Below are 54788 nucleotides of genomic sequence, written 5' to 3'. Positions count from 1 at the left end.
TGAAATCATCCTGTGGCCCCTTGACCTGTCCAACCTCATCCAGAATGGCGACGATGGGCGAACCGCCATGCGCGGTTGCGCCCTCCGCCGACATCGCGGCGTATTCCACATTCATCGGCAGGCCGATAAGGGTTTTGCTCGATGGAACCGGGCGAACGATCCTAGCCAGCTTCGGCGACAGAAAGACCATCTTCGAAGCATAGTTGTAGACTTCCGCAGCCTGCTTGCGCGAACGAGCGCCCGAACTGATGCGACTGTTCAATCGCGCTTCCGGCCCAACCAGATGAACAAGCAGGATCGTCGCGATTGTGGCTGTCTTCGAGTTCTTCCGCGCGATTGAGAGATAGGCTTTCCGGGTGTGGACCGGATTGTCATACACCGAATAGAAAAAGGCTTCCTGGAAGTCCGCCAGCCGGATCGGCTGGCCCACCATGTCGCCCTCTGGAACGCGGCAGTAGGACTCCACGAACTTCATATTCCGCTCAGCGCGGCTCAGGCTCGCGACCGGCAGCGAACGCCAGTCGCGGATAGCGGGGACCGGCCCGCACTTGATCGCATTTCGGACATGCGCGCGCAGGACCACTTTGGCTCCGCGCCTCGCCCTGCGCGTCATTGGACGGTTGGCCTCGCAATCAGGTCATCGTCCAGCGGGTTATCCTTCGTGACGCCCGCTGTCTGTTCGCGCCGGTTCTTGACGTCCCGCGCCTCGCCCTGCGCCCCACGGCCATGCTGTTGCAGCGTCCGCAGGTAGGCCATTTCCAGCCGCTGCATGTCGGACATGCGCTGCACAGCCTTGGCGTCAGGAACGGGATCGCCTTCCACCGCCTCGCGGATTTTCACGATCTGCCATTGCGTCCAGGCGAGGTTCGCCGCCGTCGCCAGCAGCGCGGGCGTGGCTTCCCATTCTTCCCGCGCGCGCCCGCGCACAATCGCCCGCCAGAACGGCATTGCCGCGTCGGGCAAGGGGCTATGGCCGGGGGGAAGCAATTCCGCCTTGGCCGCCCCGACCATCACGGACACGGCGGCGGTAGCGCTGTCTACACGCTGCTTACGCGCCATTGGAGAAATTCCTGTATTTGCGATGCTTCTGTGGTCCAAGCGCGGTCCTACGCCGGAAGGGGGTAAACTCTCGACCACCCCCCGTCACTCGGGCCATCCATCCGGGCCAATAGTACGGCGCGGACGTGGCGTCTTTGCCCCCTTGGCTCTCGCCGCCTCTTCCGCTGTCTTGATGTCGTGGCAATCGCACCCGTTGGGGTAACGTGATCGCGGATAGCCGAGCGCCTGATAGTTGCTCCGGTCGCCCGTGCCGCCTTCGCTCAGCGGCACGATATGGTCAGCGATGCCCGATGCAGTCACCCGACCCTTCGCCAGACACATGCGGCACAGCGGTTCCTCCGCAAGCACCTGCTTCCGCATCAGTTCATGCTCACGACCATAGCCGCGCTCATGCCTGCTCTTGCGCGTGGTCGCCCATCCTTTGCGCCGTGGCTTAGCCTCTCTTATTCACGACGCTCGGTTTCGGGCCCGCTCTGGGCATTTGCTGCGGCTGGCTGTATTGCGCGGACGACCGGCATCGCTGGCGTTTGTTTCACCGCATTCGGATTGATGGGCTTTTCGGGTTGAAGGGCTGGGCTCGGAGTTCTGCGGCGCTGCCGCATGGGCTACGTCGGCGCAGGCTTCAGCCGGAGAACGAGGGCGCGGAACAGGTCGGCATCCGGACAGGCGGAAGCGAAGGCAATGCGGATGCGGCTAGCACTTTCTACGACGCGCGCAGCGACCTTGAGCAGCCGCAGGCGCAAGGTGGTAAACTCCGCGCTTGCCAGAGCAGCGGTCCTGGGCATCGCCTGCTGGATGCGCCATAGCAGCCAGTATGCGGCAGTGTGCAGTATCAGGCGCATCTGATTGGCATTGGCCGAGCGGCACGAGGTTCGGTCGCTGGCGAGCTGGGACTTGTGGCGCTTGATCAGGTTCTCGGCCTGACCACGCGCGCAGTAGAGCGTGTCGTAGATGTGCTCGGCCGATCCTGTTGCCAACGAGGTGACGACATAGCGGATGTCCATGCCCAGCGTGCTGGCCTCGATCCGTGCAACGACGCGACGCTGGCACTTCCAGGTCTTTGCCCCATAGCGGGTCTCGGCATAGTTGCGCAGGACGGGACACTGACGCTGGGCGCGCTTGACCGCGCAGGCATCGGCGACCGCAACAATGGCGGGATCGGCGCGCAGCGCTGAATTGGTGGGCAGGCCGAACACGTAATCGACGCGGGCCGCATCGCAGTAGGCCATGACCTCGGGTCGACCATAGTGCCCGTCGCCGCGGATAGTGATGTGGGTATCGGGCCAATTACGGCGCAGGTGACGCACCAGGCGTCGGATGTGCCCCGCCGCCTCCTTTCCAGAAGGCGTCTTGCCTGTGCGCAGCAGCATGGCCACCGGCCTGCCGGTCGCGGTGTCGTAGATATGGATCGGTAGGAAGCAGCGCTCCCCATGATGCCCGTTCCAGAACGAGAGCTGTTGATAGCCATGCACGACGTCGCACGTGTCGTCGATATCCAGCGTGACCGCTGTCGGAGGGGCGGGATAGCTGGCGCAGTAGATGTCGATCATCGCGGCCATCATGCTGGCCAGTTCGCGCGTAGTCGGTGCATTTTCCCACCGGCTCATCGTCGGTTGGCTGGCCAGCCCCGCGCCCGATTCCGGCAGCTTGCCGAGCGCCAGGCGGAAGCCTGGATCGTCGCGCAGAGCATCGAGATCATCGGCATCCTCATAGCCGCACGCAATCGCGAACACACGGGCACGCAGAATGTCATCCAGGCGATGGATCACCCGCGCTGGATCGCGCGGATCGGCAATACAAGCCGCCAGGCGCTGGCAAATCCCCATCGCGCGCTCGGCCTGTGCAAGCAGTAGAACACCGCCATCCGAGGTAAGCCGGCCACCGTCGAACGCAGCTGTGATTTTCTTGCGGCCGACTGCTGGGAATCCAAATGAGCTTGCGATATCATCGTTCATGGCGGGTGTGGCCCGTGGCATTTTCTGCCCTGCGGCAGGTTCGGCTTAGACACCCAGTTCCTAATTCAGATCAGAGGCTTACGCCACTCCCGCCAACCCTTCAGGACACTTTTGGTGAATAAGGCGGGTTAGCTTTGAGAGAAGGCGGACGGCTGAGCATCTGCCTCAACGAGCCTCAAGCGCCAATGCATGAGCCTGTGCCATATCCGCCTCCCGTTGCCGGTCGTAAACCGCGCTTGGCAACATTTTGTTAATCTTTGCAGGTGATGGGTCAGGCTCAGCGGAAGACGAAACAGGAGAGAAAACATCACGCTAGCGAGGAAAAATTGGGATCAGCGTTTCGCCCCTCGCGATGAGGTGGATGTGGAAGCCGCCGTGTTCCATGATGGTTTCGGCGTCCCTGCCAGGATCAAGAACATTTCCAGCTTCGGCGCCTTACTGGCTGGGAAACATGTCCCTCCGGTAGGCTCGCATATTTCGTTAATGACCAAGGATTTCGAAGTATCTGCTACGGTGGTCTGGATCGGGGCAGACCGATACGGTGTGCTGTTCGATCATGCCGACCCGGACAGCCTTCCCACGAAGGCTCATTGAACCTTCAGCACCTGGGCAACGGTCCGCCCCCAGTGCTGCGGCTAACGTCTTGGTTGGTGCGCCCACCGATCCTGTGTCGCCGCCCTGTCCACGCTCCAGCCTCTCTTCAGGCGATCAGCGAAAGCAGATCTGCTGATGCCGTTCTCAAGCGCCACCACCAGCGCGACACGCCCGTCAGATGTCCGAAGGTTTCCGATCTTGCTCAACATGCCGCCATCCTACGCACAGCATGCAGGGCGGCCAACTCGCGTCACGGGTGGGGCGTTCCCATATTGAAACAACAGTTGCTGCCGCTGGAGCCATTTCCGGGAAGGGCACCGACCCCAGCGGCTTCCACCTGTGAAGGGGGGAACTGAATGCTGTGACGCGGGCCGGACGCCCAGCAGAAGAAACTAGGGAGGGTGCCCTCCACAGTTTTCAACACGGCGAAACTGGTAAGGGTGCCCTTAACAGTTTTCCTTCCTCGCAAAAGGAGGCGGCCGCGTCACCTATCGACGTCTACGGGGATCCCCGTAGACCAGCTCATTGTCTCGATCGTTACCGGCCCCAATGATCTACGTGGCAGCTGGATCCATCCGCCGTGGCAATGGCCTGGCTGCTGGCCTTGGGCAAGCCCGATAGCTGGAACCATGTGCACATGGGGGCAACCAGCCAGAGCGGGAACAGAAACCAATGAAAAAGGCCCTCGCGTTGCCGCTGGGCCTTCGAAAGTCGCACGAAGCGACGGTGATTGATATGCACTAATCACTGCCCCCGCGCAAGAGGGTTCATAACATTGTGCCATGAATCCAGCCGAATATCTTCATGACGATGAAAGCCATGAGCGAGGCCGCTCAGGTTCGATAGGCACAAGTCATTCCGAGGCTAGGGAAGCGGCGGCCGCACATTCCGCCGTGTAAGATGCCAGCGTCTTCAGTCCAGCATTTAGGTGAGGCAATAGAAGCGTCTTAAGAACCTTGATTTCACTCTTGGATCGGGGCTGGGCGGAATAGATAGCAGCATGAGCCTCATTACTTTCCACTGGTTCGTGCTCGACGCGGAATGCGGAACTTCCGTCCATGGGAAAAATATCGGCGCGGACCAGACCGCATGAGAACGGCGAGATCCATGCCTCTTTCCGCTGCTCGGTATCCCTTGCCATCTGGACAGATGCGCGCGCTTCTAACGTGTCCGGACCAACCAAGTGCTCGCGATCGACGCTAAAGCCGCGCTGCGCTAGATCATCAGAGCGGATCGCTGCAGGCAACAGCTGTCCATCTTGAATGTGCATGGGGCTGAAATCGGTACGCAGGAGGGTCTCTCCGTCGCCGACTGGCGATACACTATCTGACATCCACTTGATCCGTCAGGCAGCTGCGGCGCTCATGAGTGACGCGAGCCCGGCAGGAAGCGACTCGCCGACCTGCTGGTCATCGCCAAGGAAAACCTTCCCATCCCCGGACTTGCCATAGAAGGAGTAAGTACCGTCTCCCACAAAGCCGAGATCGAGATAGAGGGTATCGTTCTGCCAGAGGAAGTTAATCTCACCATCCTCCGACAATGAAATTGTGGGCTTTTCCGCGCGGCGCCAGTCGATGGATCGAAGGAACCTCTCCGCATCATTGACGGCGGACGGGGTCGCCCCGATGCTGTCGGCCCGGTGCCAGCCATCCTCCATCATGCCGATTTCCCGCACTTTGGAAATAAGTTCGTCACCAACGCCGAGTTCAAGCGCTCCAGCTTTGCTGCTCGCGGATTCAGGGAATTGGGCGTGGGTAGCAATCGAACAAATGTCGAATGACGCGGGCTTCGCCGCCTCGGCCTCAGTAGTCGTGTTTGCTACCAGGAGAACTAGCGACGCCGCCACCGCGCCGGGGAACGCACGCTGCGGCATGACTACCAGCGCGACCTCAGGGATGGAGGTCGCGGGGCGCGGCGCCGCGAACGTGTGGCTCAAGGTCGTTGCCATTGGCACTGCTGTTACCCTCTCCCGTCAGCAACCAAGTTTAAGCGCTTGCAAACCGCACCCGTCAATAGCTGATACATAGTACGCTTATTATCTTTGTGTAGAGCCAACATTAGTTGGTCGAGCCAAGCGTGATGTTGCTCGCTCACGCTGAAGTCGCCCAACTGAAGCGGACGGACAATCAGGTTATGGTCGATCGTTACAAACATGCTGGACCCAGCTGGAGTGATTTCCTCCGCACTCGCCAAGTTCAGCTGGTTCAAACTCTCGGCATCGAAGCCCAAGTCAGCATCCATACCTTGAACCGGCGCGAACCATCCGTTGTGGCAATGCCAGCGCGGACCTGCCTCGAAGCATCGAGGGCTCAGATAGCGATTCGGTTCTTTGAACAAAACTTTGAGGTCATATTCCCCGAATTCCGAAACATATCGAAACCGATCAATATAGCGCATGCCGACGGCGCCGATGGCATGGCCAGACGGAACTGTCTCTAACGCCTTCAACAGTAGGCCCCGCGCTCTTTCCCACACATCATCGTAGCGGGTGTAATCCATGCAATGCACGGAGACACCTTCGGCACCGAAGCGCATCAGCCAAGTCGGCGGGCTATCGCCGTCTTTTCGACTAAATTCCAACCCGCCGATGTCAGAGCTAAACGAGCTAGATCCGTCCTCATTTTGCGTGAACTGCATCACGCGGATGTCCGACTTGAGCGGGAGAAAGAATTCGATTTCAGAGCATTGCGCGCTGATCTGCGCGAAAGCGGACTTCGGAATTTCAGGAGCAAACTGGATGAAAAAGACTGCCTCCTGGACGGCATGTGAGCCGCGCAGTGGTTCATATCGCAGCATGCTGACTCAAACTCCCGTCGAACAAGCCCGCGATATATCCTTGTAGAAGCATCACGCAAGTTCATTTTGGACCAGGCGGGCCAGCATCAAGAATTAGGCCAACGCCCAATGCGATGAAAGCCATTCATTCCCCCGCCGTCAGATACGGTCGCACATTACCCACCAGCCGATTGACCGCAAGGAAGAACTCCGCCCGGATCGCCTCCCGATGCTTGCCCGACTTCGGCATGATCTCATTCACGATCCGGGGCTTCTGCCTTCCCTTCCCCGTGATGATCTTCGACACCTCCCGGCTACCGTAGCGCTTGATCGCCAGATCGCTGAACGTGACATCGTGCAGCGCCACTTCCCTCAACGTATGCCCAACCGCGCCTATGCCGCGCTCCAGCCCAGCCAGCCGCATCCGGGCGGATGCCTGGCGCTCGCTCCACACCTCCTGCGCCGCCATGCCGCCGCCACCGAAAGGCCGAATGTCCAGAGCCGACTTGACCTCGCTCGCCTCCGACTGGTCGAAGGTGGCGCGATAGAACCGCAGCGCCTTCAACTGCTCGTCGCCCAGCCCCTTGATCTTCTCGAACTTGGCCACCCGACGGAAGGCCTTGCCGATGGTGATCGAACGCCCGCTATCCGTCGTATCCACGATGGGCTGTTTGACATAGCAGGCATGTTGGCGCTGCTCTGGCGTCGGTTCCTCCTTCACGGGACGAACGTCGATGACATCACGGTCGCGCTTCTTCATCTCGATATTCAGCTTCACCGCAACAAGCTCCCCAAATCCGTAATCACGTCGTCAATCCGCTCGCAGGCGTCCCGGCGCATCTCCGCCTGCAAGGTGGGCATCGCCCCGTTCATGCCCTTGATGAGCAGCTTCACCGCCGTCAGGGACGCGGTGATGTCGGCGGGGGTCGGGCGGGCGCGGCGGGTCACAGCTTGAACCTTTTCTTGGGTGACACCCTGCGCGCGCCGTTGGCTATCGAGGCGCGCCGCTGTGCGATAAATCGGGCGGAAAGAGCTTCCTCGCGCACGACGTCCAGCGCTTCCGCCAGCGTCGACGGCTGCGGCAGATCGCAATGAAACCCGGAATTGAACCGCTCGTCATGTGGGATCAGGGCAAGGTCATCGCTGTCCCGCGTCGGCCCGCAGGATGCATCGCAGGACTTCTCGCATTCGCCCAGCGAATACCACCAGCCGGGGAGTGCTTGCTTGAAGCGGGCGATCATGGCTTCCAGTCCGCGTTCGGCAGGAAGAATTTCAGTCATGCCGCGCTGCCTTCCGCAACCGACAGGCGCGGCTGGTGCTGCCCGCACCAGTGACGGTCCCAAGTCACAGGCCAAAGGGCGGTCATGGCCCCATCTGACGAACAGGTTTTGCCGTCGACAGCCATGGGATCGTAAACCGCTGTCGGAGGATTGAAGCGGCACTGCCCCGTGTCCTCATCCACCTCATCGAAGTTCGCATCCGTGAAGGTGCCATCCTCATCGGATAGCCGCATCCAGAACCGGCAGCTTTCGCAATACTTCGTCATCCCAAATTCTCCCGTTCGGCCTGTTCTCGCTGGCTCTGTTCCCACCGCAAGCGCCTCCGCTCCGCCGCATCAGCCATGTCGAAGACGTTCTGAAGTTCTTGGCTTCGGGTTTTCTGACCTGTCCCGGCCTTCAGCGTCTCTTGATGCTTTCGGTTCAGCGACCCTTGGACCGAGAAGAACCAGTTCCTTCGCTTGTCGTCCGCCTGCGCCTGATACCATGCGTCCAGCGAGGCGAGTTCGGCGTCGAAGTCGGGGATGGCGTGGTAGCGCGCCTTCCATTCCTGATAGTGCTCGCGGTTGAGCCGAATGACCTGCCCAGCGAAAGCATAATGGTCATCTGCGCGAGGCGCTTTTGCGCCCTCTCTTTCTTCTTTATTTCTTTCCCTTGTTTCTTTTGCTGTCCGATTTCTGTCCGATTTCTGTCCATCTGACTGTTCGGATTTCTGTCCGGCCTCCGTCTCTACGTCTTGATATTTGTCGTAATTACAAATGGTTATGATGGACTTTCCCTGTCCGGTTTCCCGTCCGATCATCTGTTCGGTTTCCAGACGGGTCAAAAACCGCTCGACGGCGGATGGCGACCACTGAAATTCCTTCGCCAATTGCTCCCTTGAAGCGCAGAACTGGCCCCGCTGAAGGTCAATGACCTTGCCCTTGACGTTGAACGGCATCGGCCTCCAACAGGCGGCTGCTACCATCCATTGAAAGGCATCGCGCCGACTGAATACCTCGCCCCGAAACAAGGGATGATCCATCCAGCCCCGATGCATGAGATACCATCCAGACATCATCGTTCTCCGTTTGAACGAGGGGAGCGCACAGCCTGATGGCTGCGATCATAGTGCGCGAAGGCCGAGCCTATGGAAGAATGGCGATGCTTCGCGCAGATCAGTTCGAGAACGTGCCGGTTCCTTTCCAGCTTTGCCTCCCAATCCAGATGCTCCGCCGTCCCTGGCTCAGGCTCGCCGTTGACGAGGTAATATTCCTGACTGAGCAGAAAGAGGACTATATCCGCGTCCTGCTCGATCTGGCCGCTGGCGCGCAGGTCATCGAGATTGGGACGCTTGTCCTGCCGCTGCTCAACGCGACGGCTAAGCTGTGACAGCGCAATGATCGTCACACCCTCGTCGCCCGCCATGATCTTCAGTTCGCGGCTGACCTCCGATACCGCTTCATATTCCGATTTCGGCTTCCCATCGGGTTGCAGTAGTTGGAGATAGTCCACGATGACCAATTCCAGAGATTGGCCCGCCGCGCGCAGTTCGCGCTTTCGTCGCCGGATCGCCCGGCGAAGCTGGCCCAGCGTATGGCAATTCTTGTCGACCACCTTGAACGGCATCGACCCCAGTTCACGCTTGGCGCGAACAATCGCCATCTGCTGGTCCCGGTTCAGCCGGTAGTTCGTGAAGGCGGCAAACGGGATGCGATGATCGTCATAGCAGGCGTCCGCGACGAAGCGGAGGCTGAGCGTTTCCCAAGCCATTTCGAGGCTGGCGAATAGAACGCCGTGTCCCTGCATGGCTGCACCGCGCATATAGCTCAACGCAAGAGCCGTCTTCCCCATGCCGGGGCGCGCGCCTACGATCACAAGCCAACCCGGTTGCAATCGACCTAGCAGCGTGTCGAGAGTGCCGATCACCCCAGACCTGATACCATGCTGCTCCCGATTGAACCCTGCGATCACCTCATCGAAACAATCTTCTGCGCCGATGAAGAATGTGGGGTCGGTATTGTCGACCGCGCCGGTCAGCAGGGCGTCGGCTTCAGACACAATGGCGGGAAGGTCCGCCCCCATGACCGAAGCCTTTTCTATGACAGCCCGCAACGCCGTTGTTACGCGCCGCTGTATCGCGAGATGCCGTATCTGAGCGGCATAGCCCAATGGCGCGCCGGTAGTGTCGATCATCGCAGCCTGCTGGAGGCTGTTCAGCAGATTGAGGCCGCCCATTTCCCGGAAGGCATCGTCATCCTGCATCATTGGAGCCAGCAGCGTGGCATTGATGCGCCGGCCGGCCCCGATCTCGCGCAGTATCAGGGAATAGGCGCGGCCATAGACTGACTCCGCGAAATCGCGGTCATCTATCTTGTCGGCAATCAGATCGGCGGTGCTATTGTCCCAAAGCAACAAACCAATAGTGCAGCCTTCAGCGACGACATTGCTAAGGATCAGGTCCGCAGGCGTTCTTTCGCGGATGGGGAAACTCACTTCCGTATCCCCCGAAGCTGATCGTTGAAATCCTTGAAGGCTTCCAGCGGGAATGCGGTTGTCGCGCTCCGGCCCCCGACCTCGACCCATTCGATGGATTTCTTGACGGCAGAGTGTCCAGCATCTCCATTATCACCGGCAATGCAGACCGCCTTTACCCAAGGCGGATAAACGACCTGCGAGAGATTAGCCGTGCCACAAGCCGCCCATACCGTTCGCCCTGTTTCCTGCCGCAGGGTCAATGCATCTTCCGGCCCCTCGCACACCATTATACTATCGGATCTAGGTCCAATCCTGAACGCGGCGCCCGTCAGGATGCCGAACGTCAGCTTGGCTTTAGCCTTTGATCCGTCCTGGCGGGTGCGTTCATACTTGCGACGTCCGCCATCAGCGAGGAATATGCACTGGACGCCGACCAGCTTGCCGTCGACATCGACCAGCGCGCAGGCCATGGCGGGATAATCCCGGCCAACCTCGCCGGTATCGGTATTCCGATACCGAGGCGTCATGACGAACCGGACGGAAGGCGGCAGGTCCATCGTGATCCCGCGCGACCGGGCGTAGACCTCTGCTGGTGTTCCTGCTGCCGGGACGGACGCCGCCCAGATCGAGCGCGCCAACGCGATCCGCTCCGCCGCCTCCCTCGCGTCAGCTTCCTTTCGGCGGACGCGCTCTTCATCGGAAATGACAGGCAGACTGTCGCCCAACAGATATTCGGTGGCTTCGGTGAAGCGCATCCCCTCTTTCTCGATCAGGAATGTGATGGCGTCCCCGCTCCGCCCGCAGCCGAAGCAATGATATGTGCCCTTCGCATCGTTCACCTGAAAGCTGGGCGAGCGCTCGCTATGGAACGGGCACAGGCCGACAAGCTCGCGCCCATGCTTTTTCAGATTGGTGTGCCGCCCGGCGACATCGGACATATTATGGCGACCGCGCGCTTCTACCGCAGCGTGAATAGCGGCTTCATAGCGATGTGAGAGACGGCGCTTCACGCTGTCACCACGTAGCGAGATTGTGATACCCCTAGCGCGCTGTCGCCTCGCCAATGCGGTCGGACAATGGTCAGCTTTCCATTCTGTATGCGAATATGCGAACGACAGAAATGCAGGCACTTTCGGCCGCTAATTCGTGCCGCGCCTTCTCCGGTCGCTTCCTGTGGATTGAGATCCAGCCTGATCTCTGTCCAGGGGCGCAACTGAATGCGACTGTTCGAGGATTGTCGAAGCTCGCGCGCAAGCGCCTTATGCGGATGTCTGGAGCGCCGATCGACCAGCTTAGGCGTATTGATGATGGCCAGAAAGACAGAGATGGCAAGCCATGTGAGGACAACCTCCTCATCATCTACGTATTCATGCTCACCAATTAAATTATTGCGCGTCTCCCGCTGGGCATAGTTTGCAACGAAGAAAGCCGTGTCATCGAAGAACCGAAAGACGTCCAAACTTCCGTCCTGCTGCTGATCGATGAAGTACGCTGATCGGCTGTGGGTTCCACGCACTTCTAGCCACGTTTGCGGCGCAGGGGGGAAGAGGGTAGTTTGCAAGACATCGACGGGCGTCTTTTTCATCACGATTTCAGCGAACTCCATCACCGCCGACAGATCAAAGCAGTGAGGCTCCCGCAGGCGCGAGAGCATCGCATCAGCGTCATCGATAGAATGCTGTTGCGCTGCCGCCGCGCGGATCGCTTTCATAGCCAATGGGGTCATCGGCGTCACTCCGCCTCTGCGGGGACGGCCTCGCGCTCGGCCTGCTCAATGACTTTTGTTATCTTGGCGATTGTCCGCAACCGAGGTTCAAAAATCTCCGATCGCCAGCGTGAAGGTGTCGATTCAGCAACACCAGCCCGCTTGCAAACTTCCGACATGGAGAGGCCCGCCCGCTTGGCGCGGGCTACCAATTCGTCAACAATTTCGTGAATAGCCATACGGCAGCAATATAAGCGTTAATGCACATTTACAATAGCCTTACCGCATATTCTTAATCGGCCGGTCGTACGGCGCGGTTTGCTTGTATTGAGCGTAAACGCTAAGGGTGTGACCATGGCACATATCATCAACAAAGACGCTGAGATGCTGGCCAAGCTCAGCGAGCATACTGGCCTATCAGTCTCCAAGATCGCGGAGCGGGCCAGATTGGCGACCACCACGTTGACGCGCGTGGCAAACCACCGGACGGGGCATCGATTGAGTACGCCAACCATGGAAGCGCTCCGTGAATGTTTCCCGACATTTTTCGACGAGAGCGAAAGGGTGGTATCTGAGAGGAATGCTTATCTCCCGGTTGAAATACTGCCTTCGTTCGCAGGAATGGGCGGTGGCGGAACGGGAGAAGGCGACAAGGCAGTTGCCATGGTCTCCCGGCGATTGATCGAAGAGAAGCTGCGAGCCACTCCCAAGGATCTACTCATAATCGATGTCAGGGGCGACTCGATGGCACCTGACTTCCTGCATGGTGACCAGATCTTGGTAGATCGACGGGACCGCGATCCTGTTCAGCCAGGCCCGTTCGCACTGTGGGACGGAGATGGATACGTTGTGAAGCTCGTTGAGAGAATACCCCAAAGGCGCGGCTGGTATCGCGTATTCTCCATCAATGAGCGATATACGCCATATGAGGTAAACGGCGACGAAATAAGGATTCTAGGGCGCCCGGTTTGGTATGCGCGAGAGCTATAAGCATTAACGCCGAAATATTGTTAGGCGTTAATGCATATTTTACATTGACGATATGAGCGTTACCGCATATCTCTGCCTCGTCACCTGATCGCCCACGGGCCGAAGACGGTGATGCAGGCAGGGCGTTCGCACATGTGAGCCACCCTGTCGTTTAGACGACGGAGAAATCAACATGGCCGACGCCACCACGGCGCGGAGCGATAGCGCTTCGCGAGATGAAGAATTGCGCCAATCTGACATCGCTGCCCTGTGCGAACTGATCGGTTCTGCTGATCGATATTGCATAGCGGCCGAGCGCGAGCAATCGCGCGGCTTTACTGGCTTCAGGTCAGTTTACCAGAAGTCCTATGCTGCCCTTTGCGAAGGACATTTGGAATTGCTTCGCGCTGTCCCGTCCGGGACTGATCGCGACATTGTAATCTTGGCCGGACACGCTGCTCTGATGGCGGACCAGATCCAAGGCATGGTTGTCGACAATAACACCTACGCCGCGCGCCTACTTGAGGGCATCCATGCAGCGCTGATCAGTATCAGTGGTTCGATTGGTAATCGGTTCCCCCAAGAGGTGGACGAGGTCGCCGCCGTCTGGCCTGAATTGGGCCAGTCCATCAGGAACGACATTTCGGTAGCGCGTCAGATGATCGCGGAAACGGAGGGCCGCTGACATGGCCCGCGCAGACAGCAACTTCATACCGCTCCCCGATCTGCCCACCGGCACCAGCCCCGAACTGGCTGCGCTGCTGGATCGGATCAAGGTCGCTTACCTCTCTGACGAGGATGAGATTACGGACGATTGGTTTCCCGCGAAGCGCGAGGTGGCTGCTTTCGCGAGCCGCAACGGGGCGGACATCGCCGTTAAGCTGATGGTGGCTCTGCATGAGATCGGCCCCGGACGAGACGGCGACCGCATCGGTTATCGGCCGGGCGACTTCTGCACCGACCTGTCCATGGATTTGATCGCGTCGGCCATGAATGACGTGCTCACGGTGCAATTCACTTTCATCCGGATACTGGTCGACCACATGCGGCAAAATTATGTGTCGCTGTTTCTGGGCGAAGACAGCGAATTGCGGGTCGCCTTCCCAGAGCCGGGCATATGCGGTCGCCCAGAACGCAGTGACATTCTCGACAATATCGATGGCGCGATGCGCGCGCTCTGCAAGCTCATGTGCGCTGTCCCCGGAGCCACCAAGATCGTTCGGGGCGTCGTGGCGGAGGCGCGCCCATGACCTGGATCATCATCAAGCAGCCGCACTTGCTGGACAGCGCATGGGAATTGGCATCCGAAGCATATTCAGACGCCAATTCCGCCCTCAATGCATTGCCGTCCGACGCAAGCGACGACCAGAGCAACGCAGCCACTGACAAGCTGGTGGCCACGATCCACACACTCGTCGCACTTCCGGCCCGCAACATTTCGGATTGCATCATCAAGCTCGCCGCTTCGGGCGTCGAGGATGGCGACAGCTATCCCGGCATCGATGTGCGCGAAATCATCAACGAGATGACCTGCGTTCTCGATGAGGCTTGCCAGCGCGGTGGCCAACTCCTGCGCCAGATTCCCGGCCTTCTTGAGGGAGTGTCGTTCAATGCTCAATAAACGCAGCGCCTGCCGGACCTGTGACCACTTCCTTGCTGGCGGCGTGAATGGCTCAAGCAACGCGCCGGGCGCGATGGAGCGAAATGACGGCGTTGGCCTCTGCCGTCGCTATCCGCCGACATGGGTCCACGACAGCGATCTGGAAGACGAAGGCTTGTTCGTCTTTCCAACGATCCATCAGGACCATCGCTGTGGCGAATGGTCGGATCGCAAGCCGGGGATCGGACTATGAGCATCCCCCGCAACTGCGGAACCTGCGCCTTCTGGCGCGCCGGAGCCTTCCCGACCACGGAAAGTCCCGCTCCTGATGAAAGCGCCGCCAACCTGGGCGTCTGCGAGAATATCGTCCCGCAGGTCTTCATCGTCATGGGCGATCCGGTGACGCTTCAACCAGCGACGCACGCCACCCGGTGCTGCGCCGAGTGGATTTCAGTGTGGCCCGGCGATGACGACGGCCCCGACGACGACGACGGCGAACCTGCGCCCGATCCGAAGGGTCGCGTCCGCCAGCTTTTCCCGATCCGCCCCAATCCCATCGCAGCATGAAGGAGCATAGCCCCATGCCTGACACGCCGTTCTCACCCAATAACATCCGCCAGACCCAAGCGGAATTGCAGGGCCTCTACAGCGCCATGGTTGAAAACGCGGCCCACATCGCTCGCGCTCGACGGGCCATTTTCGAAGCACTCAAGGCCGAAGGCTTCACGGAAGCCCAAGCGCTCGATCTCTGCTGGAGGGTATAACATGCCGACCGAAACCGCCCAGCGCGAATACACCGCCACCGAGACGCAGGCTTATGAGCGCTATATCAGCGCAGTTGTCGAACATAACATCGTCTGCGCCCGGCCGGGTGCGACGACGAAGGAGAAGATGGACGCCGCGTTCGCCATGGATGCCCGGTTCCGTGAGTTCGCGCAGGTCGCTGGCCTTGCCATCGGCGGGCATAGCAAGCTGTCCGACATCGAACAGATCAAGACGCTGAAAGCCGATCTGGGCACCCTGACAGAGAGCGTCCGCAGCGCCTCCGCTATGCTACACGGCATTATCGCCATGGACGTGTTCAGCGTCCGCCCGGCCGATGCAGTCGAAGCCGACCATAACGCCTGCTGCACACTGCTGGATGACGCGCAGATAATCCTCCGCGTCGCCCTCAACAAGGCCGATGGCATATGACCGGCCTGACCCTGACAGCGCGCCTCGCGTTCCCCTTCCTCGTCGTTCGCAAGGGCAAGTCGCTCCTACCTCGCTTCCGTCACGCGACGATGGACGAGGCGACGGACGAGGCCCAGCGGCGCGCCACCGAGCGCCCCGGCGAAACCTATCTGGTCCTGCAAGAGGTGTTGCGGGTCCATTCGAAGTCCGCGCAAGCCCCCCGCGTGGATGAGCCGGGCGGCAACGTCCCCCGCCGTCCGGCTCACAATGGGGAGGAACGCTGATGCCGACCCGGAACAAGACATTTCGCGTCACCGATGAACAGGCGCAGATGGTGCTTGACCTTCTGCCGGTCGTGTCGAGCTTCCGGCAACTCGCGCTGGCGACGGGCCTCAACAAAACCAAGGTCGGATACATTGCCGCGCCCTATCTGGCGATCATGCGGGCGACCGGCGCTATCGGTCTTTGCGAATGCGGGCGCGAGCGGTTCCACCCCCGTGTCTGCTCGCGCACCCTGTCGCGCGGCGGTCGGGTTATCACGCCCAAACTTCTGGCGCACCGGGCCGAAATGGTCGCGGCCATCATGTCCGGCGAACAATATCTCTCCATCGCCCGGCGCTATGGTGTCGATAAGGCCACGGTTCGCGCCTACCTGCGCTATCTGACGCCCGCCCAGCGCGAGCGGCGCAAGGCGCTGGAGCGCGCCCGGATCAGGGAGAGCCGGGCCGTGCCGGTCGTCAGGCCGCATCGTGACGCCCTGTATCGCCGCGTCTATGCCGCTCTGCCCGGCTGGCTGGACGATACCCTTCGCGATGATGTCGCCAGCGAAATGCTCGTGGCGATCTACGAGGGCGCGGAGGAACGCGAGATCATCGCCCAGGCGGAACGCTTCGCCCGCGCGGCCCGCAATGCCTTCGCCTCGAAATTCGGCGCGATCAGCCTCGACCAGCCCCTTTTCGACGGCAGCCGCGAAACCATTGGCTCGTCGATTGTCGATCCCGGCGCGCTCGCCGCCTTCGACTATATCTTTGAGGAACGCATATGAGCGGCGCTCACCATCCGGCCGTCACCCGGCCCGCTCAAATCTGGGTCTATCAGAAGGCCGCGCAAAAGCCCGCATGGGTCGAAAGCGCCATGGTCGGCGATCCAGCCCCGAACGGCACCTTCATGCTTCAGTCGGAGCTTGGGCAGGTGCGGGTGCATCCCGGCAATGTCATCTTCGAATATAAGGGCCACCTCTACGCCTGCCCACACAGCGAGATACAGCGGACCATTCAGGAACTGGACGATAGGTTCGCGCCTCCGCCTCCGAAGGACACGGCGTTGCCCAGCTTGGCCGCAGACGTTGCCCCGCGCGACGACGACACCGACGATATTACGCGGCGGATCAGGGCGCAGCAGGGGGTAGATTCGCAATTTGCATTTTCTGCAAAGAACTCGACCCTAAAGCCGCAGAAAACTGCGGTTTCTGGGGTGGATTCGGGCGCCAAGGAACTCACTGTCGGCAAGCAACCTTCGGCACCAGCCAGCAGCACCCAAAAACCGCAGAAATCTGCCGCTTCCCGACCGTCGGCAAGCAAGTTCGGCAACGCCCCCCGGAAGTGGCCAGCGACCAAGGGCAACCCGCCTTCAATCGAGATGCGGCCCCCATCCGAACTGAGCCTTGACGACAGCTATCAGCGCGCCACGGACAGCAGCACCAGCCAGACGCTGATCCGTAAGATCGCCCATAATTGGGACTGGCGCATGTGCCTGCCGCTGGTCGTGTCGAAGCGCGATGACGGGACATTGTGGGTTATCGACGGCCAGCACCGGCTTGCGGCGGCAACGCTGCGCGGGGACATTCAATATCTGCCCTGCTGCGTCGCGGTCTATGGTTCCGTTGCCGATGAAGCGGCGATGTTCGTCGCCATGAACCGGACCCGCAAGGCGATGAACCGGCTGGACGACTTCCACGCTGCCACCGCCAGCGGCGATTCCGAGGCATTGGAGATCGCCAAGCTCATCACGGACGCGGGCTTCACTGTCTCGCGCCGCACCGGATCGCAAAGCTGGGTGCCAGGCGAAGTTGCCTTCACCAGCGCGATTGCCAAGGTGTTGCGGAAGCATGGGGCGAAGGTCTGCGCCGACGCGCTCAAGACGATGCAGGAGGCGTTCCCCGACGAGGTTCTGAACGCTGGGGCCAGCATGTTCACCGCGCTCACGAAGCTGGCGATCACCCCGCCCGAAGGCTTTGACCCGGATCGCCTGTTCCGGGCGCTCCTGCGGCGTAATCAGAAGGAATGGGCCAGCTTCCTGAACGAGACCAAGGGCGGCGGCGAGGAACGCGCGTTTGCGCTGCGTCAGGTGCTGCTCATGGCCTATGAGGAAGAAGGGGAGACGGCGGAATGAAAGTCGTCACCCCCGAAGAAGCCGAAAAGGCGTCATTCGTCGTCTGCGTCCGCAAGGGCGAGCCCTATCCGTTCGCCGACAATCTGGAAGGCACCTGCGCTTGGTGCGGCGCGGAAGTGATCTTTCGGCCTCACGCGCCGAAGAAGCCCCCTCGCATTTGCTCCCCCTGTTTTCTGCACTGGCTGGAGGCCAATCCGCAATGAGCGATAATGTAATTCCTTTTGAAGCAGCCCAGCGGGATCGCGCTGAAATGGCAGCGCGCCGGTTCAAGACGCTCTACGTCGAAGCGCGCACGCTGGATCAACTGCCCCCAGAATTGGGGGCGCCAGAAGAATGGCTGACATCGGCAATCGTCTATCTGAAAACGGAGATGTCGAAGCCGGAATATAATGGGCGGACCATCACCGTTTCCGGCCCCGCCGTCGAACTGCTCATCTGGCACATCGAGGCGCTGGAGAATGGCGGCGAGCCGTGGGGAGGGAACGCGGCGTGACGGAGGACGATCTGGACGATTTCGCGATGGAACTTGCCAAAATTGCGCGAGCGCGCCTCGGGATGGAGGACGCGGCGGGCGTCCTATACCAAGCCAGCGCCATCATCGCGCTTAACTACCTGCCTTTGGAAAACGTGAACGCGTTCTTCTCCGCCATGGTGAATAGCATCCATGTCAAGCTCAGCGACCAAATCGCAGCCGGAATGGCTGGCGGGGAGGTCGTGAAGCAATGAGCGATCTTCTCAACCTCGCCCAGCGGCTTGAGGAAGCCTGCGACATGACGGGTTCGATCAATGGCAGGCATGTCGTCAAATGGATCAGGGAACGGGCGTCTCAGGATGCGACCGGGACCATCAGCTACTATGCCGACTGCATCGAGAACGAGGCCAAGCTGTTCGATGATCTGGCGGCAGTGGCGAAGCACATCGCGGCCATCCTGCGCGCAGAGTCGGTCCTGTTTCGCCATGAATTGCGCGAGATGAAAGCCGAGCGCGATCTGCTGCAAGAAATTCTCGATGGGCGACCGGCGATCAACGCCGGGCTACCGGACAGCTATATTCGATGGTCGCAGTCGATCTATTCGGGCGAGATGTTCCGGGCAATTGCGGCGCGAGGGAAGTTACAATGACGATCCTCTCCCGCCTCGACGCATGGCTGGGCAAGACGCTGTTCCACCCGCCGATCATCGCCCTGTGCCAGCTTACCCGGCAGACGCAATATGCGATCAGCGGCGCCCTGTGGTTCTTCGCTTGCTGCCATGCGACCTATTACGCCCAGCATGACGGCTGGGGCTGGGCCATTGTCCTGTGGCTGGTGACGATCACGGCCTTCATCGGCGCCACGCTCTTTCCCGATCACGAAAGACAGTCGTCGGGACTGTTTCGGCTATTCTTCTGGTCGCTTCTGTTGCTGGAAATCCCGGCGATGCTGCTGGTGGGCCACGTCCGGGCGACCGCCATCCGCGATGTCATCATCCTGTTCGCGGAATATGCCGCGACCATCAAGACGATCCCGCCGCGCAGGAAGCGCGAGCGGAACGCCAGCGCGAAGGAGGCGCGGGTATGAACGACACCCTAAACGTGCCCGTTTTCATCGTGAAGGACGGCGCTCCCATCGCGGACAGCCGAAACGTCGCAAAGGCGTTCGGCAAGCGGCATGACCATCTTCTGGATAAGGTTGATGGCCTGTTGCGCGACGCTCCGGAACTCAACGGCCCGAATTTTCGGGTGGTTCCGTACGAAGATGCCAAGGGTGAAATACGCCGCGCCTTTGAAATGGATAGGGACGGTTTCGTCCTGCTTGCCATGGGCTTCACCGGGAAAAGGGTGCTCAAGTGGAAGCTGGCATATATCGATGCTTTCAATCGCATGGAGGCGGCGCTTCACAATAGTGCGCCCATCGCGTTGCCCGCAGACGTTCGTCAGGTCATCGGCGGCATCGTCAAGGGCATCGTCCATAAGGAACTGACCGAGATCGTCCCGGCGCTGGTGAGCGAGCAAATCATGTCCGATCGCCGCAAGCTGATCGAGGGCGTCAGCGCCTTGGAGATTGCCGAAATGGCCGGATATACCAAGGGGAAACGCCCGCGTGGGCTGATCCAGTTCATCACCGCCCGCATTCGCCGTTACCATGAGGATCGCGGATATTTGCCTCACCGGACGCCGCATGGCTCATGCAAGGTGCTGGTCTATGTCGAGGCAGTCGCCAGGCGCTGGCTGAGCGAAGGCGGGCGGGCATCGATCGACGCCTATGTTGCGGAGCGCAAGGGGCAGGGGCGTCTGCGGCTCGTGGAGGTGCGGGTATGAACGAAGCTACCGAACGCCGCCGCGACAACCTGCTTCGGCTCGTAGATGTGATGCGCCTGACCAATCTGACAGCGGGGGATATTACCGCGCGCCAAATTGCAGGCGACTTCCCGCAGGGCGTCAAGATCGGCCCTCGCTCAACACGCTGGAGCGAGCAAGAGATAATCGCCTGGCTTGCCACAAAGCCGTCGCTGTGCCGGGCCTATGTCCCATCACTTCGCGCACCTAAGGGGTATTACGTTAACGAGGCAGCGCTTGTCCGCCATGCGCCCGCCTATACCGGAAGGCACATGAGCGTAGACCGTCTGCGCGAGTTCGCCGTGCCCATAGCTGATATGATGCACGGTGGCACAGGTCTCTACTTCCTTTGGCGAGGCGACTCCGTCGTGTATGTCGGCCAAACGCGAGCGGGCTTTCTACGGATCGCCACTCACATGTCGAACACGGGAATGGCGTTCGATGCGGTGGGATTTTTGCGCTGCCCCAGCAGCGAACTGGATGCGGCGGAGCGCGCCTATATCGATAGGCTGCTGCCTGAATATAATCGCGATCCGATAACCATGAAGGCGAAGCGGGCGCTATCCTCGAAGGCTAAGCGATGACGCCCCACCCGTTCACGGCGATCACCGACGCGCTTGAGCGGGCGGCCCGAAATGGGACACGCGCCCATCTTAACTACGATCTTGTTCGCGCGCTGGTCGCATCGGAGGCATATTCGCTGCTTCTGGCTGATCGGCAGAAGGAGATAATTTCAGCATGGCAGGATCACGACGCGCAGCCAGCGCGCCAGGACGAACCCAGCTTGGGCCGTTCTGGCTCTGGTATAGGGCCGACCGCGACGACTGGCGCATCTGCTGGTATGATGACGGCGGAGGAACAGGAGGCCGTAGGACACGCCGCCTCTCAACGGGCATTGGCGGCGGTCGACCGGATCGCCCGCCGCAGGAGGCGCAGGACGCCCTAGTCGCACACTATGAGGCATGGCGGCAACCGACGCAGGAGCCGACCAACGTCGCTATGGTCGAGGCTATCATGGCCGATTGGCTTGTGGAACATGCCGAAAAGCATCTTGCCGACCCGACGCGCTACGCCAATTCCATCGCGCACTGGCTGCGGTTCTTCAAGGCGGAGCGGCAGGCCGGGCGCCTGACCGGCGCGCCAACGGTTTCCGACATCAAGAAGGCGCTGGTCGAACGGTTCATTTCCATGCGCCAGTCGGAGGGCGCGAGCCCGCACACTGTCAGCCGCGACGTTGCTGCACTGCGCCAGCCGCTCAATTGGGCCTGGAAGGAAGAGCGCATCGAGAGCGCGCCCTTCGTGCCGGACGTGAAGGGAAAGCCTGAAGGCAAGACGCTGGTCTATACCCCGCAGCAGGTCGCTGCGCTGCTCGACGCCGCGCGGGCGGAGCCTGACCGCGAGCATATCGCCCTGCTGGTCATGATCGCGCTCAGCACACACGGGCGCATGGAGGCGATCCTCGAACTCACCACAGATCAAATCCAAGACAATCTGATCTACTTCAACGCCCCCGGCCGGGCGCAGACGAAGAAGCGGCGGTCCATCGTGCCCATCGCGCCGACGCTCGCCTCATGGCTTTCCGATCTGCCGGAGGGCAAGGTCATCCAGTGGAAGAAGCCCAAGCGGAACGTCACGACGGGGAAGCTGGAATATGCCCTGCTGCCAGCAGGCAGCGTGAAGAAGTCGTTCGAGAAGTGCCTGCTGGCTGCGGGCATCAGCGCCATTGAAGTCGACGATCAGGGCGAGCCGGTATGGCTTCCGCCACGCCGCAAGCTGGGCGAGACAAAGCCCCGGCCGAAGCTGGTCGGGCTGGGATCACCCAACACGCTGCGCCACACATGCTCAACCGAAATGCATCGCAGGGGCGTCCCGGAAGCCCAGATAGACATGGCGGCGGGCCACAGCGGCGATGGCACGAACAAGAAGCACTACCGCCACCTAAGGCCCGATTATCTGGTGGATTTCATCGCAGGCGTCGAATCATTCTGGGCTGAAGTCGGGCGCTTCACCAGCGCTCATCTGCGATCCCGCAGTGATCCCAAAATCGTTTCCTTCGGTTCCGCGAAGGCGACACGCAAACCGAAAAAGCCCTGATTTCTGCGATATTTTGGTGGTGCCGCTTACGTGACTCGAACACGTGACCCTCGCATTACGAATGCGATGCTCTACCAACTGAGCTAAAGCGGCATCGGGGCGGGCAAATAACAGCGGTTTGGGCGAAGGACAAGCGGACATTTTCGCTTCTTCCCCTCATTCGCGCGCTTTCTCGTCTTACGCGGCGTTCTTTACCGGGCATTTACCATCTGCTGCCACTGTGGGGCCCAAAGATTTGCTTTGGTTCAAGGATCGATCGGATGGACACTCTGCGGGGACATGATATCGACGGCGATCAGGATGATTTCGATTACGCCGACGATGCCGCGATCGAAAGCCCGCATGCTGTTATCACCAATGAACGGCGGATGCAGGTCCGCGCCTATAATTATTGGGCGTCGCTGCTGGGCGACCGCGCCTTGCCGTCGATCGAGGATCTTCAGCCCGAACAGCTTGAGGATTTCGGCCCCTACAGCGTATTGCTGGACTTCAGCGCCGGTGTCGATAACCCAGGGGTTATCTATATGGGCACGGCCCTGCGTCGGGAATGTGAGATCGGCGGGCCGATCAGTCACGTCGACGATGTGCCGGCCCGCTCGTTGCTGTCGCGCCTGACGGACCATTATCTCCAGATCATCGCCAATGCCGCGCCCATCGGCTTCGAAGCCGAATTCGTGAACCAGCGCGGCGCGGAACTGCTTTACCGCGGCATATTGATGCCCTTTTCCTCCGATGACGAGACGATCGACTTCGTGTTCGGCGTCATCAACTGGAAAGAGGTCGCCAGCCGGGAGGAAACCGATGCGCTGGAGCGGGAGGTTGGCGAGGCGCTGGGCCTTTCCCTGAACGATTTTGCCCGCGACGACGCAGCCATGGCCGATCCTTCGGTGCTTGACCTGACCGCTTCGGACATGATCGACATGCCGGTTCCCGATGCCGACGCCCCGCTGGCCGACTGGCTGGCCGCCGCCCGCGATGGCGCGGAGCAGGCGCGCGGCAGCGAAGCGCGCAGCCATGGCGCCCTCTATCATGCCATTGGCCTTGCCTATGATTTCGCCCTGGCCGCACGGGAATCGCCGGAAGATTATGCGGAACTGCTCACCGATGCAGGCATAAAGGTGCAGGCGCGCAGCCCGATGACCGCCGTCGTCAAGCTCATCTTCGGCGCCACTTACGACAAGACGCGCATCACCGAATATGCGGCGGCGCTCGACCATGGCTGCGTGCTGGGGCTGGGCATGGGGACGCTGGCCGGTCATCTCGCCGCTTATGATGGCGGGCTGAAGGCACTGGTGCGCGACATCCGCGCCGCCCGCCGCGCCGAAATGCCCGCAAAGCCCGACCGCGCCGGCTTGGCGCGCCATGCGATAAAGCGCGCGCCGGCCCTCACGCCACAGGCGATCGCCACGGATGATGACGGCCTCGCCGTGGTCGTGGCACGCCGGGAAAAGGATGGTTCGCTCGCGATCGTAGCGGCGCTGCCGGGCGGATCGTCGCTGGGCCGGAAGGTGATGATCGCCGCCGCACCATGAACTTTCCCGCGCATGTGCATGGACATGACGGGGCCTGCATCCTATAAGCCACCCATGAAGGAAGCGGCCTCGGCGCCCCTTCGCTGCGTCAAACCGCACAGGCCGCAACTCGTCATAATATTACGCAAATCGGTAACTTTATTTCCAATTCTCGCTTGAGCCGCACCGCGCTCGGGCGCATATAGACCTGCGAGCCGAGGAGTCGGATCGCGATCCATGCCTCCTTCGTTCTGGAAAAAGAAGCGGGAAATCCCGCGAGGATGAGGTGAACGCATGACGGCCGCGGCTGAGCCAAAGATCAAGGAAGTCGACCTTTCCATTCGTCAAGCTCTGGAGGACGCGCTGGCGCGCGGCGCGCTGCCGGGCGAAAGCGAGGGTTTCGATGAAGCCGCCATGGCCGACGCCGCCGCCTTCCTTGGCCGCACCGCCAGCCATCGCGCCTCCGGCGAGGCCGCCATCGCCGTCGAAACGCTGGGCGAAAGCATGTCGGGCCGCTTCATGCGGATCACCCTTGTCAACGATGACATGCCCTTTCTGGTGGATTCCATCGCCAACACGCTGGCGGCGGTGGACATCACCATCCACCGCCTGCTCCATCCCATTTTGTCGGTCAACCGCGACGCGAAAGGCACGCTCAAGGCGATACTGGACGATGAGGCATCGGGCGCCCGCCGGGAATCGATGATCTATATCGAAGCGGATCGCGCCGATGCGAAGGTCCGCCGCGCGCTGGAAAAGGACTTGCACGACACGCTGGCCGACGTGCGGGCCGCGGTCACGGACTGGCCGCGGATGCGCGAAGCGATGGCGGCCGATGCCGACGCTATCCCCGATGAGGAAGGGGCGGCGCTGCTGCGCTGGTTCCTCGCCCGCCATTTCACCCAGATCGGCCATGAGATATGCGACCGCGACGGCAAGGCGCGGGACGGCGTCGGCATCTGCGCCCTGCGCGACAAGCCGCTGATCGCGCCCGCTTCCCGCGATGCCGCCTTCGCCTGGTTCGAGGAGGGCAAGCGCGTTCCCCTCATCATCAAATCCAACATCCTTTCGCGCGTGCATCGCCATGTGCTGCTCGACCTCATCATCGTGCCGGTGCGGGAGGGCAAGGATGTGGTGGCGCTGTCCATCCATGCGGGCATGTGGACCAGTTCCGCCCTTGCCGCGCCGCCGGACAAGGTGCCGCTGCTGCGCTCGGCCCTGTCGCTGCTGATGGAAAAATTCGGCTTCGATCCGGTAGGCCATGCAGGCAAGACGCTGGTCCATGCGCTGATCGCCCTGCCTCATGACATATTGATCGGCTTCGACCGCGAAACGCTGGAGCGGCTGGCGCTGACCTTCATGTCGCTGGCCGACCGCCCGCGTCCGAAGCTTGCTCTGGCCACCAGCGCGCTGGCCCGCCACCTCTATGCCTTTGTCTGGCTCCCGCGTGAGGAGTTGTCCACCTCCCGCCGCGTTTCCATTCAGAACATGCTGTCGCAAGCTGCCAAAGGACAGGTGCTCAGTTGGTCGGTCGCGCTGGAGGAAGGGGGCCTCGCCCTGCTCCGCATCACGCTCGACCTGCGCGACGGCGGCATGGTGCCCGATGACGTGGCCCTTGACGAACGCCTGCGTAAGATGGTGCGCGGCTGGCTTCCCGCCGTCGAGGAATCACTCGCCGAAACCGAAGAGCCGGGCCGCGCCGCCGCCCTCGCCCAGCGTTTTGCCCCTGGCTTCCCCATGGCCTATCGCAATGGCGCGGGCGCGGCGGAAGCGGCGCTCGACATCCGCCTGATTCACGGCCTTTCCGGCCCCGGCGACAAGTCGATCCGCATCTACCGCAATCCCGAAGACGCGGCGGAAAGACTGCGGCTCAAGCTGTACAGCCATGACGCCATCGCGCTCTCCGAAGTCGTCCCCGCCTTCGAGAATTTCGGCTTCCGCGTGATCGACGAGATGACGACCCCAATCGACGGCGGCGCGCTGGGCCATGTCCAGCGTTTCGTGCTGGAACTGCCCAGCGGCGGCGATGCCGAGGCGGTGATCGCCCGCGCCGACATCGTGACCGAAGCCATCGCGCAGGTGCTGGAAGGCGTGGCGGAAGACGATCAATTGAACGAACTGATCGTGACGGCGGACCTGTCGCAGCGCGCGGTCGTGCTGTTCCGCGCCCTGTTCGGCTATCTGCGTCAGACCGGCATGGCCTATGGCCGGGCGACGGTCGCCAATACGCTGCGCCGCGAAAAGGACGTGGCGCTTCAGCTTGTCGAACTTTTCGCCGCGCTCCACGACCCGGCGGGCAAGGACAGCGAAACCCGCGCCGCCAAAGCGCAGGCCGCCATTGACGAGGGTCTCGAAAAAGTCACCGCGATTGACGAGGATCGCGTGTTGCGTCTGCTCCGCGCCGTCATCACCGCGACCCTGCGGACCAATTTCTTCGCCCCCGCCTCCGCCGAAGCCCTCGCCTTCAAGCTCGACAGCGCGCAGGTTCCCGGCCTTCCCGCCCCGCTGCCATGGCGTGAGATCTGGGTCTATTCCCCCCGCGTGGAGGGCATCCACCTGCGCGCCGGCCCGGTCGCGCGCGGCGGGCTGCGCTGGTCGGACCGGCGCGACGATTTCCGCACCGAAGTCCTCGGCCTCATGAAGGCGCAGCGCGTCAAGAACGCCGTCATCGTGCCGACCGGGGCAAAGGGCGGCTTCTATCCCAAGCAACTCCCCAATCCGCAGGTCGACCGCGACGCATGGATGGCGGAGGGCACGGAAAGCTACCGCATCTTCATCCGCGCGCTGCTGTCCGTCACCGACAATATCGTCAAGGGCAAGGTCAAGCATCCCGCGCAGGTCGTCATCCATGACGGCAACGATCCTTATTTCGTCGTCGCGGCGGACAAGGGCACGGCGACCTTCTCCGACGTCGCCAACGCCATCGCGCTGGAACATGATTTCTGGCTGGGCGACGCTTTCGCCAGCGGCGGCAGCCATGGTTACGATCACAAGGCGATGGGCATCACCGCGCGCGGCGCATGGATCAGCGTGCGCCGCCACTTCGCCGAAATGGGCGTGGACGTGCAGAGCGATCCCGTCACGGTCGTGGGCTGCGGCGACATGTCGGGCGACGTGTTCGGCAATGGCATGTTGCTCAGCAAGGCGATCCGCCTGGTCGCCGCCTTCGACCACCGCCACATCTTCATCGATCCCGATCCCGACCCGGCGAAAAGCTGGGCGGAGCGCGAGCGCCTCTTCAAGCTCCCCCGCTCCAGCTGGGACGATTATGACAAGGCGCTGATCTCGAAGGGCGGCGGCGTTTTCCCCCGCTCGCTCAAGAGCATCCCCCTGACCCCGGAAATGCAGGCCGTCCTTGGCGTCACCGCCACGGAAATGGAGCCGACCGCGCTCATTTCCGCGATCCTCAAAAGCCCCAACGACCTGCTCTGGTTCGGCGGCATCGGCACCTATGTGAAGGCGGCCGCGCAAAGCCAGGGCGATGTCGGCGATCCCGCCAACGATCACCTGCGCGTCAATGGCGAGGATCTGCGCGTCAAGGTCGTGGGCGAAGGCGCCAACCTGGGCGTCACGCAGGCGGGGCGCATCGCCTTTTCCCTGCGCGGCGGACGCATCAACACCGACTTCATCGACAATTCGGCGGGGGTCGATTGCTCGGACAATGAAGTCAACATCAAGATCGCGCTCAACAAGGAGATGATCGAAGGCCGCCTCGCCTTCAACGCGCGCAACACCCTCCTGGAAAGCATGACCGACGCGGTGGCCGACATCGTGCTGGAGGATAACCGGCTTCAGGTGCTGGGCCTTTCCATCGCGGAAAGCGGCGGCGCGGCGGACCTTGCCAGCTATGTCCGCCTCATCGAAACCTTCGAGGAAGCGGGCAGGCTCGACCGGCAGGTGGAGGGGCTGGCGGCGAACGACCAGCTTCTGCGCCGCAGTCAGGACGGCCTGGGCCTCACCCGCCCCGAACTCGCCGTCCTTCTCTCCACCGCCAAGCTCGCGCTTCAGGATGCGATCGAACAGGGCGATCTTGCCACCGATCCCAGCATGGGCGGCGAACTGATGGCCGCCTTCCCCACCGCGATGCAGAAGAAGGAGGCGGACGCCATCGCCGCCCATGCCCTGAAAAAGGAAATCATCGCCACCAAGGTCGCGAACCGCATCGTCAATCGCCTCGGCCTCATCCACCCGTTCGAACTGGCGGAGGAAGAAGGCTGCTCGATGAGCGACCTTGCCAGCGCCTTCCTGATCGCGGAACGGCTCTATGGCATCCACAAGCTGTGGGACGACATCGACGCGGCGGACATGTCGGAAGCGGCCCGCCTCGCCCTGTTCGGCCATATCGCGGGCGGGATGCGGGCGCAGATCGCGGACATCCTGCGTTCCGTCCCCACCGGCACGCTGCCGGACGAGGGGCAGAAGCTGCTCGCCAAGGGCGTCGGCAAACTGGCGAGCAAGGTCGACGACCTCCTTACCAGCGAAGCCATCCGCCGCACCGCCGCCGTCACCGATCATCTTCTCTCGCTCGGCGCGCCGGAGGATCTGGCCCATCGCACCGCCGGCCTGTTCAAGCTGGACGGCGCGGTCGGCATCGCCATGCTGGCCGAAAAGCTGGGCGTGGACGAAGTCGCCCTCACCCGCGCCTTCACTCATCTGGGCGAAGCGGTCGGCATCGACTGGGTCCAGTCCGCCGCCGCCCGGATGGAGCCGACCGACCCATGGGAGCGCCTGCTCATTTCCGGCGTCGCCCGCGACATGCAGCAGGTGCGGCTCGACCTGCTGGCCCATGCGAAGGGCAAGGACATCGCCGCCCATGTCGAAAACTGGCTGAAGGAAAAAAGCTCCCGCATCCGCCAGTTCCGCACCCTCGTCCAGCGCGCCAAGGCCGCGGCCGTCCCCAACGTCGCCATGCTCGCCGAAATCGCGGGACAGGCGCGGGGCCTGCTGGGACGCTAAAAATCCTCCCCTGCAAGGCAAGGAATAGCAAACCATCACATCCTCCCCTTAAAGGGGAGTGGGCAGACCGAAGGTCTTATGGAGGGGTATCGGCGCCCTCAAGGGAGCGTTACCCTTTCTATTCAGCAAAGAACATTTCCGCTTACATCTTGATACAATTTCCCTTCCCCGCAGGTTTGCAATTGCGAGTCGTTCGCGTTATTCGACCCGTCTCGCGCCACACAGGATTCGCCGCTTTCCAATGCACGCCCCCGCCAGCCTTCAACCCAAAAAGAAGAAGAAAGCGCCCAAGGCTTTCTGGCTGAAGCAACTTCATGCATGGCACTGGATCAGTTCGGCGGTCAGCCTCATCGGCTTGCTGCTGTTCGCCTTCACCGGCATCACGCTCAATCACGCCGCCGATGTGGAGGCCACCCCGCAAACCGTCGAAAAGGCCGCGACCCTGCCCCCCGCTCTGCTCAAGCAGGTCGCGCCCGACGACAAGCCCGACGCCAAGAAACCCCTGCCCGCCGACATCGCCCACTGGATCGAACAGGAAATCGGCCAGCGCGGCGCGGGCGAAGCGGAATGGTCCGCCGACGAAGTCTATCTCCCCCTGCCCCGCCCCGGCGGCGATGGCTGGGTGTCGATCGACCGGCACAGCGGCGCAGTCACCAGCGAAGCGACCAGTCGCGGCTGGGTCAGCTACCTCAACGACCTGCACAAGGGCCGCAACACCGGCACTGTCTGGAAATGGTTCATCGACATTTTCGCCGTCGCCTGCTTCCTCTTCGCGCTGACCGGCCTGCTGCTGCTCCAACTCCACGCGGCCAAGCGACCCAGCACATGGCCGCTGGTCGCCATCGGCCTTGCCATCCCGGCGATCCTCGCCATCGTCTTCATCCACTGACAGGGGAAAAGAACAACCATGCAGATCAGCCACAAACTGCTGCTGACCGGCGGAGCGGCGCTGGGCGCGACCGGCGCTCTGGCCGTGCCCGCGCAGGCCGAAACGCTGAACCTCACCGTCAATATTCCCCGCCTGTCGGTGGCGGAATATCACAAGCCCTATGTCGCCATCTGGCTGGAGAAGGAAGGCGCGACGCCGCGCACCCTGTCGGTCTGGTATGATTATGACATGAAGAATGGCGAAGGCACGAAATGGCTGCGCGACGTGCGCCAATGGTGGCGCGCCTCTGGCCGGACGATGCAATTCCCCGCCGACGGCATCACTGGCGCCACCCGCGCGCCGGGCGATCAGAAAATCACCTTCACCACCGGCAAGGGGCCGTTGGGCCAGCTTGGTCCGGGCAATTACACCTTGATCGTGGAGGCCGCGCGCGAAGTCGGCGGCCGCGAAGTCGTCCGCCTGCCCTTCACATGGCCCGCCAAACCCGGCGCGGTCGTGCGGGCCAAGGGCGCAAGCGAATTGGGGGCAGTCAGCCTCAGCATCGGTAAATGAGGGGAAGTTCCATGAAGGCCAGATTTCTGATCGCCGGCGCGCTTGCCGCGCTGACGCTTTCCACCGCCGCGCAGGCGCATCGCCAATGGATGCTGCCGTCCTCCACCGTGCTGTCCGGCGATGATAGCTGGGTGACGGTGGACGCCGCCGTGTCCAACGACCTCTTCTATTTCGAACATTTCCCGATGAGCACGGACAATGTCGCCGTGACCCGGCCGGACGGTTCGGCGGGTCAGATCGAAAACGCCGCCAAGGGCCGCTACCGCTCCACCTTCGACGTGCATCTGACACAGCCGGGCACCTGGCGCATCGCCAGCGTATCGACCGGCGTGATGGGCAGCTACATGCTGAACGGCAAGCGCGAACGCCTGCCGCGCGGTACGACCAAGGAAACGCTGGCCACAGCGATCCCCGCCGGAGCGACCGATGTGCAGACCGCCGAAGCCGCCAACCGGAACGAGATTTTCGTGACGCTGGGCGCGCCGACCACCAATCTCTTCAAGCCCACCGGCGTCGGCCTTGAAATGGTGCCCGTCACCCATCCCAACGACCTTGTTTCGGGCGAAAGCGCGACCTTCCAGTTTCTGCTCGATGGCAAGCCCGCATCCAGCCTCAAAGTCACGGTGATCCCCGGCGGTATCCGTTACCGCGATTCCCTGGGCCAGATGGACCTCACCACCGGCGCGGACGGCAAGCTGTCAGTCACATGGCCGCAACCGGGCATGTACTGGCTCAATGCCAGCATCGGCGGCGGACGCGAAGGCGGCGGCGGCGAAGGCAAGGGGCCGGGCGCAGCCGAAGGGAAAGGCCCGCCGTCCCCTCCGCAGGCCCCCGCAGGCCCGCCCGAGCGCCGCGCCTCCTACGTCACCACGCTGGAAGTGCTCGCGCCCTGAGCAGCCAAGGACTTGGGCGCATCGGGGCGGGCGTCTGACCTGTCCCGATCCAGCCCAGCCAGAACACAGGATCGGGTGTGCCCGCCATCCGCATAGCCATCCCGCCCGATCTTTCGCCCGACCAGTTCGACGGTCGCAACCGGGCGGGAAAGATCACGGACCTTGGCGGGCCGACCATGGGCACGATCTGGTCGGCCCGCATCGTCGACGCGCCCACCGATTGTGCGGCGCTGATCGAAACCGTCCTTGCCCGCATCATCGCGCAGATGAGCAATTGGGAGGCGGAATCCGACATCAGCCGCTTCAACCGGCTGCCCCTTGGGCAATGGATGTCCCTCCCCGATGAGATGATGGCGGTCCTGCGCGCAGGACTCGACATGGCGCGCCTTTCCGGCGGCGCCTTCGATCCCGCTATCGGAAATCTGGTCGACCGCTGGGGCTTTGGTCCCGGCAAGCAAGCGGCAGCCGGAACACCCCCCTCACCTCCATGGCAGGCCATAGAGATGGATGGTTTCCGCGCCCGCCGCCTCGCCCCGGTCGCGCTCGACTTCTCCGGCATAGCCAAAGGCTATGCCGTCGATGCCGTGGCTCAGGCTCTCAAAACACGATCCCTCCACCATTTCCTGATCGAGATCGGCGGCGAACTGCGCGGAGAAGGCGTCAAGCCCGACATCCAGCCATGGTGGGTGGACGCGGAATCTCCACCCGGCCTCGCCGTCCCGACGCTTCGCATCGCGCTTTGCGGCCTTTCCGTCGCCACCTCCGGCGACTATCGCCGCTTCCGGATGGAAGGCGGCCGCCGCCTTTCCCACAGCATAGACCCCGCGACCGGCGCGCCCATTACCCATGACGTGGCCGCCGTCACCGTCCTCCACCAAAGCGCCATGCTGGCCGATGCCTGGGCGACGGCCATCACCGTCCTTGGCCCCGATCGCGGCATGGCGCTCGCCACCCGGCACGGTATCGCCGCCCGCCTCATCGGGCGAACGAGCGATCAGGCGCAGGAATATATGACCCCCGCCCTTGCCGCCATGCTCGACTGACCGGGCACGCCGCCGTCAGAGCCCCTTCAGCCGGTGGGCATGCCACCGCACATGCTCTTCCATGAATGTCGATATGAAATAATAGCTGTGGTCATATCCCGGCTGCATGCGGATGGTCGCCTTCTGCCCGGCGACAAGACAGGCCTCCTCCAGCCAATGCGTCTGGAGCTGCTCCTCAAGGAACGGGTCGGCATCCCCCTGATCCACCAGCATGTCAGGCATCCGCGCGCCATCCTCGATCAGCGCGACGGCATCATGCCTGCGCCAGGCATCGCGATCATCCCCCAGATAGCCTGCCAGCGCCTTCTGTCCCCACGGCACCCGTCCCGGCGCAACGATCGGGGCAAAGGCCGACACCGCCTTGAAGCGATCGGGAAAAGTCAGCCCGATCGTCAGCGCGCCATGTCCGCCCATGCTGTGCCCCATGATGGACTGGCGCGACGGGTCGGCGGGGAAATGCGCGCCCACCAGGGCGGGCAATTCTTCGGTGACATAGGTCCACATGCGATAATGGGCCGCAAAGGGCGGCTGCGTCGCATCGACATAGAAACCCGCGCCAAGGCCGAAATCATAAGCGCCCTGCGGATCGTCCGCCACGCCTTCGCCCCTGGGGCTGGTGTCGGGCGCGACGAAGATCAGGCCGAGTTCGGCGCAGGCGCGGCGATACTCCCCCTTTTCCGTCACATTGGCATGAGTGCAGGTCAGGCCGGACAGATACCAGACGACCGGCAGCCGCGCGCCTTCCGCATGCGGCGGCACGAAGACGGAAAATGTCATGTCCGTCCCCGTCGCCAACGATGCATGACGGTAAACGCCCTGCACGCCGCCATGGGCATGGCTGGTCGAAAGCGTTTCCATGGCTGGCCGGGTCAAGCCGTCATGCGATGCATGGCGCAAAGCTTGTTGCCATAAGGATCGCGAAGATAGGCAAGATACATATTGCCGAACCCGCTTGCCCGAATGCCCGGAGGATCCTCGACCGACTTGCCGCCATTGGCGATCCCCGCCGCATGCCATGCATCGACCTTTTCGGGCGAATCGCAGGTGAAGCCGATGGTGCCGCCATTGGCGTGCGACGCCTGCTGGCCGTTGATGGGACGGATGATAAGGAACACGCCCTTATCGGACGGATAGGCGTAGCGATCCTCGCTCACCGCCATGGCCGGGCCATAGCCCAGCGGCCCCAGCACGGCATCATAGAAGGCCTTCGATATTTCCAGATCATCGGCGCCGACGGTCACATGACTGAACATTGTCCCTCTCCTCAATAAACGACGACGGACCGGATGCTTTCCCCCGCATGCATCAGGTCGAAGCCCTTGTTGATCTCTTCCAGGCTGAGCACATGGGTGATCATCGGATCGATCTCGATCTTGCCGTTCATATACCAATCCACGATTTTCGGCACGTCGGTTCGCCCCTTCGCCCCGCCAAAGGCGCTGCCTTTCCAGACGCGCCCCGTCACAAGCTGGAAGGGCCGCGTGCTGATTTCCTTGCCCGCTTCGGCGACCCCGATGATGATGCTTTCGCCCCAGCCGCGATGGCACGCTTCCAATGCGGTCCGCATGACGCCGGTATTGCCCGTGCAATCGAACGTATAGTCCGCGCCGCCATCGGTCAGTGCGACCAGATGCTGGACGATGTCTCCCTCTATCTTCGCCGGGTTGACGAAATGGGTCATGCCGAAACGGCGTCCCCATTCTTCCTTGCCGTCATTGATGTCCACGCCGACGATCATGTCCGCGCCCACCAGCTTGGCGCCCTGAATGACGTTGAGGCCGATGCCGCCCAGGCCAAAGACGATGACGTTGGAACCGGGCGTGACCTTCGCGGTCTTGACCACCGCGCCCACGCCCGTCGTCACGCCGCAGCCGATATAGCAGCTCTTGTCGAAGGGCGCGTCCTCCCGGATCTTCGCCACGGCGATTTCCGGCAGCACCGTGAAATTGGAAAAGGTGGAACAGCCCATATAGTGGAAGATCGGCTGCCCCTTGTAGGAAAAGCGCGTCGTGCCGTCCGGCATCAGCCCCTTGCCCTGCGTGGCGCGGATGGCGGTGCACAGGTTGGTCTTTCCCGACAGGCAGCTTTTGCACTGGCGGCATTCGGGGGTGTAGAGCGGAATGACATGATCGCCCGGCTTCACCGAAGTCACGCCCGCACCGACTTCGCGCACGATCCCGGCGCCTTCATGCCCCAGGATCGAAGGAAAGATGCCCTCGCTGTCCAATCCATCCAGCGTATAGGCGTCCGTATGGCAAATGCCGGTCGCCATGATTTCGACCAGAACCTCGCCCGCCTTGGGGCCTTCCAGATCGACCTCCACGATTTCGAGGGGCCTTTTCGCCTCGAATGCGACAGCGGCTCTGGTCTTCATGCGTAAACTCCTAACCCATATTCCGGGGCTATCTTTAGGACAAAAGTCAGCGGATGGAACCCCGCGCCAGTGTCTCGACAAAGAGCTCAGGCGTCGCTTGGCTTGGAACCGGCCTTGGGCGCTTTCCCGCAACGGTCGCGCAGATATTGGGCCAGAACGACCGCATGATTGCACCGCTCATCATGCGCGGCATAAAGCAGGGTCACGTCCCCCTTGGCCGCCCTATCGCACAGCAGCGCGACGGCATCGGGATTATCATCCAGTTCTCGCCGGTATCGGTCGCGAAACGCATCGAATTTCGCGGGGTCATGACCGAACCATTTCCGCAGCGCGGAGGACGGCGCGATCTCCCTGCACCACAGGGTCAGGTCCGCCGCTTCCTTCGTGACGCCGCGCGGCCAGAGGCGGTCGACCAATATCCTCTGACCGTCCGCCTGCGCCGGCGGCTCGTAAATTCTCCTGATGCCGATCTTGCCCATGGTCTAAAGCCTAAGCGAGGTTGAACAGCGTGAACATGCCGCCGATGGCGATGCCGAACACCATCAGCATGACGCCCGCGATCCGCAGCATATAGGTCAGCGGATCGCCGCCATCTTCTTCCGCCGCGACGGATTTCGCAGGCGTCCGCGGCCTGCCGATGATGCGGCGCGCCATATCCTGCCTGAACGCCATGGTGAAACCGGCAATGGCCAGAACAAGACCGAAGAGGTCGATGATCCATACATAGCCGGGCAAGTCGCTCCTCCTCGTTACAGGCGTCCAGGCCGATCTGCGCCCTCTTCCAGGATAAAACAAACGACTATTATCTTTATCCAGGGGCAATATTCTTGCGCTCATGGCTCACGCTAGCTGGCCCAGAATATCCAGCAGCACCGGCCGCAGCTTCTGCACTTCCTCGCGATGGATCGCGGTCAACGCCGCCAGCATAGCATAAGCGCCCGGCGTCAGGCGCAGATAGACCCGGCGGCGATCCGCCGCCGCCGCTTCACGCACAACCAGCCCCAGCGCCACCAGACGGTCGACAAGCCCCGTCGCGCTATGGGGCTTCAGGATCAGCCGTTCCGCCACATATCCGACCGTCGCCTGTTCCGGCGTCGCGGCCCGGATCGCCAGCAACGCCTGATGCTGCTGCGGCGTCAGCCCGGCCTGCGCGGCCTGACCTTCGCTGAACGACTGGAACCGGCGGATCGCATGGCGAAACGCCGCCAGCGCCCGATAATCCGCATCGGTCAGTTCCTTCTCCTGCGTCACCCCGATCTCCATCATTGTATTATATCGCATTACGATATAATTGGCGCGCCTCAACCTTGCTAGAGAGCGCCATTCCGCATGTCCCTTACGCCAACGCGCGCCGCCGAAACACATCAACTGGCCGATCATAGCGTGGATCGCCGCATGGCGCTGCTCGCGCTGATGGCCGTTATCGTCGGCACGGGAGGCGCGATGGGCGCGTGGATATTGGTCAAGCTGATCGCCATCGCCACCAACCTCTTCTGGTTCGGCCGCCTGTCCGCCGACAGCGCGGCGATCACCGAAGCCTCGGTCGGCTTCCTGGTGGTGCTGATCCCCATCGTCGGCAGCCTGATCGTCGGGCTGATGGCGCGCTTCGGCTCCGACAAGATCCGCGGCCACGGCATCCCCGAAGCCATCGAAACGATCCTGTTCGGCGAAAGCCGTCTTTCGGTGAAGGTCGCCCTGCTCAAGCCCCTGTCTTCGGCTATTTCCATCGGCAGCGGCGGTCCCTTCGGCGCGGAAGGGCCGATCATCATGACGGGCGGCGCCATCGGCTCCCTCTTCGCCCAATGCTTCCACCTGAGCGCGGCCGAACGCAAGACATTGCTGGTCGCGGGCGCGGCGGCGGGCATGACGGCGATCTTCGGAACCCCGCTCGCCGCCATCCTTCTGGCGGTGGAAGTGCTGCTCTTCGAATGGAAGCCGCGCAGCTTCGTGCCCGTGGTGGTCGCGGCGCTGGTCTCCTTCGCATGGCGGCCTTTCCTTATCGGGTCCGGCCCCATGTTCGCGACTGCGCTGGCGTTGCCAGGATCGTCCTGGGATCTGCTGGCGGCGGCGGGCATCGGGATCGTCGTCGGCCTGGAAGCGACATTCCTGTCGACCGCCCTCTACCGGATCGAAGATCTGTTTCACCGGCTCCCCGTCCACTGGATGTGGTGGCCCGCCATCGGTGCGGTCGTGGTGGGCTTTGGCGGCCTGATCGACGCGCATGTGCTGGGCGCGGGCTATGCCAGCATAGAGGCGCTGCTTGCCGCTTCCCTCCCGCTCAGGGTGGTCGCCGCCCTGCTGGTCGTGAAGGGCGTCGTATGGCTCGTCGCGCTGGGATCGGGCACTTCGGGCGGGGTTCTCGCGCCCCTTCTTATCCTTGGTGGCGCGGCGGGCTTCCTCATGGGACAGTTCCTGCCCGGCGATCCCGGCTTCTGGGCGATGATCGGCATGGCCGGCATCATGAGCGGCGCGATGCGCGCGCCCATGACCGGCGCGATCTTCGCGGTCGAACTGACCGGCCATTTCGAAGCGATCCCCTGCACCGTCGCGGCGGCGGGCGCTGCCTGTGCCGTCAGCGTGCTGCTGATGCGCCGGTCCATCTTGACCGAAAAGATCGCGCGGCGCGGGCGTCACATCCTTCAGGAATATACGGTGGACCCGCTCGACCTGCTGCAAGCCGGACAGTTGATGACCCGCGATCCCGCGACCCTGCCGGGGTCCATGACCATCGCGCAGGCGGTGTCCTTCTTCGCGGCCGACGCCATCCACCGCAGCTATCCCGTGGTCGATCCCGAAGGACGCCTGCTGGGCCTGGTATCGCGGACCGATGCCCTGCGCTGGCAGATGGAAGCGAATGGCGGCACCGTTTCCCTCGCCGACGCCATATCCGACGCCGCCCAGCCCGTCGCCTATCCCGATACGCCCAGCGGCGTGGTGGCGGACCTCATCATCGAATCGGGCATCGGCCGGATACCCATCGTCGATCCCGACAGCCGCCGCGTGCTCGGCATCCTCTCGCGGCAGGATCTCCTCAAGGCCCGCAGCGCCCATCGGCTGGCGGAAACCGGACGAAAGCGTTTCATCGGCCGCCCGGAAAGGCCCGCCACGCCCTGAACATCCGGCGCGTATCGCCGCGTTGCCAAGATGCCATCATTATACATGTATTTAGCGCCCCGACGCGCTAAAAGGCGCGCATGCGGCTGACACGCTATACCGATTTTTCGCTGCGGGTGCTCATCCACCTGGCCTTGCACGATGAGCGGCTTTGCTCGATCGGCGAGATTTCCCGCGCCTATGGCATTTCCCACAACCATCTGATGAAGGTGGCGAACGCGCTCGCCCATGAAGGGTTCGTGGAAACCATCAGGGGGCGCAGCGGCGGAATGCGCCTTGCCCGCCCGCCGCAGGACATCAGCGTGGGGGAAGTCGTCCGCCGGACCGAGGAAGGGTTCCAGCTCGCGGAATGTTCCGGCTGTTCGCTTGCCCCCGCCTGCGGCCTGACGGGCGTGCTCGCCAAGGGGGTTCAGGCCATGCTGGCCGTGTTCGACACCTACAGCATCGCCGACCTGCTCACCGACAAGGCGGCGATGCGGCGGCTGATGGCCCAGCAGTCCCCGCTCGGCATCGGCCTGTCCTAAAGCCTGTCAGGCGCCACCTTTCCCGCTATCGAGCAGCACGTCTGCCCGCTCGATATTGGCCCGGTGGCTTTCCAGCATGGCGCGCAAATCCGCGTGCAGCCTCTCATCGCGAATACGCGGCATCAGCGCCTCCAGCTTCCGCACTACCCACGACTGCCCGCGATTGAGGAAAGCGAGCCGCTCCCACGGCTCCGCAATCGCCATCGCCTTGCCGTAAAAGTCGCCCGTCCTGCGCGATGGCACGGCGTCCAGGCGCTTCAGATGCCGCGACAGCATGGCGCACCAGCGCGCCTCGTCACCGCGCACATCCCGCATAAGCTCCGCATAATCCGGTTCCGGCCCATGTTTCGCCGCCACCAGCGCGACCCGCGCGCCCGCCCGCTCCGCCTCCAGCAATATGTTGAGCGCCGCCACGATCTCCTCCCGCCCGGCATAGCCCATATAGGCGTCGTCCGCCTCCGCCGCATAGCATGGGGGCGAGGCAGGCTCCTGCGTCATGCCGAAATCGCCGCCGCCGCGCGCAGGCCGCTGCGTATCCTGTCCATCACGCCGGGATCGGCCTTGGTGGAATGGACGACATAAGCGGAATAGGAAAATTCCGGGCTGTCGGGCACCAGCGCCAGCCGCCCCTCCTCCAGATAGGATCGGATGAACCCCTTGCGGAAATAGCCGCTGCCGCCCGTCGCCAGAATATAGTCCAGCGCCAACGGCCCATAGCCGATCGACATCACCGCATTGGGCTGATCGGGGAAAGCCGCCTGATAGCTGGCGGCGAACTCCTCCCCCCAGTCGATCTGCACATGGTCCTCGGGACCGAGCGGGCGGCTGGCGGGCGTCGTCCTCACCAGCACCAGCTTCTCCTCGAACAACAGCTCCGCGATCACGCCGGGGCGGCTGGGGGCGGCATAGAGCACGGCCACATCCAGCGATCCATCCTGCACCTGCTCCATCAGGCGATCCGACGCCGCGATCTGCGTCGACACCGCGATTTCGGGACATTCCCGCCGCATCCACAGCAACCAGTGCCGCAACAGCGGACTCCACAGGCTGAGTTCCGCGCCGATCGTCACCACCGTTTCCCGCCCCGGCGGCAGGGCCACGGCGCGGCGCGCCCGTTCCCAGACCTGCACCAATGTGGTCGCAAAACGCAGAAACTGTTCGCCCGCCGGTGTCAGCTTGGCCCCTGCCTTGTTCCGGATGAACAGGGGGCGGTCGAGCTGCTCCTCCAGCACCCGGATGCGCGCGCTCACCGCCGTCTGCGTCAGGTTGAGATTGGCCGCCGCGCTCACGAAGCTGCCGGTTTTCACCACCTCCAGGAATGTGCGGGCGACGCTTATGTCCATCAGGCAAATTCTTTCATTTCAAATGGAAATTATATTCATTTTCCTGCTGCATGATAGCGGAAAACACCTGCCGCTTCACTCTGCACGCGCCTCCGGCGTCCATCCGCCGCCCAAAGCCAGGAACAGCGCGATCTGGTCGTCATTGATGGCCGCCCGCCCCTCCGCCGCCGCCTGTTCCGCCGCGACCAGATCCCTCTCCGCCTCCAGCGCGGGGAGTTCTCCGATCTTCCCGCCCCGGCGAAGCTGCGCCGTTCGCCCCGCCACGCGCCGGGCATCCTCCAGCGCGCGCTCCAGCCCCTCCTGCTGTTCCAGCCCTGCCGCATAGCTGGTGAGCGCCGTCTCCACTTCCCGCAGCGCCTTCAGCACCGCGCCATCGAATGCGGCGAGATCGGCGCGGCTCTGCGCCTGCGCCGCGGCGATCCGCGCCCGCGCCGCATGACGATTGAGCGTCCAGCCAATGAGCGGCCCCAACGCGAACCGGTTGGTGAGCGGCGAGAACATGTCCGCCGCCGCGCCCGTCGATCCCAGCGAAGCCCCCAGCCGGATGTCGGGATACAGCGCCGCCGTCGCCACGCCGATCCGCGCGCTCGTCGCCGCCAGATGCCGTTCCGCCACGCGAATATCGGGCCTCCGCCGCAGCAGCGCGCCGCCATCGCCCACCGGAACAGGCTGCGCCAGCGTCAATGGCTGACGGCATTGCAACAGCGCCATATCCGCCTCCCCCGGCGTCCGCCCCGTCACCGCCGCCAACCGGAAAACCGCATTGCGCCGCCCCGCCGCCAGCCGCGGCAGCCGCGCCTTCGCCGCCTCCAGCAATCCCTCGCGCCGGTCCAGTTCGAAGGCGGCGGCACGGCCATGCGCGATCAGCGTCCGGGTCAGCCGCACCCCCCGCTCCTGCACCGCGACAGCGCGGCCCAGCACGTCGATCCGGTAGCCTCCATTGCAGATATCGGCATAGGCGCGAGCCGTTTCCGCCGCGACATTCACCCGCACCAGATCGCGCGCCGCGACCGCCGCTTCGGTGTCCGCGCTCGCCGCCTCGATCCCGCGCCGGATGCCGCCGAACAGGTCAAGGTCATAGCTGACCGACACGCCCGCATTGTAGATTTGCCGCACCGGGGGCTTCACATGCTGCAACTCGGCCTCCGCCGAACGCTGCGCCCAACTCGTCTCGCCGCTCGCCTGGCCCTGCACTTCGCGCCCCGCTCCGCGCTCGTCCAGCAAAGCCAGGCTGCGCTCCAGATTGGCCTCCGCCACCCGCAAATCGGTATTGGCGGCCAAAGCCTGCGCGATCAGCCCGTCCAGCACCGGATCGTCATAGAGCTTCCACCAATGATCGGGCAGCGGCTGCGCCGTCACCGCCGCCGACTCCGACCGGAAAGCCCCCTGCGCCTGCGCCGCCTTGACCTTCGCGCTTTCAGGCACCCGGTAATCCGGTCCGACCGTCGCGCATCCGCCCAGCCACGCGATCGCCGCCAACGCCAGAAAGCGCCTCTCACCCCCTCTCACCATGGCAGGCTCCGATGCACTTCGCGGCCATCCTCGCGGGGGTGGATGACGACCGTGGCGGTCTGGCCGGGGATCATGCGGACATGGGCGGGCACCTTGTCGATGGCGATCCGCACCGGGATCCGCTGCGCCAGCCGCACCCATGTGAAGGAGGGATTGACGTTGGCCAACTGCCCATCGACCCCCGCCCTTTCCCGATCCTCCACGCCGCCAGCGATGCTCTGGACATGACCGCCAATCTCGTCCGCCACGCCCATCAGGTAGATGCTGGCCCGGTCGCCCACGCGAATGGCGGGCAATTTGGTTTCCTCGAAATAGCCTTCCACCCGCATGGATCGGTTATAGACCAGCGCCAGCGCCGCCTTCCCCGCCGTCAGATAGACGCCCGGCTGCAAGGAAAGGTTGGAGATCGTCCCATCCACCGGCGCGCGCACGAGCGTGCGTTCCAGATTGAACCGGGCGAGGTCGCGTGCCGCAACCGCCTGTCCCAATGAGGCCCGCAGCCCCTCCGCCCGCGCCCGTCCCTGTTCGATGGCTTCCGCCGCGATCACATCGGGCATGGCGCGGTTGCGGCGGTCCTCCCGCACGGCCTGCGCCAGCGCGACCCGGTCGCTCGCAATCGCCGCCTCCGCCTGTTCCAGCGCCAGCCGGTAACGGGGCCGGTCGATCACGAACAGCACCTCGCCCTTCTTCACCGCCTGATTGTCGGCCACGCGCACGTCGGTGACGAGGCCGCTCACATCGGCGGCCACCGGCACCATATCGGCGCGCACCTTGCCGTCGCGCGTCACGGGCTCGACCTGATAGCGCAGCCACAGCGCATAGATGGCGGCAAGGATGACGATCAGGACAAGGAGCGTCGCAATCGAACGCAGAAGATTATGGCGTTGAAGCATGGTCAGGAAAGCAGCCATTCATGAAGGAAACGGTCGGCGAAGGCGCTCAGCCCCCACCACAGCAGGACGAAAAGCGCGAGTTCGAGCAGGCTGGGGTGCCAGAGCAGGCGCCAAAGCAAGCTATATCCCGGCAGCCGCTGGATCGGCACGCGCAGCAAGTAGACGAGCACCGCCGCCAGCACCGCCCACAGCAGCGCGGCGGGCATATAGACGCCCAGCAGATGCACTTCCTCGATCATCCCCGCCCCTCCACCGTCGGAGCGTCCGCCGCCGGGAACAGGTTGCACCGCATCCCGATGAGCGCCCGCAGCGCCCGGCGGCGCGGCTCGTCCAGCGGCAGCGCGAGCAGGGCATGGAGCGCCTGATCTATCGACCGAAGCATTTCGGCGGGCGGCGGATCGGCCCGTCCCCTGCGCCATCTGCTTGAATAGAAGGCGGACAGGCCGGAAAGCACCGCGCCCAGCCGATGCCGCGCATCATGCGGAACGTGCGGCAAAGCCCGGCGGATCGGGATGATGTTGCGCCCGATCCGCAGGTCCGCGAGGCCATCGGCAGCGTGCAGCGCATCCCCCTCCGGCGCGACCGCCATGCGCGCCGCGACCTGCCCCAGCCGGTCGACCGCCTGCGCCGTCCACCTCTCCGGCAGGAAAGGCCGCCGGATGTCGGCAAGCTGCGCTAGCTCCGCCCAGTTGGCGCGCAATATCCGCCGCGCCGTGTGCAGCACATTGGCGGACCGGAACATCTTCGTGACGGCCAGCGTCGCGACGATCCCGCCCAGCTGCGCCAGCCCGGTATTGATGAACAGCGCGAAATCCCCCTGGAACCGCGCCAGAAATCCCATGGCGACGATGAAGCAGGAAAACATCGGCAGCGCCTGGGGCGACCGCGCCGGGTCCGCCTGAATATAGCCCATCCACAGCAAGGCGGGCGCCAGCGTGATGATGAGCATCTCGAACCCGTCGACGCGCGGCAGGATGACGAAGAGGTAGAGCGCCGCGACCGGAAATGTCTTGAGCGTCGCCCACAGATAGCGGCCGATCACAGGTGCGGGATCGTCCTGCGCCGCGAACGAACAGGTGATGAGCGCCGCGAAGGCCGCCGTCGCCGACCCGTTGGGCCATGCCAGCAATATCCAGACCGCGCAGTAAAGCCCGATGGCGCTCGCCGTCGCGAGGCCCGCCAGCGCCGCCACCCCATGATCGCGCGCCAATGCAAAGGGCTGCGCGACCCGCGCTTCCAGCCGGGGACGGCCCGGCGATCCGATCCGCCCGGCCAGCCTGCGGCTCGTGGCGAGCGCCGTCAGGAACTCCGCCATCCTGACGCAGGCGCTGGCGGTCAGCAGCCCGCTCCACCCGGCCCCCGCCTCTCCTTCCGCCGCCATCCGCTCGCACCGGCGGATCAGCGGCGCGGACTGATGCACGCCGCTTTCGGGGTCGATCAGCCAATCCGACACATCGTCCAGCAGGCTTGCAAGCTCCGGCGACAGCGCCCCCTGCGCCCGCAGCAGGTCCAGCCGGTTCGCGGCGGCGGAGGCCAGGGGCAATATGCGCGCAAGCTGCTGCTGCAACGCCGTCACCCGCCTTTTCGTCGCGGGCGCCCAGCGCTGGTCGAAGGGCAGATGCACCGCGATCATCCCCAATTCGGTGATGTCGGCGGCCAGCATCCGCCGGTGCTCATTCTCCAGCCGCGTGTGACGGCTGCCGATGGCTTCGGCCGCCCAGCGCCGGGCATGACCCAGAAAGGATTGCGCCCGCGCGCGGATGACCGGCGTCGCGCTCCACGGCTGCAACAGCGCATGGACGGCGGTGACGCACAGGATCGCGACCGTCATCTCCTGCACGCGGGCGATGGTCGTGTCGAAGATGTTCGCGGGGTCGTCCAGATAGGGAAAGCTGATGACCGCCGAGCTGAACGCCGCCATCTGGAACAGGAAAGCGCGCGGCGTGCGGTCCAGCACCGCCAGATAGATGCACAGCCCCGTCCACGACGCCAGGCACAGCACCAGCAGTTCCGGCGAGTTCTGAAGATTGGGCACCAACAGGATCGTCACCCCCGCGCCCACCGCGATGCCGCCCAGCCGATAGAGCACCTTGGGCCGGAACGCCCCCGCCATGGGCTGCGCCGTGACATAGACCGTCAGCAGCGCCCACCATGGCCGGGGCAGGCTGGCGCTGAAAGCAATGGCCAGGGTGATGGCGGCGGCGATGAAGCTGCTCAAGGAAAAGAGCAGCTTTTGCGGATCGACCGTCAGGGAAGGCAGCGGCAGGCCGATGCCGCGAATTGTCGCAGACTTCATTTGGGGCAACCCGTGACACCACCTGACGATCGGGATTGTCACGACCGCCACCGACCGTGGGCTTTTCCTCCCTTGGATTCGGCTGCGCTCAATAGTCGCGAGCCATGGCTGAACTACAGAGCAAAATATTTATGGATAAGCGCAAAAATTTTGCGTCATCCCTGCCCGCTTCCGATACGGGCAAGGATGACGCCGATCATGCCGGACCTTCCCTATGCGGCGAGCAATTCGTCCGCCGGCCCGAAAAATTCATAATGGATGCGTCCCGCTTCCACGCCAGCCAGCGACAGAGCCGAAACCGCCGCGCGCAGGAAGGGGCGCGGACCGCAAATATAATAGTCCGCATCCCCGACCGGCGTGTTCGCGATCAGCCATTCGTCGGTGATGATGCCCGCATGGTCATAATCCCGGCCTGCCACCTCGTCGGCCAGCGGCGTCTGATGGAAGTCGGCCACGCTGATCGCGCTTCCCTTCGCCGCCAGCGCGCGGACATGATCGCGCATCGCATGGGTGTCGCGGTCGTGCGTGCCATGGACATACCATGTGGGAAGCTGCGGATGGCGCGAAGCGATCGTTTCCAGCATGGCGACCATCGGCGTCAACCCGACGCCGCCCGACAGCAGCACCACCGGGCGTTCGGGCTGCTCGCCCAGGAAGAACTCGCCCGCGGGCGGCGCGACCTTCAGGATCGTCCCCTCGGCGGCATGATCGTGCAGCCACCCGGACGCCAACCCCTGCGGCTCGCGCTTCACCGAAATGCGATAGGTTTCGTCATTGGCCTCCCCCGAAATGGAATAGTTGCGCTTGACCGGCGGATGGCCGGGTATCTCGAACCAGAAGGTCAGATACTGGCCCGGTTTATGCCGCATCACACGCCCGCCATCGACGGGACGCAGCACGAAAGACCGGATGACGCTGCTTTCGCGGATCACCTTTTCGACGCGGAACGCGCGCCAGCCGTTCCAGCCGCCCTGCGCTTCCTGCTGCTCGCCATAGACGCGCTTTTCCCGCGCGATCAGGATATTGGCGAGGAACCAATATGCTTCGCCCCACGCCGCCAGAATATCGTCGGTCGCGGCATCGCCCAGCACTGCCTTGATCGCGCCCAGCAGCGCGTCGGCGACATGGGGATAATGTTCCGGCAATATCTGCAAGCCGACATGTTTCTGCGCGATGCGTTCGACCGCCGGGGCCAGCGCGCCCAGATTCTCGATATTGCTGGCATAGGCCAGGATCGCGCCGGTCAGAGCGCGCGGCTGCGATCCGGCATCGCCATGGTGCGACTGATTGAACAGATCGCGGATTTCCGGGTTCTGGAACATGCGCGCATACATTTCATGCACAATGTCCAGCCCATGCGCCTCCAGCGCCGGAATGGTGGCTTTCACCAGCGCAATGGTCTGCTCGCTCAACGTCTGCGACATCAAAATCTCCTCTGGTCTGAATCGGGAAAGGAAAGAAAGGGTCAGCCGCCGGGCGGCTGGTCGTAGAAATCAATCTGCATCTGCATCGCCCCTTCCGGCGTGACGAAATGCGCCTGTTCGGGCTGCAACATCCCCGCATGGTCCGGGTCCAGCATATGTTCGGAAAAAGGGTCCAGGCAGGTCAGCCGCAGCCGCCCCTCGATCACCCGGATCACGCCCCAGACGCCCGCCTTCGTCGCATGACGGTTCCGCAGGGCATCCGGCAGGCTGTCAGAATCGAAAACCGGCGTTGAGCGATAGGGAAGCGGCGCCTTTGCCCCCGGCCCGGCGTCCCTGCTCATGACCGGACTGCCCCGTCCAGCCGGAAGAACAGCGCCAGTTGCAGGCTTTCGGCAATCCGGCCCGCCTTCTCCTGCAAGGCGCTGGCGACCTCGGGCAACATCATCTCGTCGGTCGTCCGCGCCCAAAGCGCCAGCCAGCGGTCGAACAAAGCGGGGCTGATGCGGTCGCGATGTTTCCTGTGCGCCGGGACCGGCTGCCCCTTGTAGCGCCCGCTCCCCAGCATGACCGACGACCAGAAATCCGTCAGCTTCCCGATATGCTCCGGCCAGTCATCCACCGCATCGTTGAAGATCGGCCCCAGCGCCTCATCCTGGCGAATCCGCGCATAGAATGCGTCAACCAGTTGACCCAGCCCGCTGTCGTCCATCCCCAATCCGGCTTGCGATCCTGTCATCGCCGCGACTCCAATCATGTATAAGAAATGCATCTATATAGGCGCAACAAAACATGCAACTGAAATACACGTTATAGGGAAATCTTTCGGCGTGGCGGCCCGCCTCCATGGCTTGATGGGGATGATGGAAAAGGGGAAGCGGTTCGACGAACCCTGTCCGCCACCCTCAAACCACCCGGTCGCAATGCAATTCCGATATGCTTCTGAAGGCAGCAGCACAGATCAGGCGGCGGACTTGGGCTCCCGCCTTCGCAGGAGCACAATTTCAACCGGACATACTCCAGGGCGATCCAGTCACCCGCTTATGCGCGAACAGGCGAGGCCAGCGCTTGTCCCACTGAACTGGCCAAAAACCTCCGTTCGTGTCGAGTGAAGTCGAGACGCGCCGACGCCTTGCCATCATGTCTCGATTTCAACACGAACGGATAGCGGGACAAACGCTACCCCCGCCCCAGCCATCTCCCCAGGACCGCCCGGTCCTTCAGCACCGCCCGCGCTGCATTATGCCCCGGCGCGCCCGTCACGCCGCCGCCCGGATGCGTTCCCGCCCCGCACATATAAAGCCCTTTGATCGGCCCGCGATACGCGCCATGCCCTAGCACCGGCCGCGCCGCCCAAAGCTGGTCCAGCGTCATATTGCCATGCATGATGTCGCCGCCGGCCAACCCGAATTTCCGCTCCAGATCGAGCGGAGAATGAATCTGTCGCGCGATCACGCTTTTCGCGAAACCGGGCGCATGATCCTCCACCGTCGCGATGATCGCGTCCGCCGCCGCTTCCCGCTCATCGTCCCAGTTGCGGCCATCGGGCAGGACCGGCGCGAACTGCTGGCAGAACAGGCTCGCCACATGGCGACCTGGCGGCGCGAGGCTGTCGTCGATGGTGGACGGGATCAGCATCTCCACGATGGGCTGCTTCGACCACCCGTCCCGTTTCGCGTCCAGAAAAGCCCGGTCCATATAATCCAGCGTCGGCGCGATGATGATCCCCGACTGGTGATGCTCGCCTTCGCCCGGCAGACAGGCGAAATCCGGCAGCGCCGACAGCGCCACATTCATGCGGAACGTGCCCGATCCCGTCTTGAACGCCCGGATGCGCCTCACGAAATCGGCGGGCAGATCGCCCGCGTCCATCATCCACTCATAGAGCAGCTTCGGCCCCACATTGGCGATGACGGTGCGGCCCGTCACTTCCTCCCCGCTTTCCAACCGCACGCCGACCGCGCGCCCGCCATCCACCAGCACCCGGTCGACCGGCGCTTCCAGGCTGATCTCCACGCCCATGGCGCTCACGACCTTCGCCATCGCCTGCGTGATCGCCCCCATGCCGCCGACGCTATGCCCCCATGCGCCCTTCTTTCCGTTCACCTCGCCAAACACGTGATGCAGCAGCACATAGGCGCTTCCCGGCGTATCGGGCGACGCATAATGGCCCACCACCGCGTCGAAGCCGAAAGCCGCCTTCACCGCCTCGCTCTCGAACCATGAATCGAGAAACGTCCGCGCCGATTTGGCGAACAGGTCCAGCACGTCGCGCTGCCGCTCGATGGAAAGACCCGCGACGCGCCGCCCCTGCTTCACCGCCTCGATCAGCGTGGCAAATCCATCCCCCACATTGGGCGGCGCCTTCAGCGTCATGTCGCGCAGCACATCCGCCACGACGTCCAGCGCCTCGTAATAAGCAGGCAGCGCGTCGGCATCCTTCGCGCTGAATTTGCGGAACTCCGCCTGCGTCCTCGCCAGCCCGCCGCCCAATTTCAGGTATCCGCCATCGGGTTGCGGTAGGAAATTGCTGATCGGCCGCTCGATCACGCGATAGCCATGGTCGGCCAGCTTCATGTCGCGGATGATCTTGGGATGCAGCAGGCTGACGGTATAGCTGGCCGTCGAATTGCGGAAGCCGGGATGGAACGCCTCCGTCACCGCCGCCCCGCCCACGATGGCGCGCCGCTCCAGGATGCGGACGCGATACCCCGCCCGCGCCAGATAAAAGGCGCAGACCAGCCCATTATGCCCGCCACCCACGATCACCGCGTCATAATGCCGGCTCAAGCTCCTTCTCCTATCGTTACGATCTCGAAACGATAAAAATCAAACCGCGTTCACTTCACCACTTCCCTCTTGGTTTCGCGTCCCCTCTTCCCGCTCCGCCTCCGCCCCATAATGCCGCGCCAGCAGCGCACAGGCGATAAGCTGGATCTGATGAAACAGCATCAGCGGCAGGATCAACGGTCCCACCACGCTCGCCGGGAACAGTACGCCCGCAATCGGCACGCCCGACGCCAGACTCTTCTTCGACCCGCAGAATTGCAGCACGATGGCATCCTCCCGCGCAAAACCCAGCACCCGCCCCAGCGCCCAGCTAAACAGCAGCACGACGATCAGCATCGCCACGCACACACCCGTCAGCAACGCCAGTTCCGCCCGCGACACCTTGTGCCACAGCCCCTCCACCACCGCCGCGCTAAAGGCCGAATAAACGATCAACAGAATCGACGTCCGATCGACCCGCCCCAGCATCGTCCGGTGCCGCTCCACAAAGCCCCCGATCCAAGGCCGCATCAGATGTCCGACTACAAAGGGCAGCAGCAATTGCAGCACGATCCCCTCGATCGACTGGAGCGAGATCATCCCCGCCGTCCCCCCTCCCTGCATCAGCAGCGCGACCAGCACCGGCGTCAGGAATATGCCCAGCAGGTTTGAGAAGGAGGCACTCACCACCGCCGCCGCCACATTGCCCCGCGCGATAGCGGTGAAGGCGATGGACGACTGCACGGTCGAGGGCAGCAGCGTCAGGAATAGCAGCCCGGCCCTCATCGTCGCGGGCAGCGCCCCGATCTGCTGTGTTGCCAGCCCCAGCAGCGGAAAGGCCGCAAAGGTCGTCCCCAATGTCGCCAGGTGCAGCTTCCATGCCCGCGCCCCATTCCAGATCGCCTCCCGCGACAGCTTCGCGCCGTGCAGGAAGAACAGCAGCACAATGCCGACATCCGCAGCGATATTCACGGCTTGCGCGCCGCGGCCATGCGCGGGCGCCAGCGATGCCAGCACCACCATGGCGATCAGCAGCAGCAGGAAAGGGTCCAGAAACAATCTTAGCCGACTCATGCAGCCTATGTGCTGAAAAGAGGCGGCAAAGGATAGACGTGACCATCATCATCGGCCAACAGTTCCCCCTTGATCGTTTCAGGGAGCAGATCGTGAGCGAAGGCATAGTGCTGGTCGAAAATGACGACATCATCGAAATCCATATCGATCGCCCCGACAAGAAAAATGCCCTGACCGCCGCCATGTATCGCACCATGACCGCCGCGCTGGCGGATGCTTCGCGCCGCAGCGATATCGGCGCGGTCCTGATCGCCGGACGGGGGAGCGATTTCTGCGCCGGCAACGATCTCAAGGATTTCGTCGCAGGCCCGCAGGGCGGCGAGGCAGCCTTCGAGTTTATTCGCGCGATAGCATCGTTCGACAAGCCAATCGTGGCGGCGGTTCAAGGCCTGGCGGTGGGCATCGGCACCACCATGCTCTTCCATTGCGACCTGATTTACGCCGCACCCGATGCTCGCTTCATCATGCCCTTCGTCAATCTGGGAATCGTACCCGAAGCAGGCTCCAGCCTGCTCGCCCCCGCGATGATGGGCTATGCCAAGGCTGCGGCCATGCTTTTGCTGGGCGAACCCATGGATGCGGAAAGCGCAGACCGAGCAGGGCTGGTCAGCGCCATTGTCGCGAGCGATATCCTGCTTGACCATGCCCGAAAAACGGCTGCGGCATTAACGGCGAAGCCACCGCAGGCGCTCGCTATAACCAGGCGTTTGCTGAAAGGCGATCTCGATGAACTTCGCGCGCGCATCGAAGAAGAAGGGCGGCTTTTCGGGGAAGCCATGCAATCCCCCGAAGCGCGGGAGGCTTTCACAGCCTTTTTCGAAAAAAGGGTGCCGGTATTCCGTAAGCCGTCCTGAGCATTTGCGCCGCCGCTCACCGGACCGGCGGCGCTGGATCATTAATTCTTCAGGTCGTTACCTGCCTTTTCCAGCGATTCTCCGACGTCGCGCTTGGCCTCTCCCGCCTCCCGGCGTGCATCATGAGCGGCATTGTCGGCAGCGGCGCCAACCCTGTCAGAGCCTTCATCAATGGCCTGCCCTGCCCGGTCGAGACCATTATCAATCCGATCGCCTGCGCTTTCCATGGAGCCGCTGACATCATTCCCAATCGCCGAGCCCGCGTTTTCCAAGCTGTCCTGCGCCTTTTCCGAGCAGGCGGACAGACCAGCGGCAAACAATATAGTGGCGGTTGCCAGAAAGAATTTCCTCATGATCGCTCCTCGTTCAACTTGTAAGCGGGATTAAGCGCATCAAAGACTATAAAGTTGCCTCCCGTCAATGGTTCAGCGGTTTCGCAGACCCAAGACCATGGACTTGTCCTGATCGGGGATAAGACCTTCCAGCACGCGCCAAAAACCAGTGACCGATCCTTGTCCCGCTTGTGCATAAGCCGACGCCATTTTCTCACGCAGGGCGCGGAACAGTTCCGCCTCCAGCGCCGCGCCTTGCGGACTGAGGCGCAACAATTTTTGCCGCCGATCATTCGCGCCCTGACGCGTTTCTATATAGCCGCCATCGACAAGATCGTTGAGAACGCGCCCAAGGGATTGTTTCGTGATGGCCAAAAGCCGAAGCAGGTCCTTGACGGTCAGATCCGGCTGACGGGAAATGAAATATAGAGCCCGATGGTGCGCCCGGCCCAATCCCTGCGCGAGCAACGTTTCATCAATGGATCGCGTCAGGGCTGAATAGCCGAAATACAGCATTTCAATGCCCCGCCTTATTTCATCCTCACGTAGGAAAAGCGGAGATGCCGGGGAGATTTGTGATGCGGTCAGGCTATTGTTTGCGGCCATGGCCAGCGTTTCCCCCAAGGCTGGTTCGATCTCCTCATATTGACGCGCAATGATTGCAATGACTAGGCTTTCCTTTCGCGGATCAGGCGTTATATGCGAACCGCATCAGCCATCCCGGCGATCTGATGGGGCGTAGCCAAGCGGTAAGGCACCGGTTTTTGGTACCGGCATGCGCAGGTTCGAATCCTGCCGCCCCAGCCAGCCGAATCCTCTAGATTCGACTCGATGTGCGATGACTTACAAATTGTGATGCGCGACGGGATCGGCCCCATTTTTGAACCGATGGGCTATGCATAGAACGTTCCTGCCAGTCCCAGAAATTGCCACTGAGGTGAGGAAAACTGAGCGCAACGCCCCACTATCGATAGTGGGGCGTTCTCTAGCGCTAACCGCGATGCCGTCAGCGCTTCCGCTTACCTCACGATTCTTTTGCAAGAGCGAATGTCAGACGATTACCGGTCGCCGAATGAGTATCTCACTTGCAATCCCACGGTGCGCTGATCACCATAGAGCCTCGACACGAACCCGAACGGCGTGGTGCGATCGGTGGCGTTGAGGATATATTTCTTGTTGGTGGCATTCTTGACGTACACGCTGGCGTCGATCCCCAGACCGGCAACATTGTTCCAGCTGAGCCGGGCATCGACCAGACCATATCCCCGGGCCGTGTTGCCGGGCGTGGTGATATTGTCGTCCGCGAATGTGACGCTGCTGGTATAGCCGTAACTCGCATTCGCAACGAGTTCCCCTACCGAAAGCGGATAGGTGTAGGTTCCGGCGAGGTGCAAGGTATGGGTCGGCGCCTGGGCGAATTTGTTGCCCGTCAGATTACCGACCAGCGGATTGTCGAAACTGTCATATTTGGTTTGAAGATAACCATAGGATGCTTGCAAATCGAGCCCGGTCACCGGACGGGCCAGCACCTCAATCTGCCCGCCATAGATGGTGGCCGCGGCGGCGTTGAAATTGCCGGTAACCACCAGATCATCGAGGATCAGGGACGTCGTGCGCTGAATATCCTTATACTTTGAAAGGAAGGCCGAAATGTTCGTACGTATCGGAACCAAACCGAGATTCCAGTCCGCCTTCACGCCCGCCTCATAATCGCGGATATATTCAGGTTTCACGATTTCGAGCTTGGGGTCGTTGATATTGGCGTTGAAGCCGCCCGCATTATAGCCCTTGCGCGTCGTGGCATAGACAAGAACCTTGTCCGACAGCTCATAATCAACCGAGAAGTTGTAGGTGACGGCATCCGAGGTCGACGTAATGCGCTGGTGGCAGGTCGTCAGATCGACATTGGGGAAATCAGGGAGGTTACACTGGAGGCCCGGGCTGTACCCGACCTGATTGGTGAGTTGCTTGTCCTTGGTGTAACGCACGCCCGCGGTCAATTTGAGCCGGTCGGTAGCGGCGAACGTCGCCTGACCGTAAACGGCCTTCGAAATCTGCTGATCGATGCCGCCGGTCTGCTGAGTCGTCAGATCGGACAGAACAGTGCCCGCGGGTGCAAACAACAGATAGCGGTTCAGACTATTTGAACGATTCTTCCAATAATAAAGACCACCCACCCAGGTCAGCCGATTGTCGAACATGCTGCTGTCAACGGCGGAGCAAAAGTCGGCCATGGGGCGGCGTAAAACCAGGCCATCGTGTTACACGCCGGGGGGAGTGGCGTGAGGGCGTAGCCCGAGGGCCACTCCCCCCGGCATTGGCTTGCTTTTCAGGGTCTGATTTTGGCCTTGCGGGCCCGGCTGTGAGCGAGGCGATAGCTTTCGCCGTTCATCTCGAGGATGCTGACGTGATGGGTCAGGCGATCGAGGAGCGCGCCTGTGAGACGCTCGGATCCGAAGGTTTCGGTCCATTCGTCGAAGGGCAGGTTGCTGGTGATCAAGGTGGAGCCGCGTTCGTAACGCTGGGAGATCAGCTCGAACAGCAGTTCGGCGCCGGTCTTGGAGAGCGGTACGAAGCCCAGTTCGTCGATGATGAGCAGTTTGTATCCGACCATCTGCTTCTGGAAGCGCAGGAGACGCCGCTCGTCGCGCGCCTCCATCATTTCGCTGACCAGCGCCGCCGCAGTGGTGAAGCCCACCGACAGCCCTTTCTGGCATGCTGCCAGTCCGAGCCCCAACGCTACGTGCGTCTTTCCGGTGCCCGATGGCCCCAGAGCGATGGCGTTCTCACGCCGCTCGATCCACTCGCAGCGCGCCATCTCGAGCACCTGCATCTTGTTGAGCCTGGGGATGACGGTGAAGTCGAAGCTGTCGAGGCTTTTGACGGCGGGGAAGCGCGCGGCCTTGATGCGCCGCTCGACCATACGACGCTCCCTGTCGATCATCTCCATCTCGACAAGGCGGGCGAGGAAGCGGATATGATCGACGCCTTCAGCGGCACATTGCCGGGCGAGCTTGTGGTGCTCTCGCAGGCACGTAGGCAGCTTGAGTGCCTTGAGATTGTGAGCGAGAAGAAGCTCCGGGGTCTGATCGCTCATGCGGCCTCCTGCTGGTCGGAGAGCAGGCTCAGATAGGCTCTGGCAAAGGTCTTCTCGACCGTTGTGCGTGGCAGGAAGGGATAGACGTCCAGGTCCAGCCTGGGCGGTACGCGTTCGACCCGGCACAGGGCGAGGTGCTTGACGGCATCGAAGCCGATGGCGCCAAGATCAATGGCCTGTTCCACCGCCGCCTGGAGATCGGCGAGGGTGAACGTTTCCAACAGGCGCAGCACCTGTACATATTCACGCCTGCCATGCTTGTGCATGCGGCCTTCCATCAACCGCTGCAGTGTCGTGAACGCTTCGGGCAAATCCCAGCCCTGCAAAGGCGCGGCCTGGTCGAATGCGTTGATCTTCTGCTCGATCAGCGGGAGATAGTGGAGCGGGGCGAAGATAACCTCCTCGCGGGCATAGCAACGAGAATGACGGGCGATAACTTCGCTGCGGCATCCGATCACCACTTCATCGACATAGGCCCTGATCCAGACCTCCTGATGGCCCCAGACTACCGGAACCGAATAATCGTTGGTCCTGTAGCGCACCAGAGATTGCGAGGAGACCCGCCCGCTCGTCTGATCGCAGGCCTCGAAGGGTGTAGCGGGCAGAGGCTGCATGGCCGCCAGATCGCGCTGCAAGCGCTCATCGATCGTCTCGCTCTCCCCGCGCACCTTCTCCTGCTGGCGCTTGCGACATTGCTCCTCCAGCCATAGGTTGAAGGCCTCCCAGGTCGGGAACTTCGGGATCGGCACCATGAAATTGCGGCGGCAGTAACCTACCAGCCCTTCCACATTGCCTTTCTCGTTCCCCTTGCCCGGACGGGCATAGCGGTCGCGGATCACATAATGCGACAGGAAAGCGCTGAACAGCGTGGCACGCTTGCGCGTGCCGTCTGGCAGGATTTTCGCCACAAGGCAGCGATCGTTGTCGTAAACGATGGAACGCGGCACCGCGCCGAAGAACGCGAAGGCATGAACGT

General features: G+C 62.7%; 66 protein-coding genes and 2 tRNA genes (2 of these 68 cut by a window edge). 30 read left to right on the top strand and 38 right to left on the bottom strand.

Going from position 1 to position 54788, the window contains the following annotated elements:
• The 4 genes from LDB26_RS04470 to LDB26_RS04455 all read right to left on the bottom strand — a co-directional run.
• Positions 1-475 carry the 5' end (the start) of a terminase large subunit gene (locus LDB26_RS04470; protein WP_257540635.1) on the bottom strand. Its footprint begins 1031 nt before the window's first position, so the window shows 475 of its 1506 coding nt (coding positions 1-475); it begins with the start codon at positions 473-475; its stop codon lies beyond the left edge, outside the window.
• Positions 476-609: 134 nt separating this feature from the next.
• On the bottom strand, positions 610-1059 hold the full coding sequence (locus LDB26_RS04465; protein WP_257540633.1) for a hypothetical protein: 450 nt from the start codon (positions 1057-1059) through the stop codon (positions 610-612).
• An 84-nt stretch (positions 1060-1143) separates the two neighbouring features.
• Complete coding sequence (locus LDB26_RS04460; protein WP_257540631.1) at positions 1144-1419, bottom strand: HNH endonuclease signature motif containing protein; 276 nt, start codon at positions 1417-1419, stop codon at positions 1144-1146.
• Between the two features lie 245 nt (positions 1420-1664).
• Positions 1665-3014, bottom strand: a complete 1350-nt coding sequence (locus LDB26_RS04455) for an IS1380-like element ISSp1 family transposase (RefSeq protein WP_013039775.1) — start codon at positions 3012-3014, stop codon at positions 1665-1667.
• Positions 3015-3320: 306 nt separating this feature from the next.
• Between LDB26_RS04455 and LDB26_RS04450 the strand changes: the two genes are divergently transcribed.
• Positions 3321-3608, top strand: a complete 288-nt coding sequence (locus LDB26_RS04450; protein ID WP_257541975.1) for a PilZ domain-containing protein — start codon at positions 3321-3323, stop codon at positions 3606-3608.
• Between the two features lie 853 nt (positions 3609-4461).
• Here LDB26_RS04450 and LDB26_RS04445 read toward each other — a convergent pair.
• The 11 genes from LDB26_RS04445 to LDB26_RS04395 all read right to left on the bottom strand — a co-directional run bounded on the left by LDB26_RS04445 (position 4462) and on the right by LDB26_RS04395 (position 11828).
• Positions 4462-4941 carry a hypothetical protein gene (locus LDB26_RS04445; RefSeq protein WP_257540629.1) on the bottom strand — a complete coding sequence of 160 codons (480 nt, stop codon included), beginning with the start codon at positions 4939-4941 and terminating at the stop codon, positions 4462-4464.
• Positions 4942-4953: 12 nt separating this feature from the next.
• The gene (locus LDB26_RS04440; RefSeq protein ID WP_257540627.1) at positions 4954-5556 is read right to left on the bottom strand and encodes a hypothetical protein; all 603 of its coding nucleotides are present in this window, start codon (positions 5554-5556) and stop codon (positions 4954-4956) included.
• Between the two features lie 11 nt (positions 5557-5567).
• Positions 5568-6404: a TIGR04255 family protein gene (locus LDB26_RS04435; RefSeq protein WP_257540625.1), complete on the bottom strand. Its 837-nt coding sequence runs from the start codon at positions 6402-6404 to the stop codon at positions 5568-5570.
• A gap of 124 nt (positions 6405-6528) precedes the next feature.
• Entirely contained in the window at positions 6529-7161 is a 633-nt protein-coding gene (locus LDB26_RS04430; RefSeq protein WP_257540623.1) for a hypothetical protein, read from the bottom strand.
• Positions 7158-7331 (bottom strand): hypothetical protein, encoded by a 174-nt coding sequence (locus LDB26_RS04425; RefSeq protein ID WP_257540620.1) that lies wholly within the window; start codon positions 7329-7331, stop codon positions 7158-7160. Before LDB26_RS04425 ends, LDB26_RS04430 begins: the two co-directional genes overlap by 4 nt.
• Positions 7328-7663, bottom strand: a complete 336-nt coding sequence (locus LDB26_RS04420; RefSeq protein ID WP_257540618.1) for a hypothetical protein — start codon at positions 7661-7663, stop codon at positions 7328-7330. Before LDB26_RS04420 ends, LDB26_RS04425 begins: the two co-directional genes overlap by 4 nt.
• Positions 7660-7929 (bottom strand): hypothetical protein, encoded by a 270-nt coding sequence (locus LDB26_RS04415; RefSeq protein WP_257540616.1) that lies wholly within the window; start codon positions 7927-7929, stop codon positions 7660-7662. The genes LDB26_RS04420 and LDB26_RS04415 overlap by 4 nt, the downstream gene beginning before the upstream one ends.
• On the bottom strand, positions 7926-8684 hold the full coding sequence (locus LDB26_RS04410) for a hypothetical protein (RefSeq protein ID WP_257540614.1): 759 nt from the start codon (positions 8682-8684) through the stop codon (positions 7926-7928). The genes LDB26_RS04415 and LDB26_RS04410 overlap by 4 nt, the downstream gene beginning before the upstream one ends.
• Before the next feature lie 32 nt (positions 8685-8716).
• Positions 8717-10135, bottom strand: a complete 1419-nt coding sequence (locus LDB26_RS04405) for a DnaB-like helicase C-terminal domain-containing protein (RefSeq protein ID WP_257540612.1) — start codon at positions 10133-10135, stop codon at positions 8717-8719.
• Positions 10132-11127 (bottom strand): CHC2 zinc finger domain-containing protein, encoded by a 996-nt coding sequence (locus tag LDB26_RS04400; protein ID WP_257540607.1) that lies wholly within the window; start codon positions 11125-11127, stop codon positions 10132-10134. Before LDB26_RS04400 ends, LDB26_RS04405 begins: the two co-directional genes overlap by 4 nt.
• The gene (locus LDB26_RS04395; protein ID WP_257540605.1) at positions 11124-11828 is read right to left on the bottom strand and encodes a hypothetical protein; all 705 of its coding nucleotides are present in this window, start codon (positions 11826-11828) and stop codon (positions 11124-11126) included. Before LDB26_RS04395 ends, LDB26_RS04400 begins: the two co-directional genes overlap by 4 nt.
• 348 nt (positions 11829-12176) lie before the next feature.
• On the opposite strand from LDB26_RS04395, the gene LDB26_RS04390 reads away from it, so the two are divergent.
• The 19 genes from LDB26_RS04390 (at position 12177) to LDB26_RS04300 (ending at position 22365) form a co-directional block, all read left to right on the top strand.
• Positions 12177-12812, top strand: coding sequence for a S24 family peptidase (locus LDB26_RS04390; protein WP_257540603.1), 636 nt, complete (start codon positions 12177-12179; stop codon positions 12810-12812).
• 172 nt (positions 12813-12984) lie between these two features.
• Positions 12985-13476 carry a hypothetical protein gene (locus LDB26_RS04385; RefSeq protein WP_257540601.1) on the top strand — a complete coding sequence of 164 codons (492 nt, stop codon included), beginning with the start codon at positions 12985-12987 and terminating at the stop codon, positions 13474-13476.
• Between the two features lies 1 nt (position 13477).
• Entirely contained in the window at positions 13478-14041 is a 564-nt protein-coding gene (locus LDB26_RS04380) for a hypothetical protein (protein WP_257540598.1), read from the top strand.
• The gene (locus LDB26_RS04375; RefSeq protein WP_257540594.1) at positions 14038-14412 is read left to right on the top strand and encodes a hypothetical protein; all 375 of its coding nucleotides are present in this window, start codon (positions 14038-14040) and stop codon (positions 14410-14412) included. The genes LDB26_RS04380 and LDB26_RS04375 overlap by 4 nt, the downstream gene beginning before the upstream one ends.
• The gene (locus LDB26_RS04370; protein ID WP_257540592.1) at positions 14402-14644 is read left to right on the top strand and encodes a hypothetical protein; all 243 of its coding nucleotides are present in this window, start codon (positions 14402-14404) and stop codon (positions 14642-14644) included. Before LDB26_RS04375 ends, LDB26_RS04370 begins: the two co-directional genes overlap by 11 nt.
• Entirely contained in the window at positions 14641-14958 is a 318-nt protein-coding gene (locus tag LDB26_RS04365) for a hypothetical protein (RefSeq protein ID WP_257540590.1), read from the top strand. The genes LDB26_RS04370 and LDB26_RS04365 overlap by 4 nt, the downstream gene beginning before the upstream one ends.
• 14 nt (positions 14959-14972) lie before the next feature.
• Positions 14973-15155: a hypothetical protein gene (locus LDB26_RS04360; RefSeq protein ID WP_257540588.1), complete on the top strand. Its 183-nt coding sequence runs from the start codon at positions 14973-14975 to the stop codon at positions 15153-15155.
• A gap of 1 nt (position 15156) precedes the next feature.
• Positions 15157-15585, top strand: coding sequence for a hypothetical protein (locus tag LDB26_RS04355; protein ID WP_257540586.1), 429 nt, complete (start codon positions 15157-15159; stop codon positions 15583-15585).
• On the top strand, positions 15582-15848 hold the full coding sequence (locus LDB26_RS04350) for a hypothetical protein (protein ID WP_257540583.1): 267 nt from the start codon (positions 15582-15584) through the stop codon (positions 15846-15848). Before LDB26_RS04355 ends, LDB26_RS04350 begins: the two co-directional genes overlap by 4 nt.
• Entirely contained in the window at positions 15848-16609 is a 762-nt protein-coding gene (locus tag LDB26_RS04345; protein WP_257540581.1) for a hypothetical protein, read from the top strand. Before LDB26_RS04350 ends, LDB26_RS04345 begins: the two co-directional genes overlap by 1 nt.
• Positions 16606-17955 carry a DUF6551 family protein gene (locus LDB26_RS04340; RefSeq protein WP_257540579.1) on the top strand — a complete coding sequence of 450 codons (1350 nt, stop codon included), beginning with the start codon at positions 16606-16608 and terminating at the stop codon, positions 17953-17955. Before LDB26_RS04345 ends, LDB26_RS04340 begins: the two co-directional genes overlap by 4 nt.
• Positions 17952-18158, top strand: a complete 207-nt coding sequence (locus tag LDB26_RS04335; RefSeq protein WP_257540577.1) for a hypothetical protein — start codon at positions 17952-17954, stop codon at positions 18156-18158. The genes LDB26_RS04340 and LDB26_RS04335 overlap by 4 nt, the downstream gene beginning before the upstream one ends.
• The gene (locus LDB26_RS04330; RefSeq protein ID WP_257540575.1) at positions 18155-18448 is read left to right on the top strand and encodes a hypothetical protein; all 294 of its coding nucleotides are present in this window, start codon (positions 18155-18157) and stop codon (positions 18446-18448) included. Before LDB26_RS04335 ends, LDB26_RS04330 begins: the two co-directional genes overlap by 4 nt.
• Positions 18445-18681, top strand: a complete 237-nt coding sequence (locus tag LDB26_RS04325; RefSeq protein ID WP_257540573.1) for a hypothetical protein — start codon at positions 18445-18447, stop codon at positions 18679-18681. The genes LDB26_RS04330 and LDB26_RS04325 overlap by 4 nt, the downstream gene beginning before the upstream one ends.
• A complete protein-coding gene (locus tag LDB26_RS04320) occupies positions 18678-19076 on the top strand; it encodes a hypothetical protein (protein ID WP_257540570.1) in 399 nt (132 codons plus the stop codon). Before LDB26_RS04325 ends, LDB26_RS04320 begins: the two co-directional genes overlap by 4 nt.
• Positions 19073-19513: a hypothetical protein gene (locus LDB26_RS04315; protein ID WP_257540568.1), complete on the top strand. Its 441-nt coding sequence runs from the start codon at positions 19073-19075 to the stop codon at positions 19511-19513. Before LDB26_RS04320 ends, LDB26_RS04315 begins: the two co-directional genes overlap by 4 nt.
• Positions 19510-20253, top strand: a complete 744-nt coding sequence (locus LDB26_RS04310; protein WP_257540566.1) for a Rha family transcriptional regulator — start codon at positions 19510-19512, stop codon at positions 20251-20253. The genes LDB26_RS04315 and LDB26_RS04310 overlap by 4 nt, the downstream gene beginning before the upstream one ends.
• Positions 20250-20855 (top strand): AlpA family phage regulatory protein, encoded by a 606-nt coding sequence (locus LDB26_RS04305; RefSeq protein ID WP_257540564.1) that lies wholly within the window; start codon positions 20250-20252, stop codon positions 20853-20855. Before LDB26_RS04310 ends, LDB26_RS04305 begins: the two co-directional genes overlap by 4 nt.
• Positions 20856-21009: 154 nt before the next feature.
• A complete protein-coding gene (locus LDB26_RS04300; protein WP_257540562.1) occupies positions 21010-22365 on the top strand; it encodes a tyrosine-type recombinase/integrase in 1356 nt (451 codons plus the stop codon).
• A gap of 17 nt (positions 22366-22382) precedes the next feature.
• Here LDB26_RS04300 and LDB26_RS04295 read toward each other — a convergent pair.
• Positions 22383-22458, bottom strand: a tRNA-Thr gene (locus tag LDB26_RS04295).
• Positions 22459-22625: 167 nt separating this feature from the next.
• On the opposite strand from LDB26_RS04295, the gene LDB26_RS04290 reads away from it, so the two are divergent.
• The 6 genes from LDB26_RS04290 (at position 22626) to LDB26_RS04265 (ending at position 32209) form a co-directional block, all read left to right on the top strand.
• Positions 22626-23897: a hypothetical protein gene (locus LDB26_RS04290; RefSeq protein ID WP_257540560.1), complete on the top strand. Its 1272-nt coding sequence runs from the start codon at positions 22626-22628 to the stop codon at positions 23895-23897.
• A gap of 273 nt (positions 23898-24170) precedes the next feature.
• Entirely contained in the window at positions 24171-28832 is a 4662-nt protein-coding gene (locus LDB26_RS04285) for an NAD-glutamate dehydrogenase (protein ID WP_257540557.1), read from the top strand.
• A gap of 241 nt (positions 28833-29073) precedes the next feature.
• The gene (locus LDB26_RS04280; protein ID WP_257540555.1) at positions 29074-29721 is read left to right on the top strand and encodes a PepSY-associated TM helix domain-containing protein; all 648 of its coding nucleotides are present in this window, start codon (positions 29074-29076) and stop codon (positions 29719-29721) included.
• Between the two features lie 18 nt (positions 29722-29739).
• The gene (locus LDB26_RS04275) at positions 29740-30273 is read left to right on the top strand and encodes a DUF2271 domain-containing protein (protein WP_257540553.1); all 534 of its coding nucleotides are present in this window, start codon (positions 29740-29742) and stop codon (positions 30271-30273) included.
• An 11-nt stretch (positions 30274-30284) separates the two neighbouring features.
• Entirely contained in the window at positions 30285-31166 is an 882-nt protein-coding gene (locus tag LDB26_RS04270; protein WP_257540551.1) for a DUF4198 domain-containing protein, read from the top strand.
• 176 nt (positions 31167-31342) lie between these two features.
• Entirely contained in the window at positions 31343-32209 is an 867-nt protein-coding gene (locus LDB26_RS04265; protein WP_257541972.1) for an FAD:protein FMN transferase, read from the top strand.
• 15 nt (positions 32210-32224) lie between these two features.
• On the opposite strand, the gene fghA is transcribed toward LDB26_RS04265, so the two are convergent.
• The 6 genes from fghA to LDB26_RS04235 all read right to left on the bottom strand — a co-directional run bounded on the left by fghA (position 32225) and on the right by LDB26_RS04235 (position 35864).
• Positions 32225-33067, bottom strand: coding sequence for an S-formylglutathione hydrolase (fghA, locus tag LDB26_RS04260; RefSeq protein WP_257540549.1), 843 nt, complete (start codon positions 33065-33067; stop codon positions 32225-32227).
• An 11-nt stretch (positions 33068-33078) separates the two neighbouring features.
• Entirely contained in the window at positions 33079-33462 is a 384-nt protein-coding gene (locus LDB26_RS04255) for a VOC family protein (protein WP_062064391.1), read from the bottom strand.
• A gap of 11 nt (positions 33463-33473) precedes the next feature.
• Positions 33474-34583 (bottom strand): S-(hydroxymethyl)glutathione dehydrogenase/class III alcohol dehydrogenase, encoded by a 1110-nt coding sequence (locus LDB26_RS04250; protein ID WP_062064389.1) that lies wholly within the window; start codon positions 34581-34583, stop codon positions 33474-33476.
• An 86-nt stretch (positions 34584-34669) separates the two neighbouring features.
• Positions 34670-35062, bottom strand: coding sequence for a DUF488 domain-containing protein (locus LDB26_RS04245; protein WP_257540547.1), 393 nt, complete (start codon positions 35060-35062; stop codon positions 34670-34672).
• A gap of 10 nt (positions 35063-35072) precedes the next feature.
• A complete protein-coding gene (locus LDB26_RS04240) occupies positions 35073-35318 on the bottom strand; it encodes a hypothetical protein (protein WP_062064387.1) in 246 nt (81 codons plus the stop codon).
• Between the two features lie 105 nt (positions 35319-35423).
• Positions 35424-35864, bottom strand: coding sequence for a MarR family winged helix-turn-helix transcriptional regulator (locus LDB26_RS04235; protein ID WP_257540546.1), 441 nt, complete (start codon positions 35862-35864; stop codon positions 35424-35426).
• 48 nt (positions 35865-35912) lie between these two features.
• On the opposite strand from LDB26_RS04235, the gene LDB26_RS04230 reads away from it, so the two are divergent.
• Both LDB26_RS04230 and LDB26_RS04225 read left to right on the top strand, forming a co-directional pair.
• Positions 35913-37697 carry a chloride channel protein gene (locus tag LDB26_RS04230; RefSeq protein WP_257540545.1) on the top strand — a complete coding sequence of 595 codons (1785 nt, stop codon included), beginning with the start codon at positions 35913-35915 and terminating at the stop codon, positions 37695-37697.
• Positions 37698-37777: 80 nt separating this feature from the next.
• Positions 37778-38221, top strand: a complete 444-nt coding sequence (locus LDB26_RS04225; RefSeq protein ID WP_062064385.1) for an Rrf2 family transcriptional regulator — start codon at positions 37778-37780, stop codon at positions 38219-38221.
• Positions 38222-38227: 6 nt separating this feature from the next.
• Here LDB26_RS04225 and LDB26_RS04220 read toward each other — a convergent pair whose 3' ends face one another.
• The 11 genes from LDB26_RS04220 to LDB26_RS04170 all read right to left on the bottom strand — a co-directional run bounded on the left by LDB26_RS04220 (position 38228) and on the right by LDB26_RS04170 (position 49529).
• Complete coding sequence (locus LDB26_RS04220; RefSeq protein ID WP_257540543.1) at positions 38228-38719, bottom strand: DUF6306 domain-containing protein; 492 nt, start codon at positions 38717-38719, stop codon at positions 38228-38230.
• Positions 38716-39564, bottom strand: a complete 849-nt coding sequence (locus LDB26_RS04215) for a LysR family transcriptional regulator (protein WP_257540540.1) — start codon at positions 39562-39564, stop codon at positions 38716-38718. The genes LDB26_RS04220 and LDB26_RS04215 overlap by 4 nt, the downstream gene beginning before the upstream one ends.
• Before the next feature lie 75 nt (positions 39565-39639).
• Complete coding sequence (locus LDB26_RS04210; protein WP_257540538.1) at positions 39640-41076, bottom strand: efflux transporter outer membrane subunit; 1437 nt, start codon at positions 41074-41076, stop codon at positions 39640-39642.
• Positions 41070-41969, bottom strand: a complete 900-nt coding sequence (locus tag LDB26_RS04205; RefSeq protein ID WP_257540536.1) for an efflux RND transporter periplasmic adaptor subunit — start codon at positions 41967-41969, stop codon at positions 41070-41072. The genes LDB26_RS04210 and LDB26_RS04205 overlap by 7 nt, the downstream gene beginning before the upstream one ends.
• Positions 41970-41971: 2 nt before the next feature.
• Positions 41972-42208 (bottom strand): DUF1656 domain-containing protein, encoded by a 237-nt coding sequence (locus LDB26_RS04200; protein WP_062064379.1) that lies wholly within the window; start codon positions 42206-42208, stop codon positions 41972-41974.
• On the bottom strand, positions 42205-44265 hold the full coding sequence (locus LDB26_RS04195; RefSeq protein WP_257540534.1) for an FUSC family protein: 2061 nt from the start codon (positions 44263-44265) through the stop codon (positions 42205-42207). The genes LDB26_RS04200 and LDB26_RS04195 overlap by 4 nt, the downstream gene beginning before the upstream one ends.
• Positions 44266-44477: 212 nt before the next feature.
• Positions 44478-45689, bottom strand: a complete 1212-nt coding sequence (gene hmpA, locus LDB26_RS04190; RefSeq protein WP_062064375.1) for an NO-inducible flavohemoprotein — start codon at positions 45687-45689, stop codon at positions 44478-44480.
• Positions 45690-45730: 41 nt separating this feature from the next.
• Complete coding sequence (locus LDB26_RS04185) at positions 45731-46030, bottom strand: DUF1971 domain-containing protein (RefSeq protein WP_257540532.1); 300 nt, start codon at positions 46028-46030, stop codon at positions 45731-45733.
• Positions 46027-46425, bottom strand: coding sequence for a group III truncated hemoglobin (locus LDB26_RS04180; RefSeq protein WP_062068652.1), 399 nt, complete (start codon positions 46423-46425; stop codon positions 46027-46029). Before LDB26_RS04180 ends, LDB26_RS04185 begins: the two co-directional genes overlap by 4 nt.
• 440 nt (positions 46426-46865) lie before the next feature.
• Entirely contained in the window at positions 46866-48476 is a 1611-nt protein-coding gene (locus tag LDB26_RS04175) for an NAD(P)/FAD-dependent oxidoreductase (RefSeq protein WP_257540530.1), read from the bottom strand.
• A 39-nt stretch (positions 48477-48515) separates the two neighbouring features.
• Positions 48516-49529 (bottom strand): bile acid:sodium symporter family protein, encoded by a 1014-nt coding sequence (locus tag LDB26_RS04170; RefSeq protein ID WP_257540527.1) that lies wholly within the window; start codon positions 49527-49529, stop codon positions 48516-48518.
• A gap of 92 nt (positions 49530-49621) precedes the next feature.
• Here LDB26_RS04170 and LDB26_RS04165 point away from each other — a divergent pair, with 92 nt between their 5' ends.
• Positions 49622-50383, top strand: coding sequence for an enoyl-CoA hydratase (locus LDB26_RS04165; protein WP_257541970.1), 762 nt, complete (start codon positions 49622-49624; stop codon positions 50381-50383).
• A 41-nt stretch (positions 50384-50424) separates the two neighbouring features.
• On the opposite strand, the gene LDB26_RS04160 is transcribed toward LDB26_RS04165, so the two are convergent.
• Together LDB26_RS04160 and LDB26_RS04155 are read right to left on the bottom strand one after the other, a co-directional pair.
• Positions 50425-50736, bottom strand: a complete 312-nt coding sequence (locus LDB26_RS04160; protein WP_062064368.1) for a hypothetical protein — start codon at positions 50734-50736, stop codon at positions 50425-50427.
• 72 nt (positions 50737-50808) lie between these two features.
• Positions 50809-51321, bottom strand: a complete 513-nt coding sequence (locus tag LDB26_RS04155; protein WP_257540524.1) for a MarR family winged helix-turn-helix transcriptional regulator — start codon at positions 51319-51321, stop codon at positions 50809-50811.
• 126 nt (positions 51322-51447) lie between these two features.
• Here LDB26_RS04155 and LDB26_RS04150 point away from each other — a divergent pair.
• Positions 51448-51522 (top strand) — tRNA-Gln (locus tag LDB26_RS04150).
• 251 nt (positions 51523-51773) lie between these two features.
• Here the strand turns inward: LDB26_RS04150 and LDB26_RS04145 are convergent.
• From LDB26_RS04145 to istA, 3 genes are all read right to left on the bottom strand, one after another.
• Positions 51774-52916 (bottom strand): TonB-dependent receptor, encoded by a 1143-nt coding sequence (locus tag LDB26_RS04145; RefSeq protein ID WP_257540522.1) that lies wholly within the window; start codon positions 52914-52916, stop codon positions 51774-51776.
• Positions 52917-53044: 128 nt separating this feature from the next.
• Positions 53045-53812 carry an IS21-like element helper ATPase IstB gene (istB, locus tag LDB26_RS04140; protein ID WP_213500153.1) on the bottom strand — a complete coding sequence of 256 codons (768 nt, stop codon included), beginning with the start codon at positions 53810-53812 and terminating at the stop codon, positions 53045-53047.
• Positions 53809-54788: the 3' portion of an IS21 family transposase gene (istA, locus tag LDB26_RS04135; protein ID WP_257541944.1), read on the bottom strand. Its footprint extends 514 nt past the window's final position; 980 of the gene's 1494 nt are visible here — the last part of the coding sequence; its start codon lies beyond the right edge, outside the window; the stop codon is at positions 53809-53811. Before istA ends, istB begins: the two co-directional genes overlap by 4 nt.

This window comes from Sphingobium sp. CFD-1 (assembly GCF_024611115.1).
Classification (GTDB): Bacteria; Pseudomonadota; Alphaproteobacteria; order Sphingomonadales; family Sphingomonadaceae; genus Sphingobium; species Sphingobium baderi_A.
This window is presented reverse-complemented; position numbering and strand designations above follow the sequence as displayed.

Coding starts and splice junctions, on each gene's coding strand:
- LDB26_RS04465 (WP_257540633.1), bottom strand. CDS start 1,059: ATGGCGCGTAAGCAGCGTGTAGACAGCGCTACCGCCGCCGTGTCCGTG.
- LDB26_RS04460 (WP_257540631.1), bottom strand. CDS start 1,419: ATGCGGAAGCAGGTGCTTGCGGAGGAACCGCTGTGCCGCATGTGTCTG.
- LDB26_RS04455 (WP_013039775.1), bottom strand. CDS start 3,014: ATGAACGATGATATCGCAAGCTCATTTGGATTCCCAGCAGTCGGCCGC.
- LDB26_RS04445 (WP_257540629.1), bottom strand. CDS start 4,941: ATGTCAGATAGTGTATCGCCAGTCGGCGACGGAGAGACCCTCCTGCGT.
- LDB26_RS04440 (WP_257540627.1), bottom strand. CDS start 5,556: ATGGCAACGACCTTGAGCCACACGTTCGCGGCGCCGCGCCCCGCGACC.
- LDB26_RS04435 (WP_257540625.1), bottom strand. CDS start 6,404: ATGCTGCGATATGAACCACTGCGCGGCTCACATGCCGTCCAGGAGGCA.
- LDB26_RS04420 (WP_257540618.1), bottom strand. CDS start 7,663: ATGACTGAAATTCTTCCTGCCGAACGCGGACTGGAAGCCATGATCGCC.
- LDB26_RS04415 (WP_257540616.1), bottom strand. CDS start 7,929: ATGACGAAGTATTGCGAAAGCTGCCGGTTCTGGATGCGGCTATCCGAT.
- LDB26_RS04410 (WP_257540614.1), bottom strand. CDS start 8,684: ATGGATCATCCCTTGTTTCGGGGCGAGGTATTCAGTCGGCGCGATGCC.
- LDB26_RS04395 (WP_257540605.1), bottom strand. CDS start 11,828: ATGAAAGCGATCCGCGCGGCGGCAGCGCAACAGCATTCTATCGATGAC.
- LDB26_RS04390 (WP_257540603.1), top strand. CDS start 12,177: ATGGCACATATCATCAACAAAGACGCTGAGATGCTGGCCAAGCTCAGC.
- LDB26_RS04385 (WP_257540601.1), top strand. CDS start 12,985: ATGGCCGACGCCACCACGGCGCGGAGCGATAGCGCTTCGCGAGATGAA.
- LDB26_RS04380 (WP_257540598.1), top strand. CDS start 13,478: ATGGCCCGCGCAGACAGCAACTTCATACCGCTCCCCGATCTGCCCACC.
- LDB26_RS04375 (WP_257540594.1), top strand. CDS start 14,038: ATGACCTGGATCATCATCAAGCAGCCGCACTTGCTGGACAGCGCATGG.
- LDB26_RS04370 (WP_257540592.1), top strand. CDS start 14,402: ATGCTCAATAAACGCAGCGCCTGCCGGACCTGTGACCACTTCCTTGCT.
- LDB26_RS04365 (WP_257540590.1), top strand. CDS start 14,641: ATGAGCATCCCCCGCAACTGCGGAACCTGCGCCTTCTGGCGCGCCGGA.
- LDB26_RS04360 (WP_257540588.1), top strand. CDS start 14,973: ATGCCTGACACGCCGTTCTCACCCAATAACATCCGCCAGACCCAAGCG.
- LDB26_RS04355 (WP_257540586.1), top strand. CDS start 15,157: ATGCCGACCGAAACCGCCCAGCGCGAATACACCGCCACCGAGACGCAG.
- LDB26_RS04350 (WP_257540583.1), top strand. CDS start 15,582: ATGACCGGCCTGACCCTGACAGCGCGCCTCGCGTTCCCCTTCCTCGTC.
- LDB26_RS04345 (WP_257540581.1), top strand. CDS start 15,848: ATGCCGACCCGGAACAAGACATTTCGCGTCACCGATGAACAGGCGCAG.
- LDB26_RS04340 (WP_257540579.1), top strand. CDS start 16,606: ATGAGCGGCGCTCACCATCCGGCCGTCACCCGGCCCGCTCAAATCTGG.
- LDB26_RS04335 (WP_257540577.1), top strand. CDS start 17,952: ATGAAAGTCGTCACCCCCGAAGAAGCCGAAAAGGCGTCATTCGTCGTC.
- LDB26_RS04330 (WP_257540575.1), top strand. CDS start 18,155: ATGAGCGATAATGTAATTCCTTTTGAAGCAGCCCAGCGGGATCGCGCT.
- LDB26_RS04320 (WP_257540570.1), top strand. CDS start 18,678: ATGAGCGATCTTCTCAACCTCGCCCAGCGGCTTGAGGAAGCCTGCGAC.
- LDB26_RS04315 (WP_257540568.1), top strand. CDS start 19,073: ATGACGATCCTCTCCCGCCTCGACGCATGGCTGGGCAAGACGCTGTTC.
- LDB26_RS04310 (WP_257540566.1), top strand. CDS start 19,510: ATGAACGACACCCTAAACGTGCCCGTTTTCATCGTGAAGGACGGCGCT.
- LDB26_RS04305 (WP_257540564.1), top strand. CDS start 20,250: ATGAACGAAGCTACCGAACGCCGCCGCGACAACCTGCTTCGGCTCGTA.
- LDB26_RS04300 (WP_257540562.1), top strand. CDS start 21,010: ATGGCAGGATCACGACGCGCAGCCAGCGCGCCAGGACGAACCCAGCTT.
- LDB26_RS04290 (WP_257540560.1), top strand. CDS start 22,626: ATGGACACTCTGCGGGGACATGATATCGACGGCGATCAGGATGATTTC.
- LDB26_RS04285 (WP_257540557.1), top strand. CDS start 24,171: ATGACGGCCGCGGCTGAGCCAAAGATCAAGGAAGTCGACCTTTCCATT.
- LDB26_RS04280 (WP_257540555.1), top strand. CDS start 29,074: ATGCACGCCCCCGCCAGCCTTCAACCCAAAAAGAAGAAGAAAGCGCCC.
- LDB26_RS04275 (WP_257540553.1), top strand. CDS start 29,740: ATGCAGATCAGCCACAAACTGCTGCTGACCGGCGGAGCGGCGCTGGGC.
- LDB26_RS04270 (WP_257540551.1), top strand. CDS start 30,285: ATGAAGGCCAGATTTCTGATCGCCGGCGCGCTTGCCGCGCTGACGCTT.
- LDB26_RS04265 (WP_257541972.1), top strand. CDS start 31,343: ATGGGCACGATCTGGTCGGCCCGCATCGTCGACGCGCCCACCGATTGT.
- fghA (WP_257540549.1), bottom strand. CDS start 33,067: ATGGAAACGCTTTCGACCAGCCATGCCCATGGCGGCGTGCAGGGCGTT.
- LDB26_RS04255 (WP_062064391.1), bottom strand. CDS start 33,462: ATGTTCAGTCATGTGACCGTCGGCGCCGATGATCTGGAAATATCGAAG.
- LDB26_RS04250 (WP_062064389.1), bottom strand. CDS start 34,583: ATGAAGACCAGAGCCGCTGTCGCATTCGAGGCGAAAAGGCCCCTCGAA.
- LDB26_RS04245 (WP_257540547.1), bottom strand. CDS start 35,062: ATGGGCAAGATCGGCATCAGGAGAATTTACGAGCCGCCGGCGCAGGCG.
- LDB26_RS04235 (WP_257540546.1), bottom strand. CDS start 35,864: ATGCGATATAATACAATGATGGAGATCGGGGTGACGCAGGAGAAGGAA.
- LDB26_RS04230 (WP_257540545.1), top strand. CDS start 35,913: ATGTCCCTTACGCCAACGCGCGCCGCCGAAACACATCAACTGGCCGAT.
- LDB26_RS04225 (WP_062064385.1), top strand. CDS start 37,778: ATGCGGCTGACACGCTATACCGATTTTTCGCTGCGGGTGCTCATCCAC.
- LDB26_RS04220 (WP_257540543.1), bottom strand. CDS start 38,719: ATGACGCAGGAGCCTGCCTCGCCCCCATGCTATGCGGCGGAGGCGGAC.
- LDB26_RS04215 (WP_257540540.1), bottom strand. CDS start 39,564: ATGGACATAAGCGTCGCCCGCACATTCCTGGAGGTGGTGAAAACCGGC.
- LDB26_RS04210 (WP_257540538.1), bottom strand. CDS start 41,076: ATGGTGAGAGGGGGTGAGAGGCGCTTTCTGGCGTTGGCGGCGATCGCG.
- LDB26_RS04205 (WP_257540536.1), bottom strand. CDS start 41,969: ATGCTTCAACGCCATAATCTTCTGCGTTCGATTGCGACGCTCCTTGTC.
- LDB26_RS04200 (WP_062064379.1), bottom strand. CDS start 42,208: ATGATCGAGGAAGTGCATCTGCTGGGCGTCTATATGCCCGCCGCGCTG.
- LDB26_RS04195 (WP_257540534.1), bottom strand. CDS start 44,265: ATGAAGTCTGCGACAATTCGCGGCATCGGCCTGCCGCTGCCTTCCCTG.
- hmpA (WP_062064375.1), bottom strand. CDS start 45,689: ATGTCGCAGACGTTGAGCGAGCAGACCATTGCGCTGGTGAAAGCCACC.
- LDB26_RS04185 (WP_257540532.1), bottom strand. CDS start 46,030: ATGAGCAGGGACGCCGGGCCGGGGGCAAAGGCGCCGCTTCCCTATCGC.
- LDB26_RS04180 (WP_062068652.1), bottom strand. CDS start 46,425: ATGACAGGATCGCAAGCCGGATTGGGGATGGACGACAGCGGGCTGGGT.
- LDB26_RS04170 (WP_257540527.1), bottom strand. CDS start 49,529: ATGAGTCGGCTAAGATTGTTTCTGGACCCTTTCCTGCTGCTGCTGATC.
- LDB26_RS04160 (WP_062064368.1), bottom strand. CDS start 50,736: ATGAGGAAATTCTTTCTGGCAACCGCCACTATATTGTTTGCCGCTGGT.
- LDB26_RS04155 (WP_257540524.1), bottom strand. CDS start 51,321: ATGGCCGCAAACAATAGCCTGACCGCATCACAAATCTCCCCGGCATCT.
- LDB26_RS04145 (WP_257540522.1), bottom strand. CDS start 52,916: ATGTTCGACAATCGGCTGACCTGGGTGGGTGGTCTTTATTATTGGAAG.
- istB (WP_213500153.1), bottom strand. CDS start 53,812: ATGAGCGATCAGACCCCGGAGCTTCTTCTCGCTCACAATCTCAAGGCA.